Genomic DNA, 53,396 nt, shown 5'->3' with positions numbered 1-53,396 from the left:
CTACGAACGCACCAGTCGCAGACAGGAGTCGCGGCCACGCGAGATAGGACGTCAAGGGCTAAGCGCAGCCCGTCCCTCAGCTATCCAACAGTGAGCAAACGCGCCCAACACCCTTACTCGACGCAATCTCCTGGCGTAGCTTAGGGTGCGTTGAGTAGAAACTCAGCAGCCGACGAAACTGCACGTAGCTCATCGGCAGCCCCGAGATCGGAAGATAGTAGCGCCTTCCGCGCGAGTCCTTGATTACGACACACTCCTGGAGGTTGACGACTCCCCGTCCCGGCTCTTCGTGTTTGAGGGTGTGGTAGCTGGAGCCTATTGAGTTCATAGGTGGGGTGGGTGCGTCGTTGCTTGGGTAGGGGTCGAGGTCCCCCGATGATGGGAGTTCCTACACAACCGTCACGAGAGACCTCGACGTGCCTGAGACTACCTTCACCGACCCTGATCTGACGACCTTCCTGGGCCTGGACGCTCTGGGACTGACCGCGGTGGGCCAGCACCTCACAGCCAAGCGCGCGGTGATCGAGTGCCGTATGCCGATCGGGTTCGAGGACCCGTTCTGCAGAGCCTGCGGCGCCCAGGGAGTATCCCGTGGGACGGTGACCCGGCGCCTGGCCCACGTGCCGGTGGGGTGGAGGCCCACGCAGCTGGTGGTACGCGTGCGGCGCTTCGCCTGCACCGGCTGCCGCCGAGTGTGGAGGCAGGACACGAGCGGCCTGGCTCAGCCACGGGCGCGGCTGACCCGCTCGGCGGTGGAGTGGGGGCTGCGGGCCCTTGCCCTGGAGGCCATGTCCGTCTCCCGGGTAGCAGCCGCCCTGGGGATCTCCTGGCACACCGCCAACAACGCAATACTGACAAGCGCTCAGGCCACGTTGTTAGACGATCCCCACCGCTTCGACGGCGTGGAGGTCCTCGGGGTCGACGATTCCCCCGCGCGCTTCGCTCCCGTGCGGGAGGTACCCCCTCTGTGTGGCGCCACACCAGGCGGGGCGACCGCTATGTCACCGTGGTCATTGACCTGCCCCCCGTACGCGACCGCAGTGGTCCGGCCCGGCTGCTGGACGTGGTCCCGGGCCGGTCCAAGAAGGTCTTCAAGACCTGGCTCTCCCAGCGCGACCAGGACTGGCGTGGGCGGGTTGAGGTGGTGGCCACGGGGCGGTTTCACCGGGTCCCGAGAGCGCCGCCGGCGAGGAGCTCCCACAGGCCCGGGCGGTCATGGACCCTTTTCATGTCGTGTCCCTAGCAGGAGACAAGCTCGATGAGTGCCGCCGCCGCGTCCAGAGGGCGATCACGGGCCGGCGGGGCCGGGCGGGTGACCGGCTCTACCGGGCCAGGCGCACCCTGCTGACTGGGGCCGGCCTGCTCACCGATGCTCAGGCCGAGCGTCTCGAGGCTCTGTTCGCTGATGATCGCCACGCTGCGGTCCAGGCCTCCTGGGGTGTCTACCAGCGTCTCATCCAGGCCTACAGGGTCGAGGACCCGGGCCTGGGAAAGTACCTGATGCAACGGCTCATCGACTCCCTGAAACAGGCCATCCCAGACGAGCTGGAGGAGATCCAGGCACTGGCAAAGACCCTGACCGAAAGAGCCTCCGACACCCCTGGCCTACTTCGACCGCCCCCGTACCTCCAACGGCCCCACGCCAAGCCATCAACGGGCGCCTGGAGCACCTACGCGGCATCGCCCTGGGACTTGCGCAACCTCACCAACTACACCATCGGCAGCCTCATCCACACCGGACGCCTCAAAGACCACCTGACAACAACCACCTCAACCAGCCGATAAGCCCCACCTACCACACCCCCAAACACGAAGAGCCCCCGTCCCTCCACCTGAGGTTTCATAGACCAGTCGACGAGCGCCCTGTACTGGCTATATGGAGAAATGAGTAGCCCTTCGGGAGTCAGCCTCCATGCAGCACTTCCAGGAGCCGATCGAGGCACCCCATTAATGGCCACTAAGGCAAAGAACACTGCGGCTGCACCGATAAGCAGTCCATCGGAGTATGGTCGGCGAGGAACGTCGACATACTGACCAACACATATTGCAAGTAAGGCACCCAGAAAAAGCCCGACAAGACAAGCCCACTCACATACTGCCGGCGTTGACGACGGAACGAATTCAACCCCCTCAGTCGACAGCCTCACCCACTGCCGGTGAGGCCTATCAACATCTTCCAATACAGAACCCTTCACAACATTCTGCGCCAGAAATATAACGCAAAACGTCAAGAACACGACGAGAATAGACCATAGAGAGCAGTACCACAGAAATAGTGAGTAAACCACAGAGAGAACACTGCCGTAGAAAAACAGGCTAACCTCGCGAGCCCGAGCCCGGTCTCCGCGCTCACAGCCGACAACCTGGTCAAACATCACGTACATAATATTGACCACACCACCTTGGCAACACGTAGACCAGAACCTACACCTTCGATCATTGATCGACTCTCGAGCCACTCACCTGCGATCAAGATAATGCGGCACCCAAGAATAGAGCCTCCTCCACCCACTCCAAAGGAGTCAGCAACATGAAGTCGCGTTCAGTTCTCATACAGCAATGCTATCGAGATCACTGACAAGACACTGCAATTCTGAACAGGCGGTCCGTGAACCAAGTCACCTGTATCCAATGCGCCGGCGCGGTGTCGTTGCGGCTCACCTCCCACTGAAACTGGTGCAGGCGAGACAGTGCCCGGTGCGCGGTTCTCCCGATGCGTTCAGACCCGCCACGTAACCTGACGTCATGACGACTCTTGAGATGCTCATTGACGTCCTGTCCCGGTCCCGCGAGCGCTTCGACCGCGCCTTCGACGGTGTCACGCGCGAGCAGGCCAACACCCGGCCCACCCCAGAGCTCGCGCCCCGCATCGACTCGCTGACCTGGCTGGCCTGGCACACGGCCCGCGAGCTCGACATCCAGGTCGCGCCCCTGGCGGGCGTCGAGCCCGTCTGGATCACCGGCGGCCACCGCGAACACTTCGCCCTGCCCCTGCCCGACGACACTGAGGACTGGCGCCACACACCCGAGCAGGCCGCCCAGGTCGTCGTCGGCGATCTCAGCATCCTCTTCGCCTACCTGGATGACGCCTACGCCCTGGCCACCACTTACCTGCGATCCCTCACGCCGGAGTCGCTCGACGACGTCATCGACGAGTCCTGGGACCCGCCCGTCACCCGGGCCGTGCGCCTGGCCTCAGTAATCGACGACGCCGCCCAGCACTCCGGCCAGGCCATCTACACCCGCCGCCTCCTGGGCCTGCCCGGCTAGGTCCGCAGCCCACCGGCCCCGCACCACACGTTCGCCCCGACCTGGCGGTTCAGGTCGGGGCGAACGGCTCCCACATGACAAGAGTCTGCCGGGGCCCGCGTGGGCCGGCGGTGCGGGAGAATCAGGCGGAGTGCTCCACCGCCTCGCCGCGGCGCAGCACGGTGACGGGCCGCAGCTCCGCGTCGGTGACGACGACGTCGGCCCACAGGCCCGCCCGCAGCGCCCCCACGGAGGGGTCGCCGAGGACCTGGGCGCCCTGGACGCTGGCGGCGTAGACGGCGTCGACCAGGTCGACTCCCCCCTGCCAGGTGGTGCGCACGACGTCGATGAGGTGGGCGGTCCCCCCAGCGATCGCGCCACCCTCGGTGAGGCGGGCGACGCCGTCGGCCACGGTGACCGGCTGGGAGCCGAGCACGTAGTCGCCGTCGGCCATGCCGGCCGCGGCCATGGCGTCGGTGACCAGGACGACGTTGTCACGCCCCAGGGTCTCAAACATGTCCAGAACGATGGCGGGGTTCAAGTGCACGCCGTCGCCGATCATCTCCAGGACGCACTCGCCGCGCTGGGCGGCCGCCAGGAACTCGGGCACGGGCCCGGGCGTGCGGTGGTGCATGGGGCGCATGCCGTTGAACAGGTGGGTGGCGGTCGAGCGCGGGGAGCGGACCGGCTTGCCGGCCTCGAGGCGCTCGGCGATGCGGGCGGCGGCGTCGGCCAGGGCGGCACGCACGGGGGCGGCCTCGGAGTCGGTGTGCCCGAAGGAGGGCAGCGCCCCGCCCTCGATGAGGGCAGCGTTGACGCCGTCGTCGCCGGTGATGCCGGGCTTCTCCGGGGCGATGGTCATGGTGACGACGTGCCCGCCGCCGAGCTCGATGAGCTCGCGGGTCAGGGCGGCGTCGGGGTCGATGATGTAGGTGGGGTCCTGGGCGCCGCAGCGCTCCACCGAGACGAAGGGCCCCTCGAAGTGGATGCCGGCGAGCTCTCCGTCCTCGCACAGCCCCGCCAGCACCCGGGTGCGCGCGCGCAGGACCTCGGGGGCGGCCGTCACACAGGAGGCCACGAGCGAGGTGGTGCCGAAACGGCGGTGCTCGAGCACGGAGACCATCGCCTGCTCGGCGGTCTCGGCGTTGGGGAAGGACTCGCCGCCCCCGCCGTGGCAGTGGACGTCCACCAGTCCCGGCAGGAGGTAGCCGCCCTCGGGTGCGGCCTGAGCCTGTTCGACGGCGCCCCCGAAGCCGGCCCGGGCGGCCTGGTCAGCGGGCCCGACCCACGCGATGTGGGATCCCGACAGGACGACCGCCCCGTCATCGATGATGTGGTCGGGGGTGACGACGCGCCCCCGCAGCGCGCGGACCTGCATGGCTTCGTTGCTCATGAGTCGGATTCTGTCACCACTCCAGACATCAGACAACCTCCTTCGGGGGGTCGTCTGGCCCACACTGCGCGGGCGGGTTCCGGCTTCGCTCCGTTCACCCGGCCAGGCGCTGCTCCATGCGGGCAACGGCCCGGTTGACGTCGCGCTCCACGCGGGCCGACGGCGCCGCCCCGCCCTTCCACAGCAGGCCCTCGCCGACCGGCCGCACGGCGACGAGACGGCCGCGGTCGACCAGGATCGGGCGGAACATGCCGTTGCTCGCCGGGCAGATGAGGCGTTCGCCGTCCTCATCGGTGAGGCAGGATCGGTCCTTGTAGCCCACGTGCAGCTCGTCGAAGGAGCCCAGGAAGTGTGTGGCCTGCGCGGCGCTGCGGTGGGCGGACAGGAGGTCGGGCAGGTCGGCGCGCATGTAGAGCAGGCCGGTCTTCGGGGCCGACTCGCCGGGGCCGAGCGGGCGCAGGCCTCCGCGCACCCCGCCCTCGGCGACCGCGCGCACGAGCGGGACACGGCTCCCGACCGGCTCGCCAGTGCCCTCAGGCGCGGCCGTGGCCGGCTCCTGCCCCAGCTCGACGGCGTCCTCCAGGGCGTGGGCGGTCTGTGTCTTGGGCAGTGTGGTCCAGCGGGCCAGGTCCTCGGCGCTGACCGGGCCGTGGCTGGCCGCGTAGCGGTAGGCGATGTGCGCGCAGGCGGCGCGGTGGCCGGTCCCGCCGTGGGCGACGTCGGCTCCGGCGGGCCCGGAGTCGGCGTCGGGCAGGTGGCGTGCATCCATAACGAGGTGTTCGTTGCCGGACCGCGGTCCCTGGACGAGGATCCCCTCGCGCTGGAGGCGCACCAGGAGGTGGCGGCGCCGGTAGGCCGAGACGTCCTCGCCGCGGAAGGCCTCCATGAGGCCGGCCTCCTGCCAGGCCGCCAGCAGCACCGAGCGCGTCAGCGGGCCCTGGCCCTCAATGAGGCCGAGGGCCACCTCGGCGGCGCGCTCGCACAGGGCGGTATCGACGCCGTAAGCCTTCTCGCTGTTCCGCACCCAGGTGTCGGTGCGGTGCATGAGGGCGGCCCGCAGCCAGTGGTGGTCGGCGGCAGCAGTGATGTGGACGGTGCCACGCATGGGCCAGGAACGCACCAGGTCGCCTCGCGCGAAGGCAGCCTCAACGTCGGCCGGGGTGGCGGCCGGGGCGCGCACCAGCAGGGCGTGGGGGACGGCGGAGACCTGCTGGCCCTGGATGGCGAGCTGGCGAGCCACTGCCGCGACGACGTCGGGCGCGGCGGTGGCCGGGATAAGGCCCTGGGAGATGATGCGGGCCAGGCTCACCTCGGTCGGCAGCGGCGCGGAGGAGGTGCGGGCGGCGGGCACGACTGTCTCCTCAGAACAGGCGGGAGCTCGGGTCGTCCATGCCGCGCATGGCGTCGTAGTCGAGGGTGACGCAGCGGATGCCGCGGTCCTCGGCCAGGACGCGGGCCTGCGGCTTGATGGTCTGGGCGGCGAAGACGCCCTGGACGGGGGTCAGCAGCGGGTCGCGGTCGAGGAGCTCGAGGTAGCGGGTGAGCTGTTCGACGCCGTCGATCCCACCGACGCGCTTGATCTCCACGGCCACGGAGCGGCCCTGGGCGTCCTTGGCCATGATGTCGACCGGGCCGATGGCGGTGGGGAACTCGCGGCGCACCAGGCGGTAGCCGGCGCCCAGAACCTCGATCTGCTCGGCCAGGAGCTCCTGGAGGTGGGCCTCGACGCCGTCCTTGGTGAGCCCGGGGTCCACGCCCAGCTCGTGGCTGACGTCGGAGATGGTCTCGAAGAGGCGGATGACGAGGCGGTCGTCGGTCTTGGTGGCGCTGACCTCCCAGACCTCGCGCACGCCGTCGGCGGCGGCCTCCTCGTCCGGCTCGGTGACGGCCAGGCGGGCCGGGGCGCTCATCCAGTTCAGGGGCTTGTAGGAGCCGCCGTCGGAGTGGATGAGGACCGAGCCGTCGGCCTTGAGCATGAGCACGCGGGTGGCCCGGGGCAGGTGGGCGTCCAGGCGGCCGGAGTAGTCAACAGAGCAGGAGGCAATAACGAGACGCACCCGTCCACCCTAGCGGGGCGGGCCCGGCCTCGGCGCGACGCCGGAGCCGGCGGGCCTGAGCATCGTGTCACCCGGGCAAGGCTCTCAGGGCACTGGCTCGTAGACGGTCTCCTCCAGGTCACGCATCTGCTTCTCCACGCTGTGGGCCAGGGCTGGGTCATCGAGGCGCAAGCCGAGCTCGACGTTGCGCTCCTCGGCGCTAAATGAGAAGTTGGCGCTTCCCACCAGCAGGAAGCGGTGGTCGATGCTGAGGAACTTGGCGTGGCTCGTCACGGCGCGCCCGTCATCCTCGGGAGCGCGGGTACGCATGACGACGGCGCCGCGCAGCCGCCGGGCAATCTCACCTGTGTTCAGGCGGGAGCCGCTGCCCCGGTCATGGTTCTGCTCCCGGTATCCTCGCCGTCTCTCGGGGCGGTGGAAGGGCCCGTCGGCGGCCTGGGTGTCCAGGTAGAGGCGCACGGACACCCCGGGACGCCGCGCGCGCAGGTCCACCAGGGCGGCCCACAGGGCGGAGCTGGGCTGAAGGTTGTAGGTGGCGCAAACCACCGAGGTGTTGGCGCTGCCGACCAGGGCGAACACGTCCGCCGTGAGGGCCCCGCCGCCGACTGCCCCAGCCGGGGCGGTCCACACGGGAGTCACATCCTTGATTCTGGAGGCGGCACCGGCAACGGCACGCAGGGCGTCCACAGAGTGCTTCCGCGCCTGCGGTCCAAGTCCTGCGGCGCCCAGCAGCTCACGGGCTCGTGGTCTTCTGGGCGCGGGCACGACGACGAGCGCCTGGCTCAGCGTCGCACCACCGGAGAGGCGTGCGGCGATGCCGTCGGCCTCGCTTCCGGTAAGGAAGGCGCCCAGAGCGCGCAGTGGGCTCAGTGGCTCGGAATCGTCGGTGGGCACCACGAGGTTCCCCTATGCGCTCCGGTAGTCGGAGAAGAAGGCGAGGTCTCGGCTACCACCCACGCCGCCGCCTGGGCTGTCGTCCAAGTCTGGCAGCGGGATGACGAAGCGCCGGTCGAGGAAGCGGTTGGCGCGCTCGCAGGAGGTCTCCGAGACCATGGTGCAGCAGTGACAGGCGGCGCCGTGGAGGAAGTCCTCGGGGTCCTTGGGGACGCGCCGGGCACAGACCGGGTCCGATGAGCAGCGGGTCATGGCGTGCAGGGCCTGGTCGAGGATGTCAGCCAGACGGTTGGGCTGGGACAGGGAGACCAGCCCACCCAAGGTGCCGTCGGAGTCGGAGGCGGTGGTGGTCAGGAGCATCCCGGCCGCGGCCTCGCGCTGCTCGGTGGCGCGCCAGGCGTAGATGCGCTCACTGATGGAGGCGGCCCCGTAGCCCGAGGACATCGCCATCTGACGGATGAGGGCGTGGGCGAGGGTGTGGACGAGCCAGTATCGCGGCGGGGCGAGGCGCTCGTCGGGATGGATCTGCTTGGCCGTCTCGGAGAAGCGCCGCTCGAAGTTGCGCCGGTGGGCGGAGCGATGGGCGGCCCACACGGGGCTGGTAAGCACCCTGGTCTCCCAGCGGGCGACGGCATCCTCGTCGAGCTGGATGAAGATCCCCTCGCCGCGGTCCTCGGTGGCCGGCACCCAGGTGGGGCGGCCGGAACGGACCAGGGAGACGAGCCGGGCCTCGGAGTCGTCGATCCGGTCGTAGTCGTCCACGCGAGTGAACCCGAGGACAGCGTTGACCTTGCGCAGGCGGTCGACGGCGAGCACCCGGCTCACCCCGGCCGGCACGTCCCCGAGGCTGCGTGGGGAGATGACGAGCCCACTGTCGCGGTCCTCGTGGTGGTCGCCGGGTGGTTCGGTGAGGAGGTAGTTCCACTCGGGCACGAGGAGATCCACCGGATCCCAGCTCTCACGCCGTTTGAGGCGGTCGTCGTCGCTCTCCGCGGGCAGGGGCAGCATCCTGAGGAGCTCGGTGAGCTCATCATCGTCAAGGTCCAGCAGCCGGACGGCGTCGGCATCGCCTCGTTTGAGGAGCGCGCGGACGAAGCGAAGGTTCTCTCTCACCGATTCGAGGTCCTCGCCCAAGGCTCGTCCCAGGACCGTCAGGCGATCGCGTTTCTGTTCCTCGGGGTCCAGGCGCGGCATGTCGATGATGGACTGGGTGGCGGCGAACCAGAGGTTGGAGGCGCCCACGAGCATGACGCGGGGTTCGGCCTGGCAGCCTCCCTCGGTGAAGATCCCCAGGTGGGGGTGGCGGCCGCGGCAGCGCGGGAGCCGCTGGCGCCCCTCCTCCCCCAGGGCCTGGGACATTCGTCGACGGGCTCCGCAGGCGCGGCAGGAGATGAAGGCGGTGGCGCCCCGCTGGGAGGTGTCGCTCATGGCGAGCTCGGGGTGGGTGGCCTTGGGGCAGTGGGCGCCCTCGTGGACCCACCAGTCGTAGGGGAACTCATCGAGGTGCCCGCTCGGGCAGACGATGAGGTAGCGGGCGGGCACGCACGGTGAGCGTCGTCTGCCCCGGCGCTTGGCTGTGCCCTTGGCACCCCTGCGTCCCTGGGCCGCGGCTGCCCGGGTGGGTCGCCCGGGGCAGTCGATGTGTTCGAAGACGGCTTGGTCGGGCCGGAAGGGATGGGTGTTGTGGTAGCCGTTGACGAATCGGCTGAGCGGCGCCAGGAGGTCGCAGCCGGTGCAGCGCATCCACTGGGGGAAGACTCGCGCCGGCACGCCCAGATCATCTCCATCGCGGCGTGCGCCCGGCTGCGGGAGCTGCCAGGGGAAGTGCCGCAGTTCGCTCACTTGGTGGCCGAGCATGAGCCGGACCGTTTCCAGGAGGCGGGGCGCGTGGACGGTGACGGGGTCGGCGGCACGGCGCTGCCAGATCCGCGCCCAGTCGTCCAGGCCCGTGGGCATGACCGTGAAGTGGGGCAGGTCGATGATGGCGCCGGGGCCGTAGGTGTAGAGCAGCGTCGTGGGGCGGGCGGAGCCGACCTTGGCGTAGTTCTTCTTGGCCTGGTTCTGGCTGAGGTCATCGGCGTCACCGAGAGGGTCGACGCCGATCCCGTCCTCGGGGTCGGGGGTGCCCGAGCCGTCCTGGTCGATGTCCTGGTCCTGGCTCACCGTTCCTCCTGATCCGTCCGAACGTCACTGGTTTCACTGGCCTCGCGGGGCTCCTGTCGTTCCCAGGCGGGGGCGTCGTCGGTTGAGTTGTCGATGAGCCTGGCGGGGTCCGGGGAGACGAGGAGGTTGATCTCGGGCTGAACCTCCCGCATGGAGCCTGCGACGACGAAGGGGGCGTCGTCGGGCCTGGAGCCGCCTCTGCCGGCCGACTCGGCCGAGCGCAGGAGTGGGAAGTGACGGACGTTATCCGCACCGCGCTCATAGACGAGATCGCCGCTCTTCTTGGCGACCTCCCGTTGGCGCTTCTTCCACTCCCCCACGCGGCTGGCCAGACGGTCCCGGGCGTACTTGTTCTCCTCCTCGCCGGTGGCCGCGCTGATGCGGATGGAAAGCTTGTCGACAAGCCGGTCGAGGGCCTCGGCCTGCTCGGTGACGCGGCCTGCGTTGTGCTCGGGGTTGAGACCGTCACTGCATCCGGCCTGGGTGACTCGGGCGGCGGCCACGAGGGCGCCGTCAAGTCCGCGGTCGATGGCGGTGACGGAGAAGGGGGTGACGGTCAATGGTTCGACGCGGGCGTAGAAGGTCTCGTGGAAGTGGCGGAACTGCTCATAGTGGGCCAGGTCGCGGGGCCGGGCCCAGTTGCCCAGGGTGATGACGAGGCCGGGGCGGTTCGCGTCCCGGCCCACGCGGGAGGTGGCCTGGATGTACTCGGCGGTGTTCTTGGGCTGGCCGACAACGAGCATGAGGCCGAGGCGGGAGACGTCCACGCCCACCTGGAGCATGGAGGTGGCCAGGACGACATCGTAGGGGTTCGCCGCGGCCCCTCGCTGATCCACCTTCTTGCCTGCCTGCGCGGCTGCGGCCACCGCGGCCTTGGCGGTGGTGGAGTCGACGCTCGGGTCGAAGGTGAGCGCCATGCGGTCCAGGGTGGCGGTGATGTCGGTGGAGGCGATACGCGAGGTGAGCTCGCCCAGGTGCAGGGCACCGAAAGCCGTGCCGCGGCGGCGCGGCAGGCGGGAGTCTCGGCCGGGCTTGGCCAGGCCGGTCTGGATGTCGTCCTGGACGTAGCGGGCCATGCCGGCCAGCTCCCGGGTGGCGGAGAAGTAACCGACAAGCGTCATGTAGGGGTCGGCGGCGGCCCCGAGCCGGTCGAAGAGGAGCTGGGCGCCGGCCATGACGGTCTGGGTGGTCTGGATCTCGGCAGCGGTCAGGCGTACCCCGGTGGTGGACAGGCCCACGTAGAGGCGCCCGGGGTGGGCGGCGTCAACAGGAACCGTACGGGAGAAGAAGGTGTCGGAGGCGTCAAGGACCTGGGGCGGGAAGATGGTGACGTCGCGGCCGTAGAGGCCGCGGACCTGATCGGCCACGTTGCGGACAGTGGCCGAGGAAGCCACGAGGAGGGGTCGGGCGGGCTGGCCGCTGGGCGTGTTCCAGGCGCACATGGTTTCGACGGCGGTCTCGAACAGACCGACCGTGGTCCCTAGGGCCCCGGTGATGAGGTGAAGCTCATCCTGGATGATGAGGTCCGGGGGCCGCAGCCGGGTGGCGGGACGGATCGCGGCCGCCGGCAGCTCCCCCTTAGGCTGGTGGCGCCCGTTCTCGCCGAGTGTGCAGCCGGTGAAGTCGTGGGTGGAGTCGTGGCCGGGGTAGGGGACGTAGCCGTGACGTTCGCAGCGGCGGGCGACGTGCCCGAACAGTGTGGCGGCGTGCCCCTCGCGAGCGAGGCGGGCGAGCTTGTCCACGGTGGCGATGACGAAGGCCGGGGCGAGCCGGTAGATCTCCTCATCGGTGGTCAGCACCGGCAGGCCGTCGGGCACGTTGCCGTCACCCTCGGAGAAGGGGCACTGGCCGAGCTCGTCGGAGCAGCGCAAGATGACGCGGTCGGCGCTCCCGGCAACGGAGCCGATCGTGATGTCCCCCGGGGTGAGGGGAAGGCCGCACCAGGGGCAGTGGCCGAGCTGGAGGGCGGAGAAGCGGTACCCGGCCCCGCTGCCTCCCCGGTTGTTCAGTCGTTCAAGCTCCTTCGCGGCCTCGTTCACCCGCTTGGGGGACACGGCGGTGCCGACCCACAGGCCGATACGGAAGGGCTCCTCACCCCAGATGGCGGGGTCCTCGCGACGGGCGAGCTCGGCGGCGCACACCAGGGTGGTGGCGCGCTGGAACTGTTGGGAGGTGAGCAGGCGCAGGGTGTAGCGCATGAGGACGGTGACGCCGGAGCGCCCGTCAATGGGTCCGTCGGGGGTCTCGAGGAGTCCCTGGCGGCGGCGGATGGCGAAGGCGTAGGCGGCCAGTCCCAGGTAGGCCTCGGTCTTGCCTCCACCGGTGGGGAAGAAGAGGAGCTGGGCGGTAGCCAGGTCGCCGGAGCGGCGTGGCAGGGAGGGGTCAGTGAGGGCCGGCAGCTGCATGAGGATGAAGGCGAGCTGGAAGACGCGCCAGTGGTGGGGGTAGTCGCCGGCCAGGATGCGGGCCTCGGCCTCCTCGACGCTGAGGCCGGAGTCGACGGCGCGTGCGGCGGCGATCTGGGAGCGGACGCGCTGGTCGGCCATGACCCGGTTCATGAAGGCGAAGCAGCGGCGGGCCTCGGGGTCGGTCAGGAGGTGGTCGATGCCCTCGGTGAGCTGGCTCAGGACCTGACGGGCCTCAGCCAGGGCCTCGGCGCCGGTGTCCCGCAGGTGCTCCGGCAGGGCGGCGACGGCGGCCTCCTGCTCCCCCAGCCAGTCCGTGTAGGCCTCCACGATGGGTTCCAGGGAGGCGCTGAGCTGGGCGGTGTTCTGGGACTCGGCCGCGGTGGCCAGGGTGCGCATATTGAGCTCGGCCGTCGGGACGGGAGTGGCCGTGGTCTGGGGCGTCTCCACGGTGGGCATCCAGGTGGTGCGGACCTGGAAGGCGCGGCGGGGTGCGCTCTTACCGGGCGGGGGCTTCCGCAGGCTCCAGTCGACCGAGCAGGTGCGTCCGACGGCGAACTCGAGGCGGTCGCGGTACTGGAGCTCGAGGCGGGCCTCCTCCGGGTCGGAGGCCGGCTGCGCGCCGGGAGCCGGCGGGAGGAGGGGATCGTGGACAGGGAGGAAGACGTCCCGGTTTCCCGCATCCACATGGATCTGGGTCTGGAACATCCAGGCATGGACAGGAATGCGGCGGGGCGTGATCTGGTCATTGCACAGGGCGAGCTCGATGAGGTAGCGACCACCCGGCCCGCCGGCCGGTGAGGTGTGCAGGTAGGAGTCGACGCGCAGGGTGACGTCGTCCTCGAGCACGTAGTCCTGGGTGCAGCCCGGGGTGAGGTCGGCCAGGCGCAGGGGAAGGCTGTGGTGGTGCGGGATGCGCCGGTAGCGAGTGATATGAGAATCCCGCCTACTGGCCGGGGCGGAGGAGGGAGCAGGAACCTCTGCGTCATCGCGGCCGGTGGACTCATAGGTGCCCCAGCTGACGTGGATGGTGATGGACTCCAGCTCGGCGGGGTCGGCGGGGACCTGGAAGCGCAGCCCCATGGAGGCCGGGATCATGAGTCCGCGGCGCACGGGTTCGTCATCGGCGTCCTGACCAGGGTCCTCCTCGGTGGTGGCGTTGGTCGTCTCCTCCTCGACGCCGGTGACGGGGGCGCCGGTGGAGGCCGCGGCCTCGAGGTCGTCGGCGGCGCCGGTCAAGCGCGTGGGTGCGATGCGGCCCAGGAGATAGCGATCATCGGGCGGGGTGGTGAGGATCTCGGTGTCACCTTCGGCGGGGCCGATGAGCTCGCGCTTCAGGACCTCGACGAGTCCGGCCCGGGCAGAGGCCGAGGTGTTGCCGAGCTTCTTGTCAAAGACGTAGGTGGTGCCGTCATGCGCATGAGTCCCGGCCGTTGGGTCGGTGGAAGGCGTGTCCGCGAAGGGCGCGGTCTTAGATGTCAAGGGTCGCCTCCCGGGTCTGGGCAGAGTTGGCGGGCTTACGGCCGCGCCGGGAGCGGGAACCGCCGGTAGACCGACCGGAGGCTGCCGCAGCAGCGGCCTCCGCAGCGGCGCGGCGGTGGTTCTCCTCCAGGAGACGGTCAAGAATCTCCACGCGAGTGGCCGGGGGCACAGTCCAGCGGGTCATCTCCCGGTAGGTGCAGAAGCCGTGGGTGAGGTCGAGATCCTCCCAGCCGTAGGCGGCGGCGACGGCGGCATCGAGCTCCACATGGATGGCGCGCATGCGGTCCACATCCGGATCGGTGCCCGCCTCCAGACCGGGGTCGTTGACAAGGTTGTAGAGCTTGGTGAGGCCAAGGTCACGCCGCAGCATGATCTCCCGGCGCTCGGTGTCTAGCGTGCGACCAATAGCCTCCAGCTCCGGTGTGGGTTCAGGGCGAGGAAAGGTCTCAAAGACATCCGACGGCGTATAACGAGGATCGCTGCGCATACCCGACCCATAGGCAATAGCCCAATACTGATGAAACGAGGACGACAGAACCGCCTGCTGTGCATACGAGTCAGTAGCAAAAACAACAGTAGCCTCACTCATCACACTCCCTGTACAAACACGGACTGGCATAACAGTTTTACTTACCCTTGCGATAACAAGCACCTCATTGAGATCTGCAATCGCTTTTCGCATCGCTGGCCGAGAGTTCCAGTACTTCCACCATTCATTAACCATACGAGGATACTTTTCAGCATCCTTCACCACACGTTCTGGGCGAACCTTATCAAATACGCGTTGCCACGGCAGCTTATACTGCCGCGCCACCTCTTGACTTCGCTCATTGAAGTCCACGACCCATCGGGAAGCGGAACAGTCTGAACGAGAGTTGAGATCCTCTCCATTGAGATAAGGGAAAAGCACCTCGGCATTGCAAGCATCCTCCACAACCCACTCTCGCGCCTCTCCTGCATCCAAGATAAAACCCTTGCCAAGAATATAACACCCAACAAAGGAAACGCCGCCGTTTTCACTGAGACGTTCAGCCTTCCCCTCTACACGACCGACCGGTTCGAGAAGGCTGCTGATTCGGGGTACCGGCACATCATCACAGATCGTCGTTATATGCGAGGAGACGGCACCGCGCGTCCCCCACACTGCCGCGAACTCGAGGTTGGCACCCTGAGAGGGCCAAGAGCGCGACCGAATAGCACGGGTGATGGTGAAGCCGAAGCCCACCATCTGATCCAGCCCTACCTTGCGGGTACTACCCTGAGCAATCGTGTTGGTGGCAATGAGTCCCAAGGCGCCATGTTCATTGAGCAGCGAGAAGGCTCGAAGGAAGAAGTACGCAACAAGATCGGCGTTACCCGATTCATTCCCTGCAAGGACACTGACGAACCACTCTCGGAGATTCTTCCCCATCGCAGGACTGATCTTCATACCACCCAGGAAAGGAGGGTTTCCAACAATTGCGTCAAAGCCGCCGCGCTCCATGACCTCGGGCATGGCCAGGGGCCAGTGGAGGCAGTGCCAGCGCTTGTAGTCGGTGGGCACGGTCGGGGTGAGGCCGCGTTCCAGAATGGCCTCGAGCATGGAGTCGTCACCGGCTCCCTCAGTGGGGAAAGCGCGGCCGAGGGCCACGGCCAGGTTGCTGTAGGCCTCATTGATCGCTTGCCCCGATTTCGCCTCAGTCTTGGGGTTGAGGCCCACGGCCACGATGGCGTCGGCCACTCGGGTCAGAAGCTTCAGGTCCTCCTGGTTCTCATGCTGGAGACGCTGCTTGGTCGTCGTCGAACGGGCGGGGTCGGTGCTGCTGACCTCGCTGGAGAGATCCTGGCGACGCTCAGTCACCCTCTTGACCACGGTGTCGACATCGAGAGCCTTGACATAGGCGCCAGTGCGGTCGAGCTCGAAGAGTCGTTGTGTTGTCGCTGCCGCGGGGTCGATGTGCTGGACCTTGAGCTGGCTCAGGTCGGTCAGGCCCAGGAGCGAGTTGCCGACGAAAACCTTGTCATCGACGAAGCTGAAGGGCTTGTCCTTATCCAGCGAGACGAGCCACAGGGAGAGTTTGCACATCTCCACGGCCATCTCGTTGATATCCACCCCGTAGAGGCAGCGGGCCACTACCTGTCGCAGAGCCTGTCGCTCCAGGTCAGCCGGCCGCGTGCCCTGCTGCAGCGCGCCCTCTCGGGTCCATGCCTCGACGAGCTCGCGGGCCAGGAATCGGGCCGCCGCCACGAGAAAGGCGCCCGAGCCGCAGGCGATATCCGCCACGTGCAGGTCGAGGATGCGATCGGAGGACACCGGCTGCCACTGGCTGCGGTCGTCGGTCTCATGGGGGCCGGGTGAGTAGACGAGTGGCTCCAAGGCGTACCTCACCACCTCCTCGGCCAGGGAGCGGGGCGTGTAGTGGGCTCCGGCGTTGCGCCGTGACGGGGTCTCGGTCACGACGAGGCCCCCGCGCTGGATGACGACCGGCCGGCCCCGCAGGTCCCTGCGGATGACGCCGATCCAGGGGCGCAGATCCGCGCGCAGGGTCTCATCGCGGGTGACGGCGAGCAGGGCGCGGTCGGCGTCGGGCAATGTGTCCCCGGCGACGAGAGCCTTGGCCAGGGTTTTGCAGGTGGGTGGCTTGGCCCCGGGTTGGTCCTCCTTGATCCAGGCGATGATCGCCCCGGCGAGGTCGGTATCCTCGGCATGCTGCTCCGCGAGCTCGTTCAACACCGACAGCGGGACCTCGGGCTCCTCACCCTCCTTGCCGAGCAGGCCGAGGATCGTCTCCTCGGCGCGGGTACAGGTGTAGCCGAGCAGGCCCTCGTAGATGTAGCCGATCTGCTCCACGTCGATGTCCCGGAAGGACAGGCGCCGAGCCTCCTGGCCCTTGAGGCGGGCGGTCTGGAGGGAGCGCAGCACGTGGAGCATGACCCGGTCGGAGACGGTGAGCAGCAGGGTACCGCTGGCATCCGTGGCCGTCAGGAAGGGGAAGCGTTCGGGGTCGAACAGGGAGCCGCCGTAGGCGGGGATGCGCATGTCCTCGACGTTGACGCCGCCGTGCAGGGCGCGGGAGGTGGCCAGCAGCCGGTGCCAGGTCAGGCTTGTGCCGTCCATGGACTCCTCGCCCTCGTCGCGGGCGCGCGCCTCCAGGGCGTCCAGGACCGTGGCCAGGCCATAGCCGCCGGTGTAAAGGGAGTCAGTGGGCAGCAGCCCACGCTCCTCGGCGAAGAGGAGGAAGACGCAGCGCATCATGACGGTGACAACCGCCTCGTAGACCTCCCGAGGCTCGGCTCCCAGCGGACCGCCCTCCGCCTCTCCGCCCGGATCGTTGCCAGGCTCGGAGTCCCCCGAACTCACTGAGGTCTCGCTTTCGGCAGCCTTGAGGAGGGCGTCGGACAGGGCTGAGACAATGAGCTCAACCGCGCTGCGCACCTGGGTGCCCAGGGCCTCGGTGACCTCCTCCGCGGCCAGGACCGAGTCCTCGAAGAGCCGGGGCAGGCGGTGCGCCGCGGTACCACCCACCAGGCGGCGCACGCTCAGGAGCTCGCAGAAGGCGTCGCGGGTGGCCGGCTCCTCCACCCAGGTCTGACAGTCCACGACACCGGAGGCCGCACTTCCCTCCCGCGGGGCGCTCACAAGCGCCCACCAGCGCCCGTCGGTGACCACGCCGATCGAGCAGGTGGAGCCCGGGGCTCGCAGCATTGCGGCCATCCGGTCGATGGGGCTCGTGGCCCAGCCGTCCTGGCCCACCTCCCGCAGGAAGTCGGCCGGGTCGGTCACCAGGACCAGGGCGCCGACCTCCTCCCCGCGCATGAGCGCCCCGGTCGGGGTGACCGTCACGGCTTGGATGCCGTCGGAGGCGGCGCGGTAGGTCTCCGCGAGCGCCGGTCGGTCCTGCGCGGTCACCCAGAAGTCACCCCAGCCCACGACCTCGGTGAGTACCGCCCCCACCCAGGTGTCCCGTGCACGGCGGTAGAAAGTCAGAGTCGCCTCGGAGTCCCGGTCCGCGTCCCAGGCGTCCCAGGCCCGGTCCAGGGTGGGCTTGGCAGCGCGCAGTACCTCGCGGCGCTCGCGACTCAACCCCGGTATGCCCTGCGGGTAGAGGCCGGTAAGGACGGGAACGGAGAGAAAGGGGCCCTCGGTGTCCACCAGGCCCAGCCACGCCCGGTGCTGCTGCGCGGGGCTGCGCCCGCCCGAGGTACCGCGGTCGGTACCAGCGGCTCCCCTACCAGCGTTACGGCCTCGGGTGCGGGCCTTCGATGCAGGTGTCCTCGGACTCATGACTGCCTCCCCCAGGTCTCGGCGTCCTCCTCGGTGACGGCCAGGACGAGGGCCACCGAGGAGACGTAGGGCCGGACGTCCTCGTAGCGTGAGCGCACCGCCGTCTCCTCGCGGGTCTCCTCCCCGGCCAGGTCCTCCAGGCGGTCCTCCATGGCGCGGATGTCCCGGGCGCGCTGCTGGCGCTGCTCACCGGACCACAGGTCCAGCATCGCCTGCTGCTCACGCTCCTGGGCACGCAAGTGGGCCAGTGAGTCCGTCAGGTTGGCGCGGAAAGCGGCGAAGATGCCGCGCACGCGGCCGAGATCCGCCTGGCAGCGCTCGTCGAGGCTCTGGTGGACGCCCGTCTGCAGGCTCTGGGCCCGGCGGGCCGTCTCCTCCACGAGGCGGGTGCGCAGGTGACCGCCGTCGTTCCACAGGGTTGCCAAGTGACTGCGCACTTCGGGGCCGGCCAGGCGGTAGCTGCCCGGGTCGAGGGAGCGGTCCAGGACCTCGTGCAGCGTCTCCTCGGCGATGCGGTGTCCGCGCAGGCGCACACCGGTGACGAAAACCTGCTCATGCAGGCGCAGGCCGCCGCGTCCCACCAGCACCAGACGGGACATGGAGGCTGCGCAGGAGTGCTCCAGCCCCGGTAGGACCACGGCCGTCACCCGGCTGACCTCCGAGTGGGGACTGAAGAGATTGGCTCGCAGGACACGGGTGGACTTGCGCATAAGCGGATGACCCAGGTGGACGTGGACGATGCCGGGGAGGCGCCCGGCCTCCTCATCGAAGGTCACCGGCCGCAGCCGACCCGGGTGAAGCCGGGTGTCCAGGCCGACCAGCGCATCCTGCCAGGAGCGCGCCAAGTCCGGGACCGCGAAGACACCCGCATCGGTCAGCTCGGAGCCAACCTCCTCCAGGGTTGGCTGGTGGGTCATGCTGAGGGCCTCATTCACTACACGCTGACCGGCCTGCGGGGTCAGGTGCATGTCTGCCTTGGTCCGCTCATAGCCACGGGCCAGGGCGGTCAGCTGCTGGTTGAGCCGGCCGCTGCCAGCCAGGGCAGAGTCGATGGCCTGCTCATCGCGGCCGCGGGCCGGGGCCTTGCGCAGGCTGCGCCCCAGGAAGCGCTTGGTGATCTGCTCGTCAATGAGCGGGTTGACCGCGCCCAAATCCCGGGTCTCGGTGGCGATCTTCTCCGCCAGCCGTCCCAGGAATTCCTGGTGCCCCGCGTAGAGGCCCTCGCCGGAGGCCACCGGGACGAGGTAGAAGATCGTGGGGGTCTCCCGCTGGCCGTAGCGGTCAATGCGCCCCACCCGCTGCTCCAGGCGGGAGGGGTTGAAAGGGACGTCGAAGTTGACCAGGCGGTGGCAGTAGGTCTGCAGGTCGATGCCCTCGCCGGCGGCGTCGGTGGCCACGAGGACGCGCACGTCCTCCTCGGCTGGATCGGCGTTGAATCGCGCCCGGATGTCCTCGCGCTCCTCGGCGGAGGTGGAGCCGCGGATGACTGCCAGGCGCTCGCCGTAGCCCTGCTGGCGCAGAACAGAGACGATCCAGTCGAGGGTATCCGCGTACTCAGTGAAGACAACGACCCGCTCATTGGTCCACGTGCGCCCGTCGGGCCGACAGACGGCGTCGAACATGGACACAAGCGCCTCGAGGCGGGAGTCGGGGCGGGACTGGTAGCCGCGCGCCCACTGGGCCAGGTCCTCGAGCTGGTCGCGCGTGGCGGCGCTCAGTGGGTCCGAGCCGCGGGTGGCCAGCAGGGTGTCCAGCTCCGGCTGGGCGATGAGGCCCTCCTCCTCATCGGACTGGCCCGAGCCCATGACCTCGGTGTAGTAGTCGTCGTAGGCGTCATTATCGTCGCCGAGCCAGTCCGCGTCGCCCGTGGGCAGGGTGGGATCGAGGTAGCCCTCCAGGGTCTGGGCAAAGGCCCAGGGGCTGGACAGGAAGCGCTTCTTGAGCAGCAGGGCAGCGATGTCGAGGCTGCGCCGCCCCTGGGCACGCCCGGAGCTGCGCAGCAGCGAGTCCAGCTCGGCGTAAGCGCGCTCCTCATCGTCGGAGGGCTCGTAAGGGAGCACCTCGACCCGGCGGCCGCGGAAGTCCTTGTCGGTGATCTGCGACTTCAGGCGCCGCACGGTCACCTCCTCCAGCGCGGTGGAGTCGATGCTCGCGCCGCGGGCGAAGCGGCGCGGATCGATCATCTCCAGCAGGGCGGAGAAGGACTCGGTGTAGCCGTTGTGGGGCGTGGCAGAAAGGAAGAGGCGGTGCTCGCACTTGTCCGCCAGGCGCCGCAGGGCCCGGGTGCGCTGGGAGTCCACGGCATAGCCGCGCCCTCCCCCGGCCGCCGAGGGCGCCGCCGGGGCCACGTGGTGGGCCTCGTCGACGACGAGCACATCGAAGGCGTAGCGGCGGGCCGATGCCGAGCGATCGGTCTCCGCCAGGACCTCACGCAGGAGCCGCTGGGCACGCACACCCGGCAGCCAGGCCATGGAGACGATAATGCGCGGGTGCAACCGCAGCGGGTTGGCCGCCAGGCCGTAGGTGCGCCGGTCAGCGGCCATTCGTGCGGAGTCCACGATGACGAAGTCCAGGCCGAACTTCTCGCGCATCTCGTCGCGCCACTTCAGCGCCAGGCTCGGCGGGCACACGATGATGACCGAGCGAGCCCGGTGGCGCAGGAGGAGCTCCTCGATGACCAGGCCCGCCTCAATGGTCTTGCCCAGGCCGACGTCGTCGGCCAGCAGCAGGTTGGTGCGCGGGGCCGCCAGCGCTCGGCGCAGTGGCTCGAGCTGGTAGGGCTCGAGGGTGGCACCTGAGCGGAAGGGTGACTGGAAGGCCTTGGGGTCGGCGGAGGTGACGGCGCCCCAGCGGACGGCATCGACGAAGGCGCCCAGGGTGTCAGGGGCGTCGAAGTCATCGGCGGAGATGGTCTCCGGCAGGCCCCGGTCCGGGACCACGGAGTTGCCGACCTCGAGCTCCCAGACGACGCGCAGCTCCTCGCCCATACGGTCCTCGTCGAGGGACTGGAGAGTGACAACGTGCTCGAGGAGAGGACGGCCGTCGTCGGCCGAGCTGCGGGGTAGGCCCTGGGCCTGGACATCGGTGACGGCCCAGGGCCTGCCCCGCACCTGGACGACCTGGCCCGCCTCGGGAGGCGCCGGTGTGCGCGATGCTGTGACGGTCTGGGACACGACGATTTCCTCCGGTCGCCTGGGGCAGGGAGTCGCACCTTGCGGGCAGCCACGCGACCGCGTCATCTTAACCCAGCCTCGAGACCGTCCCACACCGGATCAGGGGCTGTTTCTCAGGCGTGACCCGGGGCCTGGGGACGCAGCGTCAGGCGATGGCGGCACCGTGCACCGTCGTCGAGAACGTACTTCTCGACCGAGGACTGCGATGTCCTACAGATGACTGGGAGGGGACCCCAGTAGCCTGGGGGAGAACGCAGTCCTCGGGCGAAAGGTACGTCGCCGATCCGGCCAGGGGGCTGCGTCTCCACCCCAGCCCCAGCGGATCCGGTCGCCGGGCTCATCGGCCAGCCTCAGCCGCCGGGCTCATCGCCGGGCCCCGACGTCGGGTCTCAGAAGAGCCGGGGCTGCTCGGGGGCGGCGGACTCCACCCAGGCGACCAGCGCCGAGTGGGACTCCTCCATCATGGCCAGGTCGAAGCCGTCGGGGCTGCGGGTGGCGTCCACGCAGTGCACCTCGACGACGCGTCCCTGCTCCCGGCGGCGCCGGGCGGTGGAGAGCTCCAGGTCCAGGCGCCTCCACACCCGTGTGGGCCGCGTGGACAGGGACACGAGCCGGTACCACTCCAGGGAGTCGAGCTGGAAGGAGGCCACCCCGCTCAGCCAGCGCTGCCCCCCGGTGGGGCGCATGGCGCACTCGAAGGAGCCGACCTGCCCGGCCAGGTATCGCAGACGCACCAGGAACCCGCCTGCCAGCAGCACGAGGGCGGTGACGGCAATCGCCACGACCATCCACACGTGCTGCCCCATGACTCAGGCCTCCGCGCCCTGCTTCACGTGGTCGGCGGCGATCGTGATGACGTCGTGGTCCACGGAGCAGAAGCCGCCGGACACCTCGATCCTGCGCATCTCGCCGTCGACGGGACTCAGTCGCACCGGACCGGACCCCAGGACCGCCACGAGGGGTTGGCGGCCGGGTAGGACCCCCAGCTCTCCGTTGACCAGGGGCACGGAGACCTGCGTCGCCTCACCGGTCCAGGCCTCGCCCGCCGGCGAGACCACCTCAACGTGTAAGGCCATGTCCCCCTCCTTTCCTGCTTCCTGCGCCCGGCTCTTCCCGGATCCTAACGACTCAGGCCTTGAGCTCGGCGGCGCGACGCTCCAGGTCCTCAATACCACCGATGTTGAAGAAGGCCTGCTCGGGCAGGTGGTCGTAGTCACCGTCGCAGATGCGGCGGAACGCCTCGATGGTCTCCGACAGCGGCACGGTGGAGCCGGCCACGCCGGTGAACTTCTCTGCCATGTAGGTGTTCTGGGACAGGAACTGCTCGATACGGCGGGCACGGGCCACCGTCACCTTGTCCTCCTCGCCGAGCTCGTCGACACCGAGGATCGCGATGATGTCCTGGAGCTCCTTGTTCTTCTGGAGGATGGACTTCACGCGGGTGGCGACGTCGTAGTGCTCCTGGCCCACGTAGCCGGGGGCCAGCAGGCGCGAGGTGGAGGTCAGCGGGTCCACGGCCGGGTAGATGCCCCGCGAGGCGATCTCACGGCTGAGCTCGGTGGTGGCGTCCAGGTGGGCGAAGGTCGTGGCCGGCGCCGGGTCGGTGTAGTCGTCGGCGGGCACGTAGATCGCCTGCAGGGAGGTGATGGAGTGGCCGCCGGCGGAGGTGATGCGCTCCTGGAGCTGGCCCATCTCGTCGGCCAGGTTGGGCTGGTAGCCCACGGCCGAGGGCATGCGGCCCAGCAGCGTGGAGACCTCGGAGCCGGCCTGGGTGAAGCGGAAGATGTTGTCGATGAACAGCAGCACGTCCTGGTGCTGGACGTCGCGGAAGTACTCGGCCATCGTCAGGGCGGACAGGGCCACGCGCAGACGCGTGCCCGGCGGCTCGTCCATCTGGCCGAAGACCAGGGCGGTCTTGTCGAACACGCCGGCCTCGCCCATCTCGACGATGAGGTCGTTGCCCTCGCGGGTGCGCTCCCCCACGCCGGCGAACACGGAGACACCACCGTGGTTCTGGGCCACGCGCTGGATCATCTCCTGGATGAGGACGGTCTTGCCCACGCCGGCGCCGCCGAACAGGCCGATCTTGCCGCCCTGCACGTAGGGGGTGAGCAGGTCGATGACCTTGATGCCGGTCTCGAACATCTGCTCCTTGGACTCGAGCTGGTCGAAGGCCGGGGGCTGGCGGTGGATGGGCCAGCGCTCGGTGATTTCCAGCTGCTCGCCGGGGGCGAGGTTGAGGACGTCGCCGGTGACGTTGAAGACGTGCCCCTTGGTCACGTCGCCCACGGGCACGGAGATCGGCGCTCCGGTGTCGCGCACCTGCGAGCCGCGCACGAGGCCGTCGGTGGGCTTGAGGGAGATCGTGCGCACGATGTTGTCACCCAGGTGCTGGGCGACCTCCAGGGTGATCTCGTGGGGCTCCTCGCCGGCGCTGGTGGCCTGGACGGTCACCTTGAGGGCGTTGTACATCGCCGGGATCGCATCAGGCGGGAACTCGACGTCGACGACGGCGCCGATGATGCGGGTGATACGTCCCGTCCCGGGAGTAGTGGTGTCAGCCATGTGCGTTCTTCCGTATCTTCCAGAGCTGAGAGGGGTCCTGCTCGGTGAGGTGAGTCTGTGTGGGGTTCTCGACGACGTCGGGGGCTGCCCGGTCTATTCGGCCCCCAGGGCGTCGGCACCCGAGACGATCTCAGTGATCTCCTGGGTGATGTCGCCCTGGCGGGCCGCGTTGGCCAGGCGGGTGTAGGTGGTGATGAGGTCCTCGGCGTTGTCCGTGGCCGTGTGCATGCCCTGCTGGCGGCTGGCCAGCTCGGAGGCGGCCGACTGCAGCAGGGCGTTGCGGATGCGCGAGCCCATGTAGCGGGTCAGGAGGGCGTCAAGCACCTCGGAGGGCCCGGGCTCGAACTCATACAACGGCATGGAGCTGCCGCGCTCGGCCTCCAGCTCCTTCTCCAGGGCCTCGTTGCCGGCCTCATCGAGCTCACCGGCACCTTCGACGTCGACCACCTTGAGCGGCAGCATACGACGCACCTCGGGGACCTGGGAGATCATCGAGACGTAGCGGGTGAAGACGATGTGGACCTCGGCCACGCCACCGGCCTCGGGCGGCTGGAGGAAGTAGTCCAGGAGGACGGTGGCGACCTCCTCGATGGACTCGTCGCTGGGACGGTCCGACTGTCCGGTCCAGGAGAACTCGATCGGCCTGTCCCGGAAGCTGAAGTAGTTATGGGCGCGTCGGCCGAAGGTGAAGATCACCGGCTCCTTGCCGTCCTTGACCAGCTCCTCGATGAGGCGGCCGGTCTCGCGCAGGATAGTGGCCGAGTAGGCGCCGGCCATGCCGCGGTCGGAGGTGACCACGAGGATCGCCACGCGCTTGGTGTCGGTGCGCTTCTGGGTGATGGGGTGCTCATCAAAGCGGGAGTACGTCCCCAGTGCGGCCACCGCCTGGCTCAGGGCGTGATCGTAGGGCGAGGCCTCCTGCGCGTTGCGGCGCGCCTGCCCGATCCGGGACGAGGCGATGAGCTCCATCGCCCGGAACACCTTCTGGAGGGTCTGGGTCGATCGAATGCGCTGCTTGTAGACGCGCTGGTTTCCTGCCACGTCAGCCCCTCTTGACCACGAGCTGCTCGGTGGTCCTCTCCGCGGTGGGCTCCTCCTCGGCCTCGACCACCTGGGCGCCCAGCATCTGGCCGCCGGAGAGGAAGGTGCGCCGGAAGGCCTCGACGGCCTTGACCAGGGCCTCCTCGGTCTCATCGGTGAGCTGCCCGGTGGACTCGATGGTGTCGAGGATGTCGGTGTTGCGCCGCAGGTGGTCCAGGAAGGCGGCCTCGAAGGGAAGGACGTCGGAGACGTCAATGTCGTCGAGGTAGCCCTTGGTTCCGGCCCAGACGCTGGCGACCTGCTCGGCCACCGGGTAGGGCGTGTACTGGGGCTGCTTGAGCAGCTCCATGAGGCGCTCACCGCGGGTGAGCTGGGCGCGGGTGGCGGCGTCCAGGTCGGAGGCGAACATGGCGAAGGCCTGCATGGAGCGGTACTGCGCCAGGGTGATCTTGAGGGTTCCGGCGACCTTCTTCATGGCCTTGACCTGAGCGGCGCCGCCCACACGGGACACGGAGATACCGACGTCGACGGCGGGGCGCTGATCGGCGTTGAACAGGTCGGACTGGAGGAAGATCTGCCCGTCGGTGATGGAGATGACGTTGGTGGGGATATAGGCCGAGACGTCATTGGCCTTGGTCTCGATGATCGGCAGCCCGGTCATGGAGCCCGCCCCCAGGTCGTCGGAGAGCTTGGAGCAGCGCTCCAGCAGGCGCGAGTGGAGGTAGAAGACGTCACCGGGGTAGGCCTCGCGGCCCGGCGGACGGCGAAGCAGCAGGGAGACGGCTCGGTAGGCCTCGGCCTGCTTGGACAGGTCGTCGAAGACGATGAGGACGTGCTTGCCCTGGTACATCCAGTGCTGGCCGATGGCCGAGCCCGTGTAAGGCGACAGGTACTTGAAGCCGGCCGGGTCGGAGGCCGGGGAGGCCACGATGGTGGTGTACTCCAGGGCGCCGCGCTCCTCCAGGGTGGCGCGCACGGCCGCGATGGTGGAGCCCTTCTGGCCGGTGGCCACGTAGATGCAGCGCACCTGCTTGTTCGGGTCGCCGGACTCCCAGGCGCTCTTCTGGTTGAGAATCGTGTCCAGGGCGATGGCGGTCTTCCCGGTCTGGCGGTCGCCGATGATGAGCTGGCGCTGACCGCGGCCGATCGGGATCATCGAGTCGATGGCCTTGAGCCCGGTCTGGAGGGGCTCGTGGACGGACTTTCGGGCCATGACGCCGGGGGCCTGGAGCTCCAGGGCGCGGCGTCCCTCAGCCTCGATCTCGCCCAGGCCGTCGATGGGCCGGCCCAGCGGGTCGACGACGCGACCCAGGTAGGCGTCGCCCACTGGCACAGAGAGGACCTCGCCGGTGCGGCGCACGACCTGACCCTCGTCGATGCCGTCGAAGGAGCCCAGGACGACGACACCGATGCTGCGCTCCTCGAGGTTCATGGCCAGGCCGGCGGTACCGTCCTCGAAAGTGAGCAGCTCGTTGGCCATGACGCCGGGCAGGCCCTCGACGTGCGCGATGCCGTCAGCGGCGAAGACGACGTGCCCGACCTCCTCAGCCGCGACCTCGGCGGGCTTGTAGGACTCGGCGAACTCGTTCAGGGCCGAGCGAATCTCCTCGGGCCTGATGGTCAGCTCTGCCATCTCGTCTCCTTGCTGGTTGCGTTCTGGGGGCCGGCGGCGCTAGGCGTGAGCGACGACGGCGCGGGGTGGGGTGGTGAAGTTGTGGGTCGGCGTGCGATCAGCGGGCTAGCCCGCCAGGCGAGTGCGCAGCTCGGCGACGGCGCTGCTCACGGTGCGGTCCATGACGTAGTTCCTCGTCGAGATGCGGACTCCGCCGATGACCGCGGAGTCGACCTCGCAGTTGAGGTCGACCTTGGTGCCCAGGCGGCGCTCCAGGATGGTGCGCAGGCGCTCCTCCTGAGCCGAGGTCATGGGGATGGCGGTGACGACGTCAACGATGGTGCGCTGGCGCATCTCGGCGGCCAGCTCGACGACGCGGCGCAGGTTGCGCAGCGGACCGCCCTCGGCGTGGTGGCGCATGCACCAGTCCACCAGGCTCATAGCGGGAGCACTGATGTGGGGGGCGAAGACGGCCTCGACCAGACGGACCCGGGCCTCGGTGCTGGTACGGCGCGAGGGGGTCAGGGCCTCGCGCAGCTCGCGGTTGTCGGCGATCTGCTCGTGGACCTCGAAGAGCTGCTGCTCGATCTGCCCCACCGAGCCGTCCGCGTGGGCGCCGGCGAGGATCGCCTCGATGCCCAGGTCGTGGAGGGCGGAGACCAGGTCGACGGCCTTGGACCAGCGACCGCGGACCATGGCGCTGAGCAGGTCGACGACGCGCTCGTCCACGGTGCCGGTGAAGAGCCGGCGGGCCAGGGCCACCTTGTCCTCGGCCTCGCGGCCCGGGTCGGTCAGTGGACCGGACAGCGAGTGGACGGCGACCTGGTGGGCCAGGGCGAGGATCTGGCGACCCAGCTCCTGGCCCTCGACGCCCGCGGCCGTGAGCACCGGGCTCCAGGCCTGGCTCACGGTCTGCCGGGTGGCGGCAGTTCCTGTTCTCACCGCGTCGCCTCCGCGGTGGAGCCGACGCCGGCGTCGAGTCCCTCAACCGGCTCCATGGTCTCGAGCTCGTCGAGGAACCGGTCGATGACCCGCTCGGACAGGGCGGTGTCGCTCAGGTGCTCACCGACGATGCGCTCGGCCAGGGTGGAGGCGAGCATGCCGACGTCGGTGCGCAGCGAGATCTGCGCGGCCTGCTTCTCGGCCAGGATCTGACGCTGGGCGCCCTCGATGATGCCGGCGGCCTCCACCTGGGCGTCGTTGCGGGCCTTGGCTACGATCTCCTTAGCCTCGCCCTGGGCGTTGTCGCGGATGCGTGCGGCCTCGCGACGGGCCTCGTCCACGAGCCGGGCTGCGCGCTTCTCGGCGTCGGCCTGGTCCTGCTTGGCCTTGTCGGCCAGGTCGAGGCCCTCCTGGATGCGCTGGGCGCGCTCGTCCAGCACGGCGTAGAGCCGGGGCAGGGCGTAGCGGCCCACCACCAGGAGGATGAGCAGGAGGACGATCGCCGCCCAGAAGATCTCATAGGCCGGGGGGAGGAGGCTGAACTCCGAGTCTCCTGCGTGCCCGCCTTCAGCAGCCAGCGAGAGCATCACTTGATGAGGGGCAGGACGAAGCCGATGAGGCCGAGGGCCTCGACCATGCCCGCGCCGATGATCATGTTGGTGAACAGGCGTCCGGCCACCTCGGGCTGACGGGCCGTGGCCTCCTGGGTCTTGCCGACCATCAGGCCGATGCCGATGCCCGGGCCGAGCGTGGCCAGGCCGTAGCCGACGTATGCGAGCGCAACGGAGGTCATATCTGGTTCCTTCTTTCTAGCGCCGGGTGGCGCAGGTGGGGTCGGTGGAAGAGGCTTGGGCGACGCGCTGTGGCGGCTAGTGAGCCTCGATGGAGAGCTTGATGTAGACGGCGCTGAGGATGGTGAAGATGTAGGCCTGCAGGACCGCGACGAAGATCTCGAACAGGGTCACCACGATCATGGCGGCGCCGGTGAGGGCGCCGGCCGCCGAGGTCACCTGCAGCTGATGGAGCAGGAGGGTGGTGCCGTAGAAGGTCATCCCCAGCAGCATGTGCCCCGAGACCATGTTGCACAGCAGACGCAGGGTGAGCGTCACCGGCCGCACGATGAAGTTCGAGAGGAACTCGATGGGGGTGATGAGCAGGTACATCGCCTTGGGCAGTCCCGGAGGCATGAGCTGGGAGGCGAAGAAGTGCCCGACCCCCTGCTCCTTGATGCCGGCGCCGATGAAGGTGACGTAGGTCAGGGCCGCGAACACCATGGGGACGGCGACCACTGAGGAGGCTGCGATGTCGAGGCCCGGGATGACGCCGGAGATATTCATGGCGAGTATGCCCAGGAAGAGGGTTCCCAGCAGCGGGGCGAAGCGGCGGCCGTTCTTGTTGCCCAGGAGCATGAGGGCCACGTTGCTGCGCACGAAGTCGGCGATGATCTCCAGCAGGGCCTGGCCGCGTCCGGGAACCAGCCTGAAGCGGCGGGCAGCGGCCACCCCCAGGATCAGGCACAGGGCCCCACCCATGACCAGACGGACGAAGGTGAGGCGGTTGAACTGCAGGAGAGTCCCCTCACCGAAGAGCGCCCCGGGGGTGAAGTCCTTAACGCCGGGCATGTGCGCATCCTTCGTGAAGGCAGGCACCGCGGTCAGCGCGATAACAGCGACCAGGACGATCAGGAGCACCCAGTACCACAACGGTTTGACGAACGGCTTGGCGTCAGCCGTCCGCGGCGCGGCGACATCGTCTGCAACCGCGCCGTTCTCGGTGACAGTGTTGGTGGACAGGAGTTCCTCCCAATGTCTCTCACGCTTCGAGGCCCGTTCTGACAGGCCCGCTCATCACTAGTCATGCTAACGCCTCACAGGGGTCTGACGAAGCCAACCGGACGTCTTGTCGCGGTCCGTCACTGTCACGACATCCTGTACACGGCCCCATCCGCCGGTCAGGGGCGGTCCGCAGGCTCATCCTTCTTCGGCTCCACCGCAAGGATTCGCGCCTGCGCCAGGACGGTCGCCTCAGCGAACATGCCCACCAGGATCGCCACAATGAGTGAGATTCCAATCACTCTGGTATCGCATCCCAGGGCTCTTCCGCCTAGGAGCCCCACCGCCAGGAGCGCGATCTTTCCCAGGTACCCGCCTGCTACCCAGGCCACCAGACCCCCCGTATCGGAGTGGACCATGCGGTCCAGGAACCACCAGCTCGCGACCAGGAGCAGCGTCGTCGTCCCCACTGCGGCCAGCAGCGTGCCCAGCGGCTGAGCCACGGCGCCGCGGGCTCCACCAAGCAGGCACCACAGGGTCTCACCGGCCACCATGACGGCGGCGGCCACGGCGAGGACTCGGCGCAGCCGCGCTGAGGCATCGCGCAGTGCCCGGGCGTTCGCGGGGGGCGTCTGGCTCACTGGCGTGCCCTTTCAGAGGGACCGGGCGACGCCTGCAGGGCGGTGCCGTGCGGCGCCTGCCCCTCGGCCGGGCGCGTCACCTCACCGGTCCCCGAGACGTTGCGGGAGACGACGATCCGATGTTCCTGACGGCCGCGGCGACGGCGCAGCGCCGAGCGCAGGCCGTGGCGCACCCCGGGCATGAGGTCGACGGTGACGACGAAGGCGAACAGCACCGAGATGGCGAGCCCCGCCAGCACCCAGGGCAAGGGGAAGAAGGCCATGGCGGCCACGGGGAAGGAGGCGACCGCCGCCCACAGGTACATCACCAGCACCGCGCGGCGATGGGAGTGCCCAGCGGCCAGGAGCCGGTGGTGCATGTGCATACGGTCGGGGTGGGTGGGGCTCAATCCCTTCCGGGTGCGGCGCACGATCGCCATGATCATGTCGGTCAGGGGCAGCAGGAGCACCGCCAGCGGCAGGAGGATCGGCATGAAGGCCGGCAGGGCGCGCGAGCCGTCGAAGCTGCCCGGGTCGATCTGCCCGGTGACGATGATGGTGGACGCGGCCGAGACCAGCCCCAGCTGCATCGCCCCGGAGTCGCCCATGAAGATGGTGGCGGGGTTGAAGTTGTGGGGCAGGAAGCCCATGCACACGCCGATGAGCGCGGCCACGATGGTGGCGGCCAGGGAGCTGTAGGAGCCCGGGCTCGTGGCGCGGGTCAGAACGTAGGTGTACAGGAAGAAGGCGGTCGAGCCGATCCCGATGATGCCGGCCGCCAGCCCGTCGAGCCCGTCGACGAAGTTGACGGCGTTGATGGCGGCCACCACGACGATGACGGTGGAGATGAGGGACAGGCGCGAGGAGCCGATTGTCAGCCCCGCCACGGGGAAGGTGAGGAGCTGGACGCCCTGCCAGGCCATGACGCCGGCGGCCAGGATCTGGCCGGCGAGCTTGGTCATCCAGTCCAGCTCCCACAGGTCGTCGACGACGCCGAGCAGGCACACCAGTCCCGCCCCCAGGACCACCGCCCAGGCGCTGGAGTCGATGACGTCGGAGAGGTAGGGGATGGTAGAGGCCACGGAGATCGCAGAAAACAGGCCGAAGAACATAGCCACGCCGCCCAGGCGCGGGATGGGCGTGGAGTGGACGTCACGGGCCCGCACGGGGGTCAGCGCGTTACCCACCAGGGCGATGTGCCGAATGATCGGCACGGCCACGTAGGTGGTCGCGGTGGCAATGGCCATGACCAAGAGGTAGACCTTCACGCGCCCGCCCCCGCCCTGTCGCGCACTACGCCTGCCGTCCCCTCGGACAGGGCGAGGCCGGCCACTCGTTCCAGGTCCTCCTGCGCCAGGACCCCCTGGCGCAGGATCCGGGGGGCGCGGGCGTGCGCCCCGGCGAGGGTGACGATGGTGGAGGGAACCGGTCCGGGGGTGGCTCCGCCGTCGAGCAGCAGGATGTCCTCGCACCGGGCGGAGCCAGCGCTACCCGGCGCGAGCTCTTCGAGGTCCCGGACCCGGCCGGGGAAGGCGGCCCGGGCGGAGGCGGCGTCGGTGGCCGGCGGGGCGCCGGTGGGGTTGGCGGAGGTGACGGCCAGCGGGCCGCTGCGGCGCAGGAGGTTCAGGGCGAGCTCGTGGGCGGGCATACGCACGGCGAGGGTGCCGCCGGTCTCCCCCAGGTCCCAGGTCAGGGTCTCGTCGGCCTCCAGGATAAGGGTCAGTGCGCCCGGCCAGAAGGCCTCCATGAGGGCGCGGGCGGCCTCCGGCACCTGGGCGACGATCCCGGTCAGGTCGGCGGGGTCGGCCACGAGGACCGGCGGGGGCATCTGGCGTCCGCGTCCCTTGGCGGCCAGCAGCCGTTCGACCGCCCCGGCGTCGGCGGCGTTGCACCCGATGCCGTAGACGGTGTCCGTGGGCAGGATGACGAGCCCGCCTGCGCGCAGGTGCTCGCAGGCAGGTCGGAGAGGGTCGGGGCGGGGATGAGCGGTGCTCGCGGAAGGCTGCGGGGGGTGGCTCACGTCCCGCATCCTGCCACGGATCGGGTCGGCGGCGGGACAGTGCGACGGTGTGGGCCCGGACGCGATGCCAGACCGTCACCAGACCGGGCCGCCGCTCACCCGCACGACCCCGGTTCGTTCCCGCAACGAGCCCAGGACGACGTCGCACCTCTACACGATGCGACGGGCCACGGCCCAGCGGGTGAGCTCGTTGCGGTTGGACAGCTGGAGCTTGCGCAGGACCGCCGAGACGTGGGTCTCGACGGTCTTGACCGAGATGAACAGCTCGGAGGCGCACTCCTTGTAGGTGTAGCCGCGGGCGATGAGCCGCATGACCTCCCGCTCACGCGCCGAGAGGCGGTCGAGCTCGGTGTCTGCCACGGCCACCTCACCCGCCCCAGCACCGAAGGCGTCCAGGACGAATCCGGCCAGGCGCGGGGAGAAGGCGGCGTCCCCGGCGGCCACGCGCCGCACGGCCTGGGCCAGGTCCTCGGTGGAGATCGCCTTGGTGACGTAGCCGCGGGCGCCGGCCCGGATGACGCCGACGACGTCGTCGCTGGCGTCCGAGACGCTCAGGGCCAGGAAACGCGTTTCGGGGACGTCGTGGCAGGAGGCGACGACCTCGGCCCCTCCCCCGCCGTTGCCGCCGGGCAGGTGGACGTCGAGCAGGACGACGTCGGGTCGCAGGGCGTGGACGGCGGCGATGGCGCCTTCGACGTCGTCGGCCTCGGCGATGACGTCCAGGTCGGGGGCGTGGGCGGTCAGCTCGGAGCGCACCCCGGAGCGGACCAGGGCGTGGTCGTCGACGACCAGGACCCGCAGGGACGTGCTCGCCTCAGCGGGCGGCTGGTGGTCTGTGGCGGCGGGCGTGTCAGCCATGGGGTCTTCCTGGGGGTGACGTGGGGGTGATGAAGGATGAAGGGGCTTGAGTGGGGCCCGAAGGAGATGGGAGCAACGATAGACGGCTCAGAGGATTCGCACGGGGAGGGTCAGCGCCACCTCGGTGCCGGTGGACATGCGGCGCACCCGGGCGCTGCCGCCGTGGCGCTCCATGCGGGCGATGATGGACTCGCGCACGCCGTGGCGGTCCTCGGCGATGGCATCGAGGTCGAAGCCGGGGCCGTGATCGCGCACGAACACCTCCAGGCCCTCCTCGCCGGCCTCCACGTAGAGGGAGACCGGTGGGGCGCCGTGGCGCACCGCGTTGGACAGGGCCTCGCGGGCGGCGGCGACGATGACCTCGGTGTCGCGGTCGGGGGCCCGGTCGCCGACGCACACGGCGTCAACGGCCACGCCGTAGCGGTCCTCGATCTCACCGGCCAGGTCGGTGAAGGCGTCGGCCACGGAGGTGCCCGGTGCGGGACGGTCGGTGTAGAGCCAGGCACGCAGCTCGCGCTCCTGGGAGCGGGCCAGGCGGGCCACCGTCTCGGGCTCGTCGGCGCGCTTACGGATGAGGGTGAGGGTCTGGAGGACGGAGTCGTGCAGGTGGGCGGCGATGTCGGCGCGCTCGGCCTCGCGGATCTCGGCGGCGCGGGTGTCGGCCAGGGCCCGGTTGGTCCGCAGCCACAGGGGCGCCAGGACCACGCCGATGCCCGCCACGAGCGCCCCTCCGGTGATGAGTCCGGAGATGAGCTTGTAGGGGGTGCTGTCCGCAGCCACCCACACCAGGATGCCGACGACGGCCAGGCACACCCCGCCCGCGACCCGCACAACAGCGCTCAGGTTGCGGTCCGGGCCGACGAGGTTGTCCATCTGCGACCAGGCCAGGGCCGCCCCGGCGATGACGACGACGATGACTCCCACCGCCCCGATCCGCTCCAGCAGCCCGAAGCGCCAGGAGGCCAGGAACAGGGCAGCCAGGAGGAGTGCGCCGCCGTCGAGGACCGTCTGCGACAGGCCCGGGGCGGTTCCGCCGTCGGCCCTGCGCTCTGCGGCGCCTTTCCCGCCGCTGAGTCGGGCCGCCAGGCGGGCACGGGAGGCCACCGATGCGGGATCCGCACCTGCCGGGCCGTTCTCCCCAGGGAGAGTCGCCCACAGCAGGGCGTAGAGCAGGGCGCCCGCGCCGCCGCCGAGGGCCAGGACGACCATGGCCGCACGGACGTATCGCACGGGGACGCCCAGATGGAGGCTCAGTCCTGCGCAGACGCCGGCGATGCGGGCGGGGCGGCGCATGCGGGCAGTCTGTGCCGGCACGTCGGCCGGAGCCGGCCCCAGGTGGTGGGGCAGGCGGCGCAGCGGGGGGCGTCGCTGCAGCTGGCGCGGGGGGCTCCAGGAGTATGCCGGCCCGCCGGCGGTCGGCCCGGGCTGCGCGCCCCACTGCTGAGCTGTCGTCATGGCACCATCGTGGCACGTCAGGGTCACCGATCCGATTGCCCTCCGGGGGATTCGGGGGACAATCCGGGATCATTCAGGGGTTCCCCTGATCGTGCTGCAGGCCTGGGACGCGAAGAATTGTTGACATGAACGACATGCCTGCCTCCCCGTCTGACGGTGACTCTCCCACCGGCACCGATTCCTCTGGCTCCTCCGCATCCTTCACCCCTTCCAGCACACAGGGTCCCGACGGCGCCCAGCGCGACTCCCAGCAGAGTCCGCCGTACGGCCCGCAGTACGGACCGCAGCCGGGCCCCGCGCCCTCCTTCCAGCAGTACGGCGGCCCTCAGCCCGGGCCTCAGGGCGGATCCACCCACCGCTTCTTCGACTCCCTGCGCGGCTCGGGCCTCATGCGCACCAATGAGCGCTGGATCGCGGGTGTGGCCGGTGGCGTGGCCTACCGCTTCGACCTGGACCCCACCCTGGTGCGTTGCGCATGGGTGGTGCTCTCGCTCTTCGCCGGTGTCGGTCTGGTCCTCTACGGACTGGCCTGGGCCCTCCTGCCCGAGGAGTCCGATGGGCGCATCCACCTGGAGGAGGCCCTCTCCGGCCGTTTCAACGCGGGTCTGGCGGGCGCCATCGGAATGACGATCGTCGGCATGTCGACATTCAGCAGCGGCTTCATCCCCAACTGGTACATCCATGAGATGGGAATCGCCGCCGCCATGTGGCCCCTGTTCTGGCTGGGGCTGATCGTCCTGGCCATCGTCTTCCTCATCCGCAGCGCCCAGGACCGGCGTATGAGTCGGAAAACCGCTCGAGGGCCTCAGGGACCCCAGCCCTGGCATGCCTCGGCGCCCGGTGCCGCGCAGGCACCGGGCAGCCACCCGGGCAGCCAGGCCGGTCCGGTGGGTCAGACCGGGGGCTTCGCCTCCGCGGCGGGCTCCGCATCGGCCTGGGACTCCTCGGCACCCGGCTCCGGCGCCCCGAGCTGGCAGAGCCGCTCCTACCGGCAGCGCCCGCCGTACCATCCGGCGCCCATGCCGGTCCGCCCAGCGCGCCCGCGCCGTCCCGGCCCCGGTTCCTCACTGTCGCTGGCGGTCCTGGGCCTGGGGTTCCTGACCGCGGCGGGCGTCTGGTACGCCACGGCGACCCATCGCGTCGGTCTGCTCCAGGGTCAGTTCTTCCTCATCGGTACCCTGGTCGCCCTCCTAGGAGCGGGCATCGTCGCCAGTGGTCTGCGTCGTCGGCGCGGCGGCTGGATGACGGTGCTGGGCTGGCCGGTCCTGTTCGTCGCTGCGATCCCCGCGCTGGCCACCGCCTCGATCGTCCCTACGAGCCTGGCCCGCATGCCCTTCGAGACTCTCAGGAGCTCGACCACCGTCGTCTCGAGCACGGTGACGTGGAAGGAACTGACGGCGTCGGCCAACGGCGGCAGCGTCGCCCGCAGCAAGGACATCGGTGACCTCACCCTGGATCTGCGCGGCATGCCCGCCGAGGAGGCCGGAAAGCTCTCCACCATCACCGCCCACCTCGACGTCGGGACCCTGCGCATCAAGACCGACACCGACCAGCAGCTGACGGTCACGACTGACGTCGACATGGGATCGATCGACTCCCGTGTCTCCCGGGCCTGGACCGTCGACGGCCGGCAGATGGATCAGAACAACGAGGGCCCACATCGCCACGACGTGACCGGCAAGGGCATCACCACCTACGCCAGCTCCAGCGGCGGTCTGAACATCAAACGCACCCTGGCCTCCCCCAGCAGCGACGACGGGCGGCCGCGGATCACCATCAACGCCTCGGTGGACACCGGGACCATCAACATCGAGGAGCACAGCAACACCGTCTCCTGGTACGGCAACGCCGAGGAGCCCGTGTGGATCGTCAGCATCTGGTACGACGAGAAGGGCGATGCCCACACCGGCACGCTGCCAGTTCCGGACATGAGTCACCAGGCCATCACGGCCGAGGAGTCCGAGACCTGCATCCGCACGGCCCACGAGAGCGTGAGCGAGGACGACCGCAGCGAGGACGTCGGCTGGAGCAACCTGTCCGACCTGACCTCCAAGGAGCGCGCCTCCTACGACTCCTGCGTGCAGAAGACCCTGTCCGGGCAGGGCGCCGCGCAGCCCAGTGCGAGCCCGAGCCCCTCCGGGGCGGCGGCTGCGACACCGTCCCCGGCTCCCTCCAAGCAGTCCGCCGCGGCCAGCCCGACAGCCGGGTGATCGCGCCCGCGTCTGCGCACCGGCCTCAGCCATCAGAACTCTTCCCCGGGCACGTCCCGGACCCATCCAAGGAGACCCCCATGAGCAGCATCTCATCCACGACGTCGCCCGACGACGCCGGCAGCAACAGCACCGAGACGACCGGCGAGGACACCACGAAGCCCTTCCCGACCGCCGGCGACACCCAGCCCCTGACCCCACCGGTGACTCAGCCCTTGGCTGAGCCAGCAGTTGAACAGGAGACTCAGCCGGTCACCATGTCACTGCCCGCCTCCGAGGAGGCCGGTGCGGAGGCGGCGTCCGCGGACTCGGCGCCTGCGTCGTCGACGCCCGGCCCGGTGTGGAGCGCCGGGACGATCACTGACCGGGACCGACCTCAGGCACCCCAGGACATCAAGGGATCCACGCTCCTGTGGGGGGCCTTTCTGCTCCTGGTGGGCGGGCTGCTCATCGCGGCGGGCCTGGGGCTGCGCTTCGACTTCACGACAACGGCCATCGCCTGCCTGGCGGGCCTGGGTGGCCTGCTCGTCATCGCCGCCCTCATCCCCAAGGGGCTCCGCAGCAGCAAGAAGCCCTGATCCGCTGACATTCACCCCGTACCCACTCAATCGAGCCGCGAGGACGCACCTCAGGGCCCGCCGACTTGCACCTCCACGGTGAGTTCGCGAACCCCCCACGTGCGTCCTCGCGGCGTAGTATTCAAAGAGAACTCACCGGAACCGAGAACCTCCACCACTGCGACGGATGACGGACATCAATGGTTGAGACAGCACTCTCCGTAGTCATGACCCTGATCCTGAACGTGACCGGTATCGTCCTTGTGGTGCTGGGGCGCCGGATGGCGCAGCGCAAGCTCCCGCCGAGCTCGTGGGCGGGAGTGCGTTACGAGATCGCGCTGCGCTCGGAGGAGAACTGGTACACGATGCAGGCCCGGTGCGCGGTGGCGACTGTGGGCCTGGGCATGGTCTTCATCGACTCGGCCCTCCTGTTCGTCATCCAGGCGGCCCTGCATGAGATCATCTCGATTCTGATTCCCCTGGTCATCATGCTGATTCAGACGGCTGCTGGTATCGCGTTCCTTCACGTTCAGGCCCGCAGGTGCGCCGCGGAGCTGACGTAGAGCGCATAGGTCGGCTCCCCCACTGACTGACTCTGGTGAGGGAACCGGTCGGGGGTGGTCGGAGTCGGTCGGAGTCCGGGGCGAGCGCTCAGCCCTGGTAGACGATCTTGGCCTTGACGTCGTCGACGGCCTCCTCGCCCAGGTAGTGGCGCACGATCTCCAGGCCGAAGTCGATGGCGGTGCCCATGCCGCGCGAGGTGATGACGGGGCCGTCGGCCACAACCGCGGCCTGGCTGAGCTGCGCGCCGTGCTCGGCGAGCACGCCCACGAAGCCGGGGTTCGACGTCGCCTGGCGTCCCTCAAGCAGGCCCAGCTCGGCCAGGATCGAGGGAGCGGCGCAGATCGCGGCCACGGGCCGGCCGGCGCGCACCCGCTCGGTGACCGCGGCCATGAGGGGCTCGACGGCCTTGAGGTTGGGGGTGCCGGGGATGCCGCCGGGCAGGACGAGCATGTCGTAGTCGTCCAGGTTCGCCTCGGCCAGGGTGAGGTCACAGGTGACGACGATGTTGTGGGAGGAGACGACGGCCCGCTCGGGAGTCACGGAGATCATCGTCGTGGGGATACCGGCGCGGAAGAGGATGTCCACGGTCGCCAGCGCCTCGACCTCCTCCAGCCCGGGGGCGATGAAGACGGCGACGGCCTTGTCTGTCCTCTGGTCGGTGGGCGTGTGGAAAGCGGGCATGTCTCCTCCAGGAAGGTCGGCTCAGGTCGGTGCGGCTGCCGCCATCACCTTACGCGCCCGGAACACCGGGTGCGTAGGAAACCGCGGCTCCCCGCCTCTGCCTGCGGTCCTCAGCGCTGGCGCAGGAGGTGCTGCTCAGCGCTGTCCAGGATCGGCTTGGCGGTCTCGGGCGCGTAGATGCTCAGGCCGCCGTCGGACACGGGCAGCTCGACGTTGCCGTCGCCGCCGATGGTGACCGGCTCGTGCCCGCCCAGGACACAGATCCACTGCTCGCCGGCGTGCCCCGCCCCGACGTGGAGACGCTTGGTGCCGGCCCTGCGGTCGGACAGGACGACGGCGAGCCCGGAACCCGGGTGGGCATCGTCGCCCTCGCGCGTGAAGCCGACGACGTCGGGGTTGTCAAGGGCGTCGTGCTGGGGGCCGTGGGCCAGGGCACGACGCATGGTCATGAGCAGCGGCAACTCGGTGACGGCCGGCAGGTCGCCGGTCTCGGGGGTGCCGAACAGGTCGCCCCAGAAGACGCAGGGGGTTCCGGCCTCGCGTAGCAGGATGAGGGCGTAGGCCGAGGGCTTGAACCAGGACTCGATGGTGGAGGCCAGCGACTGACCCGGCTGGGTGTCGTGGTTCTCCACGAAGGTGACGGCGCGCGCGGCGTCGGCGGCCACGAGGGTGCCCTCGAAGAGGCGGGTCAGGTCGACGTCGCCGTTGGAGGTGGAGGCGGCGTGCAGGTGGAAGTGGAGGGGGACGTCGAACAGGCTCATGAAGGGCACGGCCTCCAGGTAGCCCTCCAGCTCGGCGACGTCGCGGGACCAGTACTCGCCCACGGCCGGCAGGGCGCGGCCGGTGGCGCGGCGAAGCTCAGCCAGCCAGCGGGCGAAGAAGTCGGCGCCGACATGCTTGAGGGCGTCCAGGCGCAGGCCGTCAACGCCGGTGGTCTCCACGTACCAGCGCCCCCAGCGGTCCATCTCGGCGCTGACGGCGGGGTCGGTGACGTGGACGTCGGAGCCCATGAGGTAGTCGTAGTTGCCGAGCTCGTCATTGACGTTCTCGTTCCACTGTTTGCCCTCGAAGAGCCAGACGCCCTGCTGGTGGCGGGCCTCGTCCCAGTCGGTGCCGTGGAAGCAGGTCCAGTCCCAGGTGAAGTCCGAGTAGGCGCCGGCGCGCCCCGGGAAGGTGTAGCGGGTCCAGGCGGTGATCTCCTCGGCCTGCCCGATGGGGCGCATGCGGTCGTGAGGGTCGACGGGAGTGGCGCGCACGACCTCGGTGCCGTCCCCGCCCATGCGGTGGTTGAGGACAATGTCCGCTACGACGCTGATGCCGGCCGCGTGCAGGGCCTCGACGGCGGCGAGGTAGTCCTCCTTGGTGCCGTACTTGGTGGGGACGGTGCCCTTCTGGTCGAACTCACCCAGGTCGTAGGTGTCGTAGACGCCGTAGCCGACATCCTCCACGCCGGCCTGCCCCTTGTAGGCGGGTGGGAGCCACACCGAGCTCACCCCGCAGTCGGCCAGGAGGGCGGCGTTGTCCGCCAGGAGGCGCCAGTGAGTGGAATCGGCGGGCAGGTCCCAGGCGAAGGCCTGGAGCAGGAGGGGGTTGACGACGTCGTCCGGGTTGGCGGGGCTGGGCTGGGCGTGGTTCTCGGTCACGGTTCCGATGCTGCCAGTCCTCCCCCGCGGCCGAGGGCATTTCGGTGCGGACGGGGCATTCGACGCCGTCGGGGACCGGAATTCTGTCCCCCTACGCGCAGCAGGTCCCCGGCCGGAAGAAAGCGCACCCCCACGCACATGTGTTGTCTCATGACTTCTGAGAGTTTCGGATGTCATGACATCTCAAGGCATCGGTGGGGTGGGTCTGCCGGATGGGAGAGCTGCTGCTTCGGTTTGTCGGAGGGGTGCCCTGGTTACTGTGGTGTCTGTCGGCGTCGTCTGGATGCACTGCACGAGGGTGGGGTGCTACTGGAGGAGGGTTGGGGGTACTGGGGGTAGGTGGGGCCTTCGTGCAGTACGCACAACCCTTGGTCAGTAGATCCCGACCCTCGTGGAGTAGACCGACTCGGGCCGACTCGGGGCGGAGCCGGCGTCGAACCATGACCTCCGGACCCCGCGCAGGCAGCGGGCAGGGTATCGTCATTCCGCAGAGCAATCATCTTTGCACCCGGACCCCGCGCAGGCAGCGGGCAGGGGGCGGACCTGTGACGGAGGCGCCGGGCTGTGCCACCAAGAACCCCGGACTCGTTCCTGCGCGGCCCGGTGTCCACAGCGCTGACATCAACGATCCAGCCGTCGAAGCACCCAGCGGGGATCGTTGGAATCCTGCGGCTGATCTTCGGCGTGCAGCACCGGTGCGGGATTGATGTCAGCGCTGTGGACACCAGCGACCTGCCAGACCTCTTCCCTTCGACCTCACCCTCGCCTCCAGGACCACCAGCCTGCCCCGGACTCCCGCCCGAGCGAGTGCCTCAGAAGTCATGACACTCACATGTCCCAGAAGTGAGGAGACAACACAGCACCCCCGCGCACAGAATGTCCCCGCAGACGGAAGAAGGAAGGACGATGTGGACAGTGCGGATCGACGGCCCCATAATGGTGGGGAGCCAGCCGGCTGCTACCGGTTGACTCCCCTCGCAAGGGAACGGCCTAGCCGATCCACTTACTGAGGACATCCACAAGGACACCGACGGCCCGGATCAGGCGAGCGACAGCGGTCAAGACTTCGCTCACCTTCCGGGCCGTTACCTTGCCCTTGCGGACTTCTGCGCGTCGTCCTCTCGGCTTGGACACGGCCCTCACCTCCTCCCGGCTCCTTCCTCCCCGGCAAGGACATGAGTGTTCCGGGAGAAGATGCCATGGGAGGCGTCGTAGATCAGGGTGGCGAGAGCAGGGCGGCGACGTCGTCGAGCTGAGCGGCAATCTCGGTGAAGTCCCGATCCAGGTCGAGGGTGCGCACGTGGAAGCGGTGCCCGGTCTCGGTCCAGGTCTCGCAGATCGGTGGGTCGACAGCGGTCTGGGCGTAGAGCAGCATCCCGGCAACCTCGCGCCCGGCCTGCCGGGGGTCGCTGGCCTCGTGCATGACGTAGCTGTAGATCTGGTTGCGGTTGGCCGGGGACAGGATCGACCTGTCGTAGCGGGAGCCGAGGATGCGCCCGTAGCACTTGGTGTCGATGATGAGGGTCCGCTCCGGCCCGGTCAGGACGATGTCGGTGTGCAGCCCCGGGAGGAAGACCGGGGCGTCCTCGATGCCGCCGCTCACCCAGGGAGCGCCGGCGCGCAGATGGGGGTGGTGGCGGCGGAAGTAGGCCAGGACGAAGCGCTCGTACAAGGCGCTCAGCTCCTGAGGGTCGAGGAAGTCGGCGAGGCTGACCGCACCGTTTGCGCCGCTGAGCAGCCGCTCGTCCAGGACGAGTCGGCACACGCCCATGAGCAGCCGGTAGGAGCGGTTACCGCGGTGGAAGCGCAAGCTCTCCCAGTGCAGGTGCCGCAGGTCCCCGGGGCTCATCACCTTGACGTCGCCCATGACGAGCAGTGTCGACTTCAGGCGCGTCCTGCGTGACGGGGCGATGTCGCCGTGCAGGAGCAGCCGCAGGGCGGCGCTCTTGAGGAGCCGGTTCATGAGGGTGTTCTCGGTGCGCTCGTCGTAGTCGCAGTGCACCAGGCTCCTGCGGCACGCCCTGAGGCGCATCGTGGCGGCCGGGTCGATGCGCCCCCGCACAACCGTCAGGTCCTCGCTGAAGGGCTGATAGTCCCGCTCAAAACCGCGTCGGCGCTGGTTGTCCAGCCCACCGGCCAGGATCGCAGCGAGCATGTCGTGGACGTGCTCGAAGTCCTCGGCCGCCAGGCGCCGGTGCTCGCCGGTCTCCAACGCCTTGAAGGCGTAGGCCAGCATGTAGTAGACGTTCTTGAGCAGGACGGTGCTCGGACCGTGCTGATGCGGCCGGCCGGGAGCCCCGTCCCAGGCCCGGCCGGGCAGGGCAACGGTCATGCCAGGACGCTCTCCAGGGCGTGAATGCTCTCGTCCATCGCTGCGGGATTGTCGAACCAGTACTCGCGCACCAGCGGCTCGAGTTCATAGCGAACCACGGAGGTCACGTCCGCATCCGCACCCGCAGGGTTCTCGGGGTCTGCCACAGGCAGGCACAGGTAGGAGTGGCCGATCTGGAACCCGACCCCGAGGGCCTCGTCCTCAGCGATCCGCTGATTGAGGCGGCGCACGACGTCGACCAGCGCCTCCAGCCTCGAGCTGCCCACGGCCTCGACGTGCCTGAGGAACCCTGGGTGGTCGAGGGCCGGCCTCATCTCGAAGAAGGCGAAGCGGCGCCGCAGCGCGTAGTCGATGAGGGCCAGGCCCCGGTCGGCGGTGTTCATCATGCCAATGATGTGGAGCCGCTTCGGGACGGACAGCAGCTCCCCGGACACGGGCAGGCGCAGCGCCTCGCCACGGTGCTCGGCCTCGATGAGCATGAGCAGCTCGCCGAAGGCCTTGGAGATGTTGGCCCGGTTGATCTCGTCGATGATGAACACGTAGTCCCGTCCCGGGTCGGCGGCGGCACGCCGGCAGAACCTGGCGAAGACGCCCTCGGCGGCCGCGAACCCGCCCTCGGCCGTGGGCCGCAGCCCGACGACGAAGTCCTCGTAGGCGGTCGACTGGTGGAACTGCACCACCTCCACCCGCGAGTCGTCCGTCTGGCCCATGAGGGCGTAGGCCAGGCGCTTGGCCGCGAAGGTCTTCCCCGTGCCAGGGGCACCCTGGAGGATGAGGTTCTTCTTGCGGCGCAGCAGCCCGAGCATCTGCTCCAGGTCCTCGGGATCGACGAACACCTCCGCCAGGAAGTTCTCCCGCGTGTAGACGTCGGCGGCGTCGGGCTCGTCAGCGTTCCGGGGACTCGCGGCGGGGGCGGAGACCGTGGACGGGTCAGGGTCGTTCCGGTCCTCGAACAGTGACTCGAGCTGGGCCGGGTTGTAACTGGTCTCCTGCGTGAGGCGCTGCAGTGTCACTCGGCGGACACCTCGCTGAAGCGGCCAGGAGCCGGCATGCGTCCACTCGACGTCGCGCACGCAGCGGTAGGAGGGCCGGGCATCGTCGTAACGGAACTGCGAGCGGACGACGCCGCGCCCGATGATCTCGGTGGGACCGCGCCGGGCGTAGACGACGTCACCGGGACGCATCATGTGGGTGAAGTCCCGGATCATGCCCGCCGCGCCTGTCGGCCTGCCTCCCCAGTCCCCGTAGCCGGCCTCCAGAGCCTCGATGACGGCTTCCTCGTTCGGGTAGCTCGTGGGGTCGCCGATCCGGTCCCAGTTGAGTGCCATGATCCCGGCCGTTCGAAACTCCTCCCACTTCCCGGCGCCCTCGCCCGGGACGTAGAGCCAGTAGCCACGCTCCTGCTCCTCGGCCGTCTGAGCATCCTCATCCGACGTCGTCATCGGCTCGCTCATGCTTCCTCCCTCGTCGCCCGTGCCCGCGGCGCTGCGGGCACGTCCAGGGAGAATAGTAGTGCCGGCTCACCCCGTCTGATACCAGTCTGGTACCACCTACTACTGTGGAGACATGGCGATGACATTGCGCTTGAGCAAAGAGGACGAGCGGCTGCTCGCGCTCCTTGCACAGGAGGACGGGGTCAGCCGCCAGGAGGCGACGATCCGGGCGATCCACGAGGCGGCCGCGCGCCGTGAACATGAACAGCGAGTCGCGGACGCCTCCGCCCGCATCCGCAACCGGTACGCCGAGGTCCTGGAACGCCTCGGCCGCTGATCGGGCAGAGATGGTCGAGTACCTGACGCTCGAGGACGCACTGTCTCTCATTGAGGGCCTCGCTGTGGGACCGGTCCGGGATCTCGGCCTGCTCGACTCGGCGCTGCACCGACCTGCGACCATGCTCTGGGGACGCGACGCTTACGCCACGATCGATGAGAAGGCGTCGGCTCTGCTCGATTCCCTGGTCCGCAATCATCCACTGGCGGATGGCAACAAGCGCCTGGGGTGGTTGACCACGCTGGTCTTCCTGGACATCAACGGCCACTGAGTCGAGGCTCCCGACGACGACGCCTACCGGCTGGTGATGGACGTCGCCGCTGGGAGGCTCTCACTTAAGGAGGTCACTGAGGCCCTGTCTCGATGGCACGCTCGCAGCACCACGATGCGCTCGGAGAGTCTGCCCACCAGCGGCAGCCGCGTCAGGGGCGCGAGCAGGGGGTGGTAGCGCGCAATGGTACGGGTGAAGGGGACGTCGTGGAGCAGCGTGTAGCCGGGGGCCATCGTCCGGTGGAACTCGGCGGCGCTGGAGCAGCCGTAGGTGTAGCGCGCGCCCGCGTCCTCCACTGAGCGCTCCCGGCCGTACTTCTGGAACAGGCTGGGCATGACCGCGATAAGGACGGTCGCACCGGGCAGGCGCGCAGCGATGATGTCCAGGAGCGTGCGCACCTCCTCCCGCTCGAGGTACATGCTCAGTCCCTCGATGATGACGAGCACGTCGCGGCTCACGTCCCCCAGCTGGTCGGGCCAGGAGGGGTCAAGGGCGGAGGCGGCAATGGTGCGGTGACGCCCACCGTCCTCAAGCAGCCGGCGTCGCAGCGCGATGACGTCGGGCAGGTCGAGGTCGTACCAGGTGACGCGCCCGTCGTCGAGGCGCTGGAAGCGGGTGTCAAGCCCACAGGCGATGTTGACCACCGTGCAGCCGGGGTGGGTGTCCAGGTACCCGGCCACGAGCGGGTCGAGTGTGAGGGTGCGCAGCACGACGCCGTCGGCCATGAGCCGGTCCTGTCTGGCCATGGTGAAGTCGTAGTCGAGCCGGGAGACGAGCTCGACGGCGGCGGGGTCGGTGAAGCGAGGCCGGTCGGAGAGCGTGTGCTCCGCCTTGGCGTGGAGGGTCAGCAGCATCGTCTTGCTGACACTGGTCAGGTCTGCTGTCTCGTGTGCGCTCATGCGGTCAATTCTGCGACGCCTGCGGCTCGGGAACCACCGCTGGCAGCAAAACGGGCGCGCCGCCCGCGCCCGCTGTCCGCCGCGCGGCTCAGTCCTCTCAGTCCTCTTCAAGGACCCCGTTCCAGGCCAGGAAGCCGATGGTGCGGCGCATGGCCTCCTCCCAGTTGGCGTCGCCGAAGCCGTGGGCGGCGCCGGGGATGGTGACGAGCTCGGCATCGGGCAGGGCGCTCACGGCGGTTCGGGAGACTTCGATGGGCACGGCGCGGTCCTGGTCCCCGTGGACGATGAGAACGGGACGGCGGTAGGTGGCCAGCTCGGCCCCGACCTCAAGGTTCCAGCCGTCGACGGCGTAGGCGCGCCCCAGGCGGGTGCCCGCCCAGTCGAACTCCTCGGGCACGGCCGCCGGAGTGCGGAAGGCGGCGCGCAGGTTCTCCCCCAGCCGCAGAGCCGGGTACCACAGGGCCAGGGCGGTGACCTGCTGCGGGTGGCGGGCGGCCGCGAGCGCTGCGACCGCTCCGCCCAGACTCAGCCCGAACAGGGCGACCCGGGAGGCGTCGACCTCCGGCCAGGCGCAGGCGGCAGTGAGGACGGCCTCGAGGTCGGCCAGCTCGGTGAGGGCCGACATCGCGGTGGTCTCGCCCTGGCTGGCGCTGCCGCCGCCCCCGCGGAAGTCGAAGCAGATGGCCACGGCCCCGGCCGCGGCGAAGCGCCGAGCCATGGGGGCGACGCGGGTGTGGGAGCCCTCCATGCCGTGGCAGCAGATGACCAGGGGCGCGGGGGCCGACGACGCCGTGCGCGGGACGTAGGCCAGTCCCCCGAGCCTCTGCCCCTGGACGGTGAGGGTGACCTGCCGTGAGAGGTAGGGCTGCGTCGTCGTCACGTGTTCTCCTTGCTGTGCGGGGCCGGCAACGAGAACCGGCCCGGCGGCCATCGTAGACGGGTCGCCGGACGGGTGAGGACGCGCAGCGTCAGCGGTAGGCCTCTGTGGAGGCGTTCTCGTCGTAGCGGGCCACGAGGACCAGGCCGGACAGGGCGTAGGGGCCACCGATGTAGGGCATGACCTGCACCAGGGCGGCGGCCACCTTCTGGCGGGAGGAGCCGGCCCTGATCGCCCCGGCCACGTGCGGGCGCAGCTGGGTGGTGGCGCCGATGGCGGCGATGGCCACAAGGCTGATGAGCTCGCGCTGGGCGACGTCGAGGCCGCCGCGGGTGGCGAAGTCGCCGAAGGCGGAGGAGGTCAGCAGGTGGGGCACGAACTGGTCGAAGGGCTCGGGCAGGGCGGAGAAGACCTCCTTGACCTCGTTGCCGTACAGCGGAGCCTGGATGGCGGCGCCGGCCTGCTCGCGGGCGCTGGGGTCGGTGGCGTCGACGGTGCCGGCACTCTCCAGGGGCAGGGAGATGCCACGCGCCTCGAAGACCTTATTGGCGATGTCGATGGCGTTGAGCGTCTTGGGGAAACCGATGTAGGGGGCGCACTGGTAGATGGTCTCGCGCAGCTGGAGCGGGCCGGCTCCGATGTTAAGGGCCGCGCCCACATGGGCCGTGAGCTGCGGGAGGGTCTGCATGGCGGTCAGGACGGTGACGGTGAGCAGCTCTCGCTCAACGTCGGTGAGGACTCCTGCGGAGAAGGCCTCGTCGAAGATCTCGTTCTGGAGGATGTCGAAGAGCTCGGGATCTGTGGGATGCGGCTGCGGCTCCAGGCCAAAGAGTCGGGTGAAGGTCTCACGCGCCTGTGGTGTCAGCGCCATGGAGGGGCTCCTTATGCAGTGCGGGCGGCTCAAATCCGAGCATGTCACGTCGGCCTCCCCGGCGATGGGTTTGCTACGCCCCGTCGCCGGATTCGCGACGGGGCGACCTCTTAGACCAGCGCCATGCCGCCGTCGACGAGGATGAGCTGTCCCTGGACATAGCTGGAGGCGTCGGAGGAGAGGTAGAGGATCGTCCCGTTGAGCTCGCCCTTACCTCCGGGGCGGCCGGCGGGGTTGAGCGTGTTGTAGGCCGTCAGGAACTCCTTGCTGCCAAACAGGGTGCTCTCGGTCATCTCGGAGGCAAACAGCCCCGGTCCGACGGCGTTCACGGTGATCCCGTAACGGGCGTAGGAGCAGGCCATTCCCTTGGTGAGCCCCAGGACCGCAGCCTTGGAGGCGTTGTAGGCGTGGCGGATGAACACGTCCTGCTTGTCGGCGATGACAGCGTTGACCGAGGCGATATTGACGATCTTGCCGTACCCGCGCTCACGCATGAGGGGCACGACGTACTTGCTGACGTGGAACATGCCCTTGACGTTGGTGTCGAAGGAACGGTCCCAGTCGGCCTCTGAGAGGGTGTCGACACCGCCGCGCACGGCGACCCCCGCGTTGTTGAGAAGGATGTCGATGCGCCCATAGGCCTCCACCACCTTCTCGACGGCGTTACGGCAGCTCTCCTCGCTGGTGACGTCACAGCGGACGGCGAGCGCACGGCGTCCGGCCGCCCGGATCTCCTCGCTCAGGGCCTCCAAACGCTCAAGACGCCGAGCGAGTAGGGCGACGTCGGCACCGTTCTCGGCGTAGGCACGGGCGGCGTCCGCACCGAGGCCCGAGCTTGCCCCGGACACGACTGCCACCTTCCCACTGAGGTCGAACATGCTGGTCATGGTGGTTCCTCCTTGCGCCCTCCGGCGCACCCCAGGTGGCGTCGTCGGAGCGGACTGCTATGAACCATGCCTGGGTTGTCGGGGTATCGCAAGGGACCAAGAACCTTCCTGGATCTTCTGCCCGACTGGAGCAGCAGCGCCTCACGGGCGTGAAGGTCCGTGAGCAGTCACCGCTCGAAGCCCGCGAGCCTCCAGGCCGAGCGGATGACGCGGGCGGCCTGCGTCTCGAGCTCGTCGCGAGTCAGGGCCACGCCTCCGCCGTCCGGCTCGGTCCGTCCGCCCGGCCCACGGCCTGTGCTTCCCCGCTCCAGGGCCGCCAGGAGGTCCTGCCGGTCCGTCTCGCCTCCGGGCATGAAGAGCTCGTTGCCAGCCTTGACGGTGGCGGCCGCGGTGGCACGCGGGTGCTTCATGTCGCTGCGGGTCATGCCGTCGACGACCCAGTCGGTCATGACCAGTCCGTCGAAGCCCCACTCCCAGCGCAGGATGACCTCGAGCAGCTGGGCAGACTCGGAGGTGTGGACGCCGTTGATGAGGTTGTAGGAGGTCATGACGGCGGCGGGGCGGGCCTGGCGCACGCAGATCTCGAAGGCGCGCAGGTAGAGGTCGCGCAGGGCTCGGGGGCTGACCCTGCTGTTGGAGTTGAGGCGGTTGGTCTCCTGGTTGTTGCAGGCCAGGTGCTTGATGGTCACGCCCCGCCCCGGGTGGGTCTGGACCCCGCGGGTGATGGCGGCGGCGATGCGTCCGGCCAGCAGCGGGTCCTCGGAGAGGTACTCGAAGTTGCGTCCGCACAGGACGCTGCGGTGCAGGTTGACGGCGGGGGCGAGCCAGAGGTGGATGCCGAAGCGTTCCATCTCGGCCCCGACGACGTCACCGAGGCGCCCGACCAGTGCCGGGCTCCAGGACTGGGCGAGCGCGGTGCCAATGGGGATGGCGGTGGTGTACTGCTCGCGGATCTCGGTGGGTTCGCGGGATTCTGGCTCGTCGGCGATGCCGAGGGCCTCGCGTCCGGCGTCGTCCATGAGCTCAAGGAAGGTGGCGGGCAGGCTGGAGTCGCCCAGGGAGAAGGGGCCCTCGGCGTCGACGCCGTAGGTGGGGGCCAAGCGCAGGCCGGCGGGCCCGTCGGCCATGATGATGCTGGGCAGGCCGGGGATCCGGGTGGTGGTCTGGCCCGCCGCACCGATGACGGTGGTGGAGGCGGCCCCGACGATGGAGCCGGATTCCTCACCGCTGCGGTAGTCGCCCAGGACGGTGTAGGTGAGCTCGTCGTCGCAGAGTCCTCTGGCCAGGGTGAGAGCCTTGCTGACGTCCTCCGGCGCTACCCGCTCATCGGGCTCGGCGACGTCCGGCCGGCGCAGGTGGGTCGGGTCGACGGCGAGCGCCGGCAGGCCGGCCGGGATGTCGAGGAGGATCGGCGCCTCGGGCTTCCAGTCGGTGAAGCCGGGCTCCCCCAGGTCGCCGGTCAGGTGCCGCACGGTTGCGTCCTGGGCGAGCTCGACGACGGCGACGGGGCTGAGGTGCCGGCTGGAGGTTCCCGCCCGCAGCAGGTAGCGCCCGGCCTCCAGGATCGTGGCGCGGGCGGCCTCGTCGTAGGAGGCCAGGTCGGTCAGGTCGACGTCGACGGTGATCCGTGCCGTGGCGCCGGGGGCGATCTCGTCGGTCTTGGTGAAACCGGCGAGTGCCTGGAGCGGCTGGTCGAGGCGTCCGGCCGGCACACTGGCGTAAACCTGGATGGTCTCCTTGCCCGGGCGCTCACCGGTGTTGGTGACGTCGACGTCGATGCTCACGCGGGCGCCGTCGAGGCTCACCTGGCGGGTCTGGATGTCGAAGGTCGTGTAGCCCAGCCCGAATCCGAAGGGGAGGAGCGGTGCCTTGCCGACCGAGTCGTAGAAGCGGTAGCCGATGTAGACGCCCTCGCGGTAGTGGGTGTCGTCCGGGTCGCCGAAGTCGCCGATCTGGTCGTCCTCGTCCCAGGCGGCCCAGGTGGTGGCGAGCTTGCCGGAGGGGTAGGTCCGCCCCAGGAGGATGTCGGTGAAGGCATCACCGGTGCAGGCGCCGAGCTGGGAGAGCAGGAGGATGTTGGCAACGTCATCGAGCGGGCTGAGGTCGACGACGCCGCCCACGTTGAGCACGAGGAGGAACCGCTCGAAGCGCCCGTTCAGGGTGAGGATGTCACGGACCTCGGTGTCGGTGAGCCTGAGGTCACCGGCCTCGGGGGTGCGGTCGCTGCCTTCCCCGGAGGTTCGGGACAGGACGTAGACGGCTGCGTGTGGGTCGGTGCCGGCCGGGACGTCGAGGGGGATCGTGTACTCCGGCTCGGGCATGACCGAGCCCATGCCGACCATGATGGCGGGGACGCCGCGCTCGGCGGCCTCGGCCCTGATACCGGCGACGAAGTCCTCATGGGCCTGAGCTCGGACACGATCGTAGGCCTCCAGCCAGGGCCGCGTGGCGATGGTGAAGCCGGCCGTCTCCAGGCCCTCCTCGATGGTGGTGACGTGGCGGGAGTTGACGTCTCCGCTGCCGGTTCCGCCCTTGATGGTGTGCCGCGCACCGGAGCCGAACAGGGCGATCTCGCCCGGCTCAGCCAGGGGGAAGGCACCGTCGGAACGCAGCAGCACCATGCACTCGGGGGCGAGAGCGCGGACGGCGGTCAGGTGGTCGGTCTCATGAGTGTCCATACGCACCTACTTCATGACGTGTTGCGACAAGATGTCCACAGTACGGCTCATGATGAGCTGGGGGCGACCCAGGGGACGAGCGTATTGCGATCAATATCAGCGTCAGTGACGGGGTCCTTCCACGTCTCGGTGAACTTTCCCCGCCTGTTGGATCGGAAAATAGTCGGCATATAGTCGCCGTCGTAGGACGTGCTTGACCAGGCGTTTCCAGGAACCGGGTCCGGTGTGTGCTCGGAGGCTCCGGAAGGAGACGTCGTCGGCGCCAGCGGATGGTACACAGGCGCCTGGTAGCTTCGTGCCGCCTGGATCAGCTCATCACTGAGAGGGATGGCGACGTAAGCCCCCTCAGTCGGCTGTCCGCAACGGCTGACGTCGGAGAGCCCGTAGACCGAGATCGAGATGCTGGCCTGATCGTTTGACAGGGAGGCGCTGGCCGAGGTGATCGCGCAGGCGGGCTGGCTGAGCTGGACCACGATGTAGGTCCTCTCCCCCAGCACGCCGGCTCCAGCCCCCTGGGTTGTGGCCTGCGCCGGATCGAGGGTTGCCAGCGCGACCTTGGAGTCGATGACCGCGGCGGAGGCGAAGGCCGCGGGCTGGTCGCTCGCAGTCCACGGGTAGTAGACCGGATTCACTCCGATCTGCTCCGAGGAATCCGACTGATGGTGCTGTACAGCGCCCTCGACCACTGGGGTGAAGAGAGTGACGGGCGCCCCGCCGGCGACTGGGCTCGCCACAGCCGAGGAGAAGGGATCCACGGTCTCCCCCGAAGCAGTAGGACGAGGAGATGGGGAGGCGTCACCACTATCGCAACCGTACGCATAGGGCATGCAGTGGCCAGCAGAATCAGCGGACGTCGTCTCGGCATCCGATACGGAGTGAAGTGCAGGAAGGAAGGGAAGGGCCACCAGGATCAGCGCGAGCATCACCATGAAGCAGCCCACTCCACGATTCGCAGCGTACTGTCTCTCCGAGGGCTCATTGGCCTCGGGGTCGCGGTATCTCCATGCTTCAGTCGACCACCACAGTGCCTCCGGATCGGACAGCATGAGGAACAGTCCGAGTCCGCCCATCAACAAAGCCGACAGAATAAGAGAAATTGCCATACTCGCTTCTTTTTGAGTGAACAGTTCCACCCCGCCGCCACGGGCTTCAGATGCCTACGATAGCCGAGACATGCCCCCCGGATCCGGAAAACTCTTCGGACCGCGTTCGAGGCCCTGCGAAGTGGAGGAAATCATGAAGGCGCCCAGGAGACTCAGCGGGAGCAGGATCGCCGTCGGCGCGGCCAGTGTGGGTCTGACGGTGGGGGCCTTCAGCCTGTACTCCCACAGGCGCTATGGCCGCTCGGCCGCGGCGAGCCTGGCGGAGTACGGCACCCGGCCGATCAAGACACTGGCGGCCCGCATTCCGATGACCGAGCGGATCGCGCGTCTGGCCGACCGCCCCGAGCCTGCCCGCACCATCACCTTCCCGGCCTGGGGGCGCTTCTTCTACGACCTGGAGCGGCGCGAGGACTCCGGCATGCCCGTCTACTACCTCCGCCCGCGGACGCCGTCGAAGGCCGTTATCGTCTACCTGCACGGTGGCGGCTACATCTCAACGGCCAACTCGGCGCACGCCCACCTGGTCGATCATCTCGCCCGCAGGGCGGGGGCCGACGTCGTCATGCCGCTCTACCCACTGACGCCCCACCACACCTGGCAGGAGGCGCACCGGTTGGTGCTGGACCTCTATCGGCGCACGGTGGCGGAGAACCCGGGGAAACGGATCATCCTCATGGGGGACAGCGCGGGCGGGGGTCTGGCAGCGGTTATCGCCCTGTCCCTGGCCGAGGCCGGAGACGCCCAGCCCGACGAGCTCGCCCTCATCTCGCCGTGGGTCGACATCACCAACACCAACCCGGATATCGCCGACTACGTCGACGCCGACCCGCTCATGGCTCCCGAGCCCCTCGCCGAGATCGGCCGTTCCTGGGCGGGCAGCACCCCGGCGACCGACTGGCACCTCTCCCCCATCTACGGCGAGCTGTCGGGTTTGAGGAAGGTGACGACCTTCGTGGGGACCCGGGAGATCCTCCTGCCGGACAATGCGCTCTTCCACGCCAAGCTCCTGGAGGCCGGGGTGGACTCGACACTGCACGTCGGCGAGGGGCTCAATCACGTCTACCCGATGTTCCCCACCCCGGAGGGGCGCCGGGCACGCCGCGATCTGGTCCGCATCGTCACCGGCGAGCTCGCCTGACCCGTCCACGCCCCCTCATTACCGCCACTGGCGGTAAAGTGTGGCGGTAATCGTCGTCACACCGACAACATCACGGTCTCCCGACAAGCCGAGAGCATCTCAGAGGAGAACAGATGGGCTACGAGCCACCGCTGAACCGCACCGCCGAGATCGACGAGCTCTGCATGGAGATCGCCGAACTCGTCGGCGCTTTGGGAACAACCTCCCCTCTCAGCACGAGCCCTGTCCTTCACCGCGAGCTGCGCATCACCACCATCCATTCCTCCCTCATGATCGAGGGGAACACGCTCTCACGTGAGACGGTCACGGCAATCCTCGACGGCAAACGGGTTCTTGGTCCCGCCGAGCAGATTCTCGAGGTGGACAACGCCCGTCTCGCATATCAGCTCATGGATGATCTCAACCCTCATTCTGCCGATGACCTGTTGCGAGCTTACGGTGTCATGATGCGCGGGCTCATCGACGACGCCGGACGATACCGTTCAGGGAACGCCGGTGTCTTTCAGGGGAGCAGACTCGTCCACGCAGGGACACCAGCGCAGTACGTCCCCGAGGTCATGGGCGACTTGTTCGGCTGGATGTCGTCAACCGACCTTCACCCTCTGTTGGTATCCTGCATCTTCCACTACGAGTTCGAGTTCATCCACCCCTTCGCGGACGGCAACGGCCGCACCGGCCGCCTATGGCACACGCTGCTGCTGTCCCACTGGCGATCCCCATTGGCCTGGTTACCGATTGAAAGTGTGATCCGCGGACGCCAGACCGACTACTACGCAGCGATCGCGAGCTCCAACACGGCAGGGACGAGCGATTCCTTTGTCACCTTCATGCTCACGATTATCAGAGATGCGCTCATCCCCTACGCATCAGACTCTCCGGCCCAGGATCGTGAGGAACGGACGCTCTCGTTCTTCAAAGCTGACCCGAGTGCAACCATTGCCGATCTGGCA

40 protein-coding genes and 1 pseudogene (1 of these 41 running past the window's edge) are annotated in these 53,396 nt (G+C 69.0%); 9 read left to right on the top strand and 32 right to left on the bottom strand.

Annotation, left to right across the window (positions count from 1 at the left end):
- Positions 1 to 416: 416 nt before the first annotated feature.
- Positions 417 to 1,785: pseudogene (locus RIV14_RS01010) on the top strand (ISL3 family transposase).
- Between the two features lie 960 nt (positions 1,786 to 2,745).
- Positions 2,746 to 3,270 (top strand): mycothiol transferase, encoded by a 525-nt coding sequence (locus RIV14_RS01005; protein WP_075373622.1) that lies wholly within the window; start codon positions 2,746 to 2,748, stop codon positions 3,268 to 3,270.
- A gap of 121 nt (positions 3,271 to 3,391) precedes the next feature.
- Here the strand turns inward: RIV14_RS01005 and RIV14_RS01000 are convergent, their stop codons facing one another.
- From RIV14_RS01000 to RIV14_RS00895, 22 genes are all read right to left on the bottom strand, one after another.
- Positions 3,392 to 4,627, bottom strand: coding sequence for an N-acetylglucosamine-6-phosphate deacetylase (locus RIV14_RS01000; protein WP_178387933.1), 1,236 nt, complete (start codon positions 4,625 to 4,627; stop codon positions 3,392 to 3,394).
- Between the two features lie 109 nt (positions 4,628 to 4,736).
- Positions 4,737 to 5,993: a DNA glycosylase AlkZ-like family protein gene (locus RIV14_RS00995; RefSeq protein ID WP_075373624.1), complete on the bottom strand. Its 1,257-nt coding sequence runs from the start codon at positions 5,991 to 5,993 to the stop codon at positions 4,737 to 4,739.
- Between the two features lie 10 nt (positions 5,994 to 6,003).
- Positions 6,004 to 6,699, bottom strand: a complete 696-nt coding sequence (nucS, locus tag RIV14_RS00990) for an endonuclease NucS (RefSeq protein ID WP_070661175.1) — start codon at positions 6,697 to 6,699, stop codon at positions 6,004 to 6,006.
- Between the two features lie 84 nt (positions 6,700 to 6,783).
- Complete coding sequence (locus RIV14_RS00985) at positions 6,784 to 7,596, bottom strand: phospholipase D-like domain-containing protein (protein ID WP_075373625.1); 813 nt, start codon at positions 7,594 to 7,596, stop codon at positions 6,784 to 6,786.
- A 9-nt stretch (positions 7,597 to 7,605) separates the two neighbouring features.
- Positions 7,606 to 9,756, bottom strand: a complete 2,151-nt coding sequence (drmB, locus tag RIV14_RS00980) for a DrmB family protein (protein WP_309324737.1) — start codon at positions 9,754 to 9,756, stop codon at positions 7,606 to 7,608.
- On the bottom strand, positions 9,753 to 13,643 hold the full coding sequence (gene drmA / locus RIV14_RS00975; protein ID WP_075371654.1) for a DISARM system helicase DrmA: 3,891 nt from the start codon (positions 13,641 to 13,643) through the stop codon (positions 9,753 to 9,755). Before drmA ends, drmB begins: the two co-directional genes overlap by 4 nt.
- A complete protein-coding gene (locus RIV14_RS00970) occupies positions 13,633 to 17,907 on the bottom strand; it encodes an Eco57I restriction-modification methylase domain-containing protein (protein ID WP_178387816.1) in 4,275 nt (1,424 codons plus the stop codon). Before RIV14_RS00970 ends, drmA begins: the two co-directional genes overlap by 11 nt.
- Positions 17,904 to 21,080 carry a DISARM system SNF2-like helicase DrmD gene (drmD, locus tag RIV14_RS00965; protein ID WP_256698964.1) on the bottom strand — a complete coding sequence of 1,059 codons (3,177 nt, stop codon included), beginning with the start codon at positions 21,078 to 21,080 and terminating at the stop codon, positions 17,904 to 17,906. The genes RIV14_RS00970 and drmD overlap by 4 nt, the downstream gene beginning before the upstream one ends.
- Before the next feature lie 389 nt (positions 21,081 to 21,469).
- Positions 21,470 to 21,886, bottom strand: a complete 417-nt coding sequence (locus tag RIV14_RS00960) for a DUF2550 family protein (protein WP_075371651.1) — start codon at positions 21,884 to 21,886, stop codon at positions 21,470 to 21,472.
- A 3-nt stretch (positions 21,887 to 21,889) separates the two neighbouring features.
- Complete coding sequence (locus RIV14_RS00955) at positions 21,890 to 22,156, bottom strand: F0F1 ATP synthase subunit epsilon (RefSeq protein WP_075371650.1); 267 nt, start codon at positions 22,154 to 22,156, stop codon at positions 21,890 to 21,892.
- A gap of 52 nt (positions 22,157 to 22,208) precedes the next feature.
- Entirely contained in the window at positions 22,209 to 23,645 is a 1,437-nt protein-coding gene (atpD, locus tag RIV14_RS00950) for a F0F1 ATP synthase subunit beta (protein ID WP_070661183.1), read from the bottom strand.
- Positions 23,646 to 23,738: 93 nt separating this feature from the next.
- On the bottom strand, positions 23,739 to 24,686 hold the full coding sequence (locus tag RIV14_RS00945; RefSeq protein ID WP_075371649.1) for a F0F1 ATP synthase subunit gamma: 948 nt from the start codon (positions 24,684 to 24,686) through the stop codon (positions 23,739 to 23,741).
- Position 24,687: 1 nt separating this feature from the next.
- A complete protein-coding gene (gene atpA / locus RIV14_RS00940) occupies positions 24,688 to 26,319 on the bottom strand; it encodes a F0F1 ATP synthase subunit alpha (protein ID WP_075371648.1) in 1,632 nt (543 codons plus the stop codon).
- A 105-nt stretch (positions 26,320 to 26,424) separates the two neighbouring features.
- Positions 26,425 to 27,240, bottom strand: a complete 816-nt coding sequence (locus RIV14_RS00935) for a F0F1 ATP synthase subunit delta (protein WP_075371647.1) — start codon at positions 27,238 to 27,240, stop codon at positions 26,425 to 26,427.
- Positions 27,237 to 27,827 carry a F0F1 ATP synthase subunit B gene (locus RIV14_RS00930; RefSeq protein ID WP_075371646.1) on the bottom strand — a complete coding sequence of 197 codons (591 nt, stop codon included), beginning with the start codon at positions 27,825 to 27,827 and terminating at the stop codon, positions 27,237 to 27,239. Before RIV14_RS00930 ends, RIV14_RS00935 begins: the two co-directional genes overlap by 4 nt.
- Positions 27,827 to 28,033 carry an ATP synthase F0 subunit C gene (gene atpE / locus RIV14_RS00925; protein WP_075249774.1) on the bottom strand — a complete coding sequence of 69 codons (207 nt, stop codon included), beginning with the start codon at positions 28,031 to 28,033 and terminating at the stop codon, positions 27,827 to 27,829. Before atpE ends, RIV14_RS00930 begins: the two co-directional genes overlap by 1 nt.
- Before the next feature lie 76 nt (positions 28,034 to 28,109).
- A complete protein-coding gene (gene atpB / locus RIV14_RS00920) occupies positions 28,110 to 29,033 on the bottom strand; it encodes a F0F1 ATP synthase subunit A (RefSeq protein WP_075371645.1) in 924 nt (307 codons plus the stop codon).
- 158 nt (positions 29,034 to 29,191) lie between these two features.
- Entirely contained in the window at positions 29,192 to 29,653 is a 462-nt protein-coding gene (locus RIV14_RS00915; protein WP_075371644.1) for a pseudouridine synthase, read from the bottom strand.
- Entirely contained in the window at positions 29,650 to 30,900 is a 1,251-nt protein-coding gene (locus RIV14_RS00910) for an MraY family glycosyltransferase (RefSeq protein ID WP_075371643.1), read from the bottom strand. The genes RIV14_RS00915 and RIV14_RS00910 overlap by 4 nt, the downstream gene beginning before the upstream one ends.
- Complete coding sequence (locus RIV14_RS00905; RefSeq protein ID WP_075371642.1) at positions 30,897 to 31,661, bottom strand: L-threonylcarbamoyladenylate synthase; 765 nt, start codon at positions 31,659 to 31,661, stop codon at positions 30,897 to 30,899. The genes RIV14_RS00910 and RIV14_RS00905 overlap by 4 nt, the downstream gene beginning before the upstream one ends.
- Positions 31,662 to 31,802: 141 nt before the next feature.
- The gene (locus RIV14_RS00900) at positions 31,803 to 32,510 is read right to left on the bottom strand and encodes a response regulator (protein WP_075371641.1); all 708 of its coding nucleotides are present in this window, start codon (positions 32,508 to 32,510) and stop codon (positions 31,803 to 31,805) included.
- 87 nt (positions 32,511 to 32,597) lie between these two features.
- Complete coding sequence (locus tag RIV14_RS00895) at positions 32,598 to 33,965, bottom strand: PspC domain-containing protein (RefSeq protein WP_428978855.1); 1,368 nt, start codon at positions 33,963 to 33,965, stop codon at positions 32,598 to 32,600.
- Positions 33,966 to 34,090: 125 nt separating this feature from the next.
- Between RIV14_RS00895 and RIV14_RS00890 the strand changes: the two genes are divergently transcribed.
- From RIV14_RS00890 to RIV14_RS00880, 3 genes are all read left to right on the top strand, one after another.
- A complete protein-coding gene (locus tag RIV14_RS00890) occupies positions 34,091 to 36,175 on the top strand; it encodes a PspC domain-containing protein (RefSeq protein WP_075371640.1) in 2,085 nt (694 codons plus the stop codon).
- An 80-nt stretch (positions 36,176 to 36,255) separates the two neighbouring features.
- The gene (locus RIV14_RS00885) at positions 36,256 to 36,753 is read left to right on the top strand and encodes a hypothetical protein (protein WP_075371639.1); all 498 of its coding nucleotides are present in this window, start codon (positions 36,256 to 36,258) and stop codon (positions 36,751 to 36,753) included.
- A gap of 179 nt (positions 36,754 to 36,932) precedes the next feature.
- A complete protein-coding gene (locus RIV14_RS00880; protein WP_075371638.1) occupies positions 36,933 to 37,295 on the top strand; it encodes an SdpI family protein in 363 nt (120 codons plus the stop codon).
- 88 nt (positions 37,296 to 37,383) lie between these two features.
- Here RIV14_RS00880 and RIV14_RS00875 read toward each other — a convergent pair whose 3' ends face one another.
- From RIV14_RS00875 to RIV14_RS00860, 4 genes are all read right to left on the bottom strand, one after another.
- Positions 37,384 to 37,977 (bottom strand): DJ-1 family glyoxalase III, encoded by a 594-nt coding sequence (locus RIV14_RS00875; RefSeq protein WP_075371637.1) that lies wholly within the window; start codon positions 37,975 to 37,977, stop codon positions 37,384 to 37,386.
- A gap of 110 nt (positions 37,978 to 38,087) precedes the next feature.
- Positions 38,088 to 39,620 (bottom strand): alpha-amylase, encoded by a 1,533-nt coding sequence (locus RIV14_RS00870; RefSeq protein ID WP_075371636.1) that lies wholly within the window; start codon positions 39,618 to 39,620, stop codon positions 38,088 to 38,090.
- A 1,216-nt stretch (positions 39,621 to 40,836) separates the two neighbouring features.
- The gene (locus RIV14_RS00865) at positions 40,837 to 41,952 is read right to left on the bottom strand and encodes a 5-methylcytosine restriction system specificity protein McrC (RefSeq protein WP_081381778.1); all 1,116 of its coding nucleotides are present in this window, start codon (positions 41,950 to 41,952) and stop codon (positions 40,837 to 40,839) included.
- On the bottom strand, positions 41,949 to 43,406 hold the full coding sequence (locus RIV14_RS00860; RefSeq protein ID WP_075371635.1) for an McrB family protein: 1,458 nt from the start codon (positions 43,404 to 43,406) through the stop codon (positions 41,949 to 41,951). Before RIV14_RS00860 ends, RIV14_RS00865 begins: the two co-directional genes overlap by 4 nt.
- A 112-nt stretch (positions 43,407 to 43,518) precedes the next feature.
- Here RIV14_RS00860 and RIV14_RS00855 point away from each other — a divergent pair, with 112 nt between their 5' ends.
- Positions 43,519 to 43,722 (top strand): CopG family transcriptional regulator, encoded by a 204-nt coding sequence (locus RIV14_RS00855; RefSeq protein ID WP_075371634.1) that lies wholly within the window; start codon positions 43,519 to 43,521, stop codon positions 43,720 to 43,722.
- Between the two features lie 10 nt (positions 43,723 to 43,732).
- Positions 43,733 to 43,993, top strand: a complete 261-nt coding sequence (locus tag RIV14_RS00850; RefSeq protein WP_256694876.1) for a type II toxin-antitoxin system death-on-curing family toxin — start codon at positions 43,733 to 43,735, stop codon at positions 43,991 to 43,993.
- Positions 43,994 to 44,016: 23 nt separating this feature from the next.
- Here RIV14_RS00850 and RIV14_RS00845 read toward each other — a convergent pair whose 3' ends face one another.
- From RIV14_RS00845 to RIV14_RS00820, 6 genes are all read right to left on the bottom strand, one after another.
- Positions 44,017 to 44,892 carry a class I SAM-dependent methyltransferase gene (locus tag RIV14_RS00845; RefSeq protein WP_256698952.1) on the bottom strand — a complete coding sequence of 292 codons (876 nt, stop codon included), beginning with the start codon at positions 44,890 to 44,892 and terminating at the stop codon, positions 44,017 to 44,019.
- Positions 44,893 to 44,989: 97 nt separating this feature from the next.
- Positions 44,990 to 45,772, bottom strand: coding sequence for an alpha/beta hydrolase family protein (locus RIV14_RS00840; protein ID WP_075371633.1), 783 nt, complete (start codon positions 45,770 to 45,772; stop codon positions 44,990 to 44,992).
- Positions 45,773 to 45,860: 88 nt separating this feature from the next.
- On the bottom strand, positions 45,861 to 46,640 hold the full coding sequence (locus tag RIV14_RS00835; protein ID WP_075371632.1) for a carboxymuconolactone decarboxylase family protein: 780 nt from the start codon (positions 46,638 to 46,640) through the stop codon (positions 45,861 to 45,863).
- A gap of 110 nt (positions 46,641 to 46,750) precedes the next feature.
- On the bottom strand, positions 46,751 to 47,527 hold the full coding sequence (locus RIV14_RS00830; protein ID WP_075371631.1) for an SDR family NAD(P)-dependent oxidoreductase: 777 nt from the start codon (positions 47,525 to 47,527) through the stop codon (positions 46,751 to 46,753).
- 167 nt (positions 47,528 to 47,694) lie between these two features.
- Positions 47,695 to 50,205, bottom strand: a complete 2,511-nt coding sequence (locus tag RIV14_RS00825) for a glycoside hydrolase family 3 protein (RefSeq protein WP_178387814.1) — start codon at positions 50,203 to 50,205, stop codon at positions 47,695 to 47,697.
- A gap of 47 nt (positions 50,206 to 50,252) precedes the next feature.
- Entirely contained in the window at positions 50,253 to 51,308 is a 1,056-nt protein-coding gene (locus RIV14_RS00820) for a DUF6199 family natural product biosynthesis protein (RefSeq protein ID WP_256698949.1), read from the bottom strand.
- A gap of 133 nt (positions 51,309 to 51,441) precedes the next feature.
- Between RIV14_RS00820 and RIV14_RS00815 the strand changes: the two genes are divergently transcribed.
- Positions 51,442 to 52,446, top strand: coding sequence for an alpha/beta hydrolase (locus tag RIV14_RS00815; RefSeq protein ID WP_075371630.1), 1,005 nt, complete (start codon positions 51,442 to 51,444; stop codon positions 52,444 to 52,446).
- 113 nt (positions 52,447 to 52,559) lie between these two features.
- Positions 52,560 to 53,396: the 5' portion of a Fic family protein gene (locus tag RIV14_RS00810; protein WP_075371629.1), read on the top strand. It continues 132 nt past the right edge of the window; the window shows 837 of its 969 coding nt (coding positions 1-837); its start codon is at positions 52,560 to 52,562; its stop codon lies beyond the right edge, outside the window.

Source organism: Actinomyces acetigenes (assembly GCF_031296635.1).
Classification (GTDB): Bacteria; Actinomycetota; Actinomycetes; order Actinomycetales; family Actinomycetaceae; genus Actinomyces; species Actinomyces acetigenes.
The sequence above is the reverse complement of the archived record's forward strand: the minus strand, read 5'-3'. Positions and strand labels throughout refer to the sequence as shown.

What these genes read in the sequence shown, in the direction of transcription:
- RIV14_RS00880 (WP_075371638.1), top strand. Translation starts at nt 36,933, where the DNA reads ATGGTTGAGACAGCACTCTCCGTAGTCATGACCCTGATCCTGAACGTG.
- RIV14_RS00845 (WP_256698952.1), bottom strand. Translation starts at nt 44,892, where the DNA reads ATGAGCGCACACGAGACAGCAGACCTGACCAGTGTCAGCAAGACGATG.
- RIV14_RS00960 (WP_075371651.1), bottom strand. Translation starts at nt 21,886, where the DNA reads ATGGGGCAGCACGTGTGGATGGTCGTGGCGATTGCCGTCACCGCCCTC.
- RIV14_RS00875 (WP_075371637.1), bottom strand. Translation starts at nt 37,977, where the DNA reads ATGCCCGCTTTCCACACGCCCACCGACCAGAGGACAGACAAGGCCGTC.
- RIV14_RS01000 (WP_178387933.1), bottom strand. Translation starts at nt 4,627, where the DNA reads ATGCAGGTCCGCGCGCTGCGGGGGCGCGTCGTCACCCCCGACCACATC.
- RIV14_RS00850 (WP_256694876.1), top strand. Translation starts at nt 43,733, where the DNA reads ATGGTCGAGTACCTGACGCTCGAGGACGCACTGTCTCTCATTGAGGGC.
- RIV14_RS00825 (WP_178387814.1), bottom strand. Translation starts at nt 50,205, where the DNA reads ATGGACACTCATGAGACCGACCACCTGACCGCCGTCCGCGCTCTCGCC.
- atpE (WP_075249774.1), bottom strand. Translation starts at nt 28,033, where the DNA reads ATGACCTCCGTTGCGCTCGCATACGTCGGCTACGGCCTGGCCACGCTC.
- RIV14_RS00930 (WP_075371646.1), bottom strand. Translation starts at nt 27,827, where the DNA reads ATGCTCTCGCTGGCTGCTGAAGGCGGGCACGCAGGAGACTCGGAGTTC.
- RIV14_RS01005 (WP_075373622.1), top strand. Translation starts at nt 2,746, where the DNA reads ATGACGACTCTTGAGATGCTCATTGACGTCCTGTCCCGGTCCCGCGAG.
- RIV14_RS00890 (WP_075371640.1), top strand. Translation starts at nt 34,091, where the DNA reads ATGAACGACATGCCTGCCTCCCCGTCTGACGGTGACTCTCCCACCGGC.
- RIV14_RS00835 (WP_075371632.1), bottom strand. Translation starts at nt 46,640, where the DNA reads ATGGCGCTGACACCACAGGCGCGTGAGACCTTCACCCGACTCTTTGGC.
- RIV14_RS00820 (WP_256698949.1), bottom strand. Translation starts at nt 51,308, where the DNA reads ATGGCAATTTCTCTTATTCTGTCGGCTTTGTTGATGGGCGGACTCGGA.
- RIV14_RS00815 (WP_075371630.1), top strand. Translation starts at nt 51,442, where the DNA reads ATGAAGGCGCCCAGGAGACTCAGCGGGAGCAGGATCGCCGTCGGCGCG.
- atpD (WP_070661183.1), bottom strand. Translation starts at nt 23,645, where the DNA reads ATGGCTGACACCACTACTCCCGGGACGGGACGTATCACCCGCATCATC.
- atpA (WP_075371648.1), bottom strand. Translation starts at nt 26,319, where the DNA reads ATGGCAGAGCTGACCATCAGGCCCGAGGAGATTCGCTCGGCCCTGAAC.
- RIV14_RS00905 (WP_075371642.1), bottom strand. Translation starts at nt 31,661, where the DNA reads ATGCGGGACGTGAGCCACCCCCCGCAGCCTTCCGCGAGCACCGCTCAT.
- RIV14_RS00970 (WP_178387816.1), bottom strand. Translation starts at nt 17,907, where the DNA reads ATGAGTCCGAGGACACCTGCATCGAAGGCCCGCACCCGAGGCCGTAAC.
- RIV14_RS00900 (WP_075371641.1), bottom strand. Translation starts at nt 32,510, where the DNA reads ATGGCTGACACGCCCGCCGCCACAGACCACCAGCCGCCCGCTGAGGCG.
- RIV14_RS00885 (WP_075371639.1), top strand. Translation starts at nt 36,256, where the DNA reads ATGAGCAGCATCTCATCCACGACGTCGCCCGACGACGCCGGCAGCAAC.
- RIV14_RS00895 (WP_428978855.1), bottom strand. Translation starts at nt 33,965, where the DNA reads ATGACGACAGCTCAGCAGTGGGGCGCGCAGCCCGGGCCGACCGCCGGC.
- RIV14_RS00955 (WP_075371650.1), bottom strand. Translation starts at nt 22,156, where the DNA reads ATGGCCTTACACGTTGAGGTGGTCTCGCCGGCGGGCGAGGCCTGGACC.
- RIV14_RS00855 (WP_075371634.1), top strand. Translation starts at nt 43,519, where the DNA reads ATGGCGATGACATTGCGCTTGAGCAAAGAGGACGAGCGGCTGCTCGCG.
- RIV14_RS00865 (WP_081381778.1), bottom strand. Translation starts at nt 41,952, where the DNA reads ATGACCGTTGCCCTGCCCGGCCGGGCCTGGGACGGGGCTCCCGGCCGG.
- RIV14_RS00830 (WP_075371631.1), bottom strand. Translation starts at nt 47,527, where the DNA reads ATGACCAGCATGTTCGACCTCAGTGGGAAGGTGGCAGTCGTGTCCGGG.
- RIV14_RS00860 (WP_075371635.1), bottom strand. Translation starts at nt 43,406, where the DNA reads ATGAGCGAGCCGATGACGACGTCGGATGAGGATGCTCAGACGGCCGAG.